Genomic DNA, 56,769 nt, shown 5'->3' with positions numbered 1-56,769 from the left:
GCAGCGCCTGGCGCTTCGCCGCAAGGTGAAGACCTTGCAGAAGAGCTTCACGGTCATCGACCAGTGCAAGGCGCCGGTGATCGTAGTGGTGCAGGGCGGCTGCATCGGCGGCGGCGTCGATCTCGTTACGGCGTGCGATATCCGTATCGGCACGGCGGACTGCTTTTTCAGCATCCAGGAAATCAACGTCGGCATCGTTGCCGATGTCGGCACACTGCAGCGCATCCCGCACCTGCTGCCGCAGGGTCTGGTGCGCGAACTCGCGTACACGGGGCGGCGGTTCATGGCGGACGAAGCCGTGCGCCAAGGCTTCCTGAACCGTGCGCTGCCCACGCACGACGAGGCGATCGCCGCCGGCGAGGCACTGGCGCGAGAGATCGCGTCGAAATCGCCCGTTGCCATTCAGGGGACGAAGGCGGTGCTCAATCGCGGCCGCGACCAGAGCATTGCCGAAGGGCTGGACTATGTGGCGATCTGGAATTCGGCGTTCCTGCCGGGCGCGGATCTCGGCGAGGCGATGGGCGCGCAGCTGCAGAAGCGGCCGGCTCGCTTCGAGGATACGGTTTGAACCACGGCGCACGCGCTGGAAAGCGCTGGGTGCGGCAAGCTATCGCTTGTTCACGAATCGGCGCGCATCTATAAGGCGCGCCAAATCGATTCCGTCGGTGCGTTCGCGCGCCGACCGTCCGTATGGGAACTAGTGGGGGTTTGATGCGCGGATTTAACAGCCGTTTCAGGGCATTGGCCGTCGCCGCAGCGCTGACGTTCGGCGCCGTTCAGGCACAGGCGCAGGACGCGACGGCTCCTGCCGCCGCCACGGTCGAGCAAGCTGCGGAAGCCGCTCCGGTCGCGGAAACAGCGGCGCCTGCCGTCAATCTGGCGAACATGGGCACAGCGCCCGACGCCGCAGTGGGTCAGCCGCAGGGCGGCTGGCACATTCAACCGCAGGTGACCGAGCTTGGTCAGCGCGGTTCGGATTTCAACACCGCGCTGCTCCTCATCATGGGCGTCATCACCGCCTTTGTGTTCGCATTGCTGATCTGGTCGATGATCCGCTTCCGCCGCGGCGCGAACCCCGTCCCTTCGAAGACGACGCATAACGTGCTGATCGAGGTGGTCTGGACGCTGGTGCCCGTGCTCGTGCTCGTCGGCATCGCCATCCCCTCGTTCAAGCTGCTCGCCGCACAATATGATCCGCCGAAGGCCGATCTCACGATCAAGGCGACCGGCCATCAGTGGTACTGGAGCTACGAATATCCCGATCAGGGCAGCTTCGGCTTCGATTCGGTGATGCTCTCCGATGAGGAGGCCGCGAAGGCGAACGAGCCGCGCAACCTCGCGACCGACAACCGCGTCGTCGTCCCCGTCGGCGCCGTCGTGAAGGTGCTGCTGACCGCGTCGGACGTGATCCACAGCTGGGCGGTCCCGGCCTTCTGGGTGAAGATGGATGCCGTTCCGGGCCGCGTGAACGAAACCTGGTTCAAGACCGAACGCGAAGGCCTTTACTACGGCCAGTGCTCGGAGCTTTGCGGCACCAAGCATGGCTTCATGCCGATTGCGGTCGAGGTCGTGTCGCAGGACAAGTTCGACGCATGGGTCGCCGCGCGCCAGGCTGACGCCGGCGTGGAGGTTGCCGCTGCAGCGCCTGCGGCTGATGCCGAGGCGCCCGCCGCACCGGAAGCGGCGCCTGCCGCTGCCGCCGAAACGCTTTAAGATCAAGTTCGGGTAGGAACGACACTCATGGCCGAGACCACCGCCGCCCACTACGACGCCCACGGCGAACACGCCCACGCGCATCATGACGATCACCATACGCCGGGCTTCTTCGCCCGCTGGTTCCTGTCCACGAACCACAAGGATATCGGGACGCTGTACCTGATCTTCGCGATCGTGGCTGGCATCATCGGCGGCGCGATCTCGGGCATCATGCGCCTCGAGCTTGCCGAGCCGGGTATGCAGTATCTGCCGATGTGGGCGGGCGGCAATATCGACGCCGCGTATCACATGTGGAACGCGTTCATCACCGCGCACGGTCTCATCATGGTGTTCTTCATGGTGATGCCCGCGATGATCGGCGGCTTCGGCAACTGGTTCGTTCCGATCATGATCGGCGCGCCGGACATGGCGTTCCCGCGCATGAACAACATCTCGTTCTGGCTTATCATACCGGCCTTCCTGCTGCTCCTTGCCTCGATGTTCGTCGAAGGGCCTGCAGGCTTCAACGGCGCGGGCACGGGCTGGACGGTCTATCCGACTCTGTCGACCACGGGCCACCCCGGGCCGGCGGTCGACCTTGCGATCTTCTCGCTGCACCTTGCGGGCGCTTCGTCGATCCTCGGCGCCATCAACTTCATCACCACCATCTTCAACATGCGCGCGCCGGGCATGACGCTGCACAAGATGCCGCTGTTCGTGTGGTCGGTGCTCGTCACCGCCTGGCTGCTGCTGCTCTCGCTCCCGGTTCTCGCCGGCGCGATCACCATGATGCTGACGGACCGCAACTTCGGCACGACGTTCTTCGATCCGGCCGGCGGCGGTGATCCCGTGCTCTATCAGCACCTGTTCTGGTTCTTCGGTCACCCCGAAGTGTACATCATGATCCTGCCGGGCTTCGGCATCGTCAGCCAGATCGTGGCGACGTTCAGCCGCAAGCCCGCCTTCGGCTACCTCGGCATGGCCTATGCGATGGTCGCGATCGGCTTCATCGGCTTCATCGTGTGGGCGCACCACATGTACACGGTCGGCCTCGACGTGAACGTGAAGCTCTACTTCACGGCGGCGACGATGATCATCGCGGTGCCCACGGGCATCAAGATCTTCTCGTGGATCGCCACGATGTGGGGCGGCTCGATCAGCTTCGAAACGCCGATGCTGTGGGCGATCGGCTTCATCATCATGTTCACGCTCGGCGGCGTAACCGGCGTCGTTCTTTCGAACGCCGGCGTCGACACGATCATGCACGACACCTACTACGTGGTGGCGCACTTCCACTACGTGCTCTCGCTCGGCGCGGTGTTCGCGCTGTTCGCGGGCTTCTACTACTGGTTCCCGAAGATGTCGGGCCGGATGTACAACGAGTTCCTCGGCAAGCTGCACTTCTGGGTGTTCTTCATCGGCGTGAACGTGATGTTCTTCCCGATGCACTTCCTCGGCCAGGATGGCATGCCGCGCCGCTACCCGGATTATCCGGATGCGTTCGCCTATTGGAACCAGATCGCCTCGCTCGGCTACGTCATCATGGCCGTGGGCATGGTGTTCTTCTTCGTGAACATCATCATCTCGCTGATCGGCGGCAAGAAGGCTGCCGACAATCCGTGGGGCGAGGGTGCAACGACGCTCGAGTGGACGCTGTCCTCGCCGCCGCCGTTCCACCAGTTCGAAACGCTGCCGGAAATCAAGTAAGGCACACTGGTGGCCAGCGTACCCGCCGCATCCGTCACGCCGGTCAGCGACTTCGCTGACTGGCGCGACTATTTCGCGCTGCTGAAGCCGCGCGTGATGACGCTTGTCGTCTTCACGGGGCTTTGCGGCCTGCTGGCGGCGCCCGGCCATATCCACCCGGTGATCGGCTTCACGGCGGTGCTCTGCATCGCCGTCGCGGCCGGCGCTTCGGGCGCGCTCAACATGTGGTACGAGGCCGATCTCGATGCGCGCATGAAGCGCACGGCGAACCGGCCCATTCCGGCCGGACGCATCGATCCGGCTTCCGCCTTCGGCTTCGCCGTCAGCCTCGCCATCGGCGCAGTCGCCGTGATGGCGCTCGCCGTGAACCTTGTTGCCGCCGCGCTCCTCACCATTTCCATCCTGTTCTACGTGTTCGTTTACACGGTCTGGCTGAAGCGCCGCACGCCGCAGAATATTGTCATCGGCGGCGCTGCAGGCGCCTTTCCCCCGGTGATCGGCTGGGCGGCTGTCACGGGCGATGTGACCGCGCTCCCCGTTCTCCTCTTCGGGCTCATCTTCCTGTGGACGCCCCCGCATTTCTGGAGCCTCGCGCTCTTCGTGCGCGGCGACTATGCGAACGCGGGCGTGCCGATGCTGCCCGTCACGCACGGCGCGCGCGTCACGCGCAACCAGATTCTCGCCTACACGCCGCTTCTCGTCGGTGTCAGCCTCGTGCCGTGGGCGATGCGCCTTACCGGCGCTATCTACGGCGTGACGGCTGCGGCTCTCGGCGTGGTGTTCATGGCGCTCGCGGTCGCGGTGTTCCGCAATGACGCGACCGATCCCGCCGCGATGCGGCCGGAGCGCCGCCTGTTCGCCTTCTCGATCCTTTATCTCTTCGTCATGTTCGGCGCGCTTGTCGCCGATCGCTGGCTGCTGGCTTGACCATGGCGGACGACGACCTCCAGAAAAAGCGGAAGAGCCGCAATCTCGTGCTCGGCGCGGTGCTCATCGGGCTTGCCGTGCTGTTCTACGCCATCACGATCGCGAGGATGGGATGAGCGGGGAGCGCGGTATCCGTCGCACCGGCTTCATCGCCGGCGGTGTTGCGGTGGCGATGCTCGGCCTCGCCTACGCAAGCGTGCCGCTTTACCGCCTGTTCTGCCAAGTCACGGGCTTTGGCGGCGCCACGATACGCGTGGATGAAAACGCTGCTCCGAAGGCAGTCGACAAGGTCATCAAGGTGCGCTTCGACGCGAACGTCGCGCCCGGCCTCGCTTGGACGTTCAAGCCCGTGCAGACGCAGGCGACGATCCGCATCGGCGAGCGCAAGATGGCCTTCTATCAGGCGACGAATCTCACCGACAAGCCGATCACCGGCATGGCGACCTACAACGTCTCGCCCGACACGGCCGGTGGCTATTTCATGAAGATCCACTGTTTCTGCTTCGATCAGCAGACGCTGCAGCCCGGCGAGACGGTGGATATGCCGGTCAGCTACTATATCGACCCGGCGATTCTGGAAGACGCGAGCGCCCGCCGGATCGACGAGATCACGCTCAGCTATACCTTCTTCCCACAGGAAGAAGAGACGAATAAGACAGCAGCCAATACGGCCGTAAAGGCGGCCGACGGAACACAGGGGTAAGACCATGGCCGGTGCCAAGAACCACGACTTCCACATCCTGCCGCCGAGCCCGTGGCCGCTCATCGGTGCGTTCTCGGCGCTCACGATGGCAGCCGGCGGCGTGGGCTGGATGCATGAGCAGGCGTGGGGCGGCTGGGTCTTCTTCCTTGGCTTCGCCTTTGTGCTGTTCACCTTCTACAGCTGGTGGTCGGATGTGATCCGCGAAGCGAACACGGGCGATCACACGCCGGTCGTGCAGCTGCATCACCGCTACGGCATGATCCTGTTCATCGCGTCTGAAGTGATGTTCTTCGTCGCGTGGTTCTGGGCCTATTTCGACGCCGCGCTCTATCCGGACACGGGCGAGGCGGTCGGCGGCGTCTGGCCGCCGCACGGTATCGAGGTGCTCGATCCCTTCGTCTATCCGCTGCTCAACACGCTCATCCTGCTGCTCTCGGGCACCACGGTCACGTGGGCGCACCATGCGCTGATCCACGGTGACCGCGAAGGGCTGAAGAAGGGCCTCTGGCTCACCGTCATCCTCGGCTTCATCTTCTCGTGCGTGCAGGCGTATGAATACAGCCACGCCGCCTTCGGCATGGCCGGAAACATCTACGGCGCCACCTTCTACATGGCGACTGGCTTCCACGGTTTCCACGTCATCGTCGGCACGATCTTCCTGATCGTCTGCCTCATCCGCACCTACAAGGGCGACTTCACGCCCAAGCAGCACTTCGGCTTCGAAGCGGCCGCCTGGTACTGGCACTTCGTCGACGTCGTCTGGCTGTTCCTCTTTGTGGCGATCTACGTCTGGGGCAGCGACTTCGGCGCGGCAGTCGTCGCAGGCCATTGATGGTGTCCGGCCCGGACGGCGTCGGCGCTGTCGACCCGGTCCGGGCCGCGCTCAAAGGCTGCTGCCCGCGCTGCGGCAAGGGCCGGCTCTACCGCAATCTCCTTGAATTCACGGATCGCTGTCCCGCGTGCGGGCTCGATATCGCCGGCTTCAATGTCGGTGATGGGCCTGCCGCGTTCCTGATCTTCCTGCTCGGCTTCCTCATTGTCGGTCTTGCCATGTGGCTGGAGTTCGGCGCGCATCCGCCGTGGTGGGTCCATGCGCTGCTCTGGCCGCCGATCCTCGTCGTGCTCACTGTGTGGGGGCTGCGTGTCGGCAAGGCGATCCTTCTCGCGCTCGAATTCCGGAACGAGGCCGCGGAAGGGCGGCTTAGCGACAAGCCGGACGCCTGATGCGCCTGCCGCTGCTGCCGACATTGATGGTCGCCGTGATGGTGCCGGTGATGATCGGCCTCGGTTTCTGGCAGTTGCACCGCGCTGACTGGAAGGCCGATCTGCTCGTGCGGCTGGACGCGCAGGCGAAGCTGCCGGTTCTCGAAACCGCCCGTCTTTCCGATGATCTGGAATTTCGCCGCGTCCGCCTGATGGCGGATTGCCCCGATCCGTCCGCGAAGGGCCGCAGCGGCAAGAACGCGGCCGGGCAGGTCGGTTTTTCGATGCTGCTGCTGTGCAACGCCGCGGCGCAGCCGATCCTTGTCGATGCCGGCTGGTCCGATCGCCCGGATGGTTGGACGAAGCTGGCCGCGCCGTGGCCGCCCAAGGGCGCGTTCGCCGTTACCGGCACGCTCGTCCGCACGGGGGGGGCCGGGCCGCGCTACACGCTCGTCTCCGAAGCCGCACCCGCGCCGCTGGTGCCGAGCGCGCCGCCGTCGCCCGAAGATATACCCAACAACCACATGGCCTATGCCGTGCAGTGGTTCGCCTTCGCGGCCACGCTGGGCATCATCTATGCGGTTTACGTGTCGCGGCTGAGACGAGGGAAATAATGGATTTGCCGAAAGTCGAGGTGCCCACGATCGCGATTGCCGGCACGACACAGCGCTTTCCCGTGCGGCGCATTTTCTGCGTCGGCCGGAACTATGCCGATCATGCGCGCGAGATGGGCGCGAACCCCGATCGCGAGCAGCCCTTCTTCTTTTCAAAGCCCGCCGACGCGGTTGTCGAAAGCGGCGCGGTGCTCCCGTTCCCGAGCCAGACGAACAATCTCCACCACGAGGTCGAACTCGTCGTTGCCTTGGGCGTGGGCGGCAGCGACGTGTCCGCCCGGGATGCGGCGGCCATGATCTTCGGCCACGCCGTGGGCATCGATCTCACTCGCCGCGATCTGCAGGCCGATGCGAAGGCGAAGGGGCGCCCGTGGGACATGGCGAAAGGCTTCGACGCGTCCGCCCCTATCGGTGCGCTCACGCCCGGGGCGCCGCCCGCCGCAGGTGCGATCACGCTCCGGGTGAACGGTGATCTCCGCCAGAACGGCGACCTCTCGCAGATGATCTGGAACGTCGCGGAGGTCATCTCGAAGCTCTCCACCTACTTGGCGCTCGCCCCCGGTGACCTCATCTTCACCGGCACACCCGCCGGCGTCGGGCCGATCCTGCCGGGCGAAACGGTAGTCGCTGAAATCGCGGGCACGGCGCCCGTCGAGGTTCGCTTCGCGGCCTAAACCGGATCGCTGCGATCACGCTGTTCCGAAGCGCCGCCCTGCGCCTTGATGAAGCTGATCTTGCCTTGCGGTTCGATAATCGCCCACGCGACATCTTTCAGAGAGGCGATGCCCGCGAGGCGCATTTCCGATTCCAGTTCCGATCGCGTCACGCGGTCCCGCCGCAAATTCTCGGCGATGATCGTGCCGTCACGGACGACGACGCGCGGCTTGCCGTCGAGCAGGCGCTCCATCGCGGGAAACAGGTACGTGATCCAGCTGAGCAGCAGCGCGAGGAAGCCGAAGGTCGCGACGGCGAGCAGTGCGCCGGTGAGGCTGAAATCATTGTGCGTGACGCCCTGCTGAATGAGGTCGCCCATCACGATCATCACCAGCAGTTCGAAGGGTGTCAGCTGGCCAAGCTCGCGTTTCCCGAGCAGGCGCAGCAGCAGGTAGAGAATGACGAAAACCGCCGAGGCGCGCAGCACGATATCCATCAGGGGCGCACCCTTATGCGGGCGGGGAGCGCGGCAAGCGGGGCTTCGCCGTCGTAGAGCGTGATGCGGCCCGCCGTACCGCCAACGAGCGCCGGGTTGATCTGGCCGTCCACCTTGATGAGCAGCGTGTCGCCCGCCGCCAGGGGCGCGTATCCAAAGCGGTAGCCGCCAATGCCATAGCTTTCTTCGGCTGCCGCTGGGATCATCGTGTTGACCGTGAGTTCGCGCCAATAGGCGGGGGAAACGGCTACGATGGGCTTCGCGATCGCGCCGACGGCATCGACGCGCAGCCGCATTTCGAAGAACATGCCGCTTCGGGCAATTTCGGGCGCTTCCAGCGTCAGCCGCGCCTTTGGTCCAGCGGCTGTGCGCGCCGGATTGGGAAGTCCGCCGAGCGCGCCCGACAGTGCGATAGTGATGATGGCGGCAAGGGTGATGAACGACAGCGGATTGGCCCTGCGATGCCAGCGACGAATGCTGACATGGCTTTCCGAGATGCCGTCGGGATAGCGCTCGCCCATGGTCCCTCCGGGGCCTCAATTCCGCAGCGAAGCGAAGGTTCCCCCCTCCGACAAGTGGCTCAGGAAAGTGCGGTGGCGGTCCCGAGCCCGGCAGCGGGATAGCTTCCGACCAGCAGTTGCCGCGCGCGCCGGACCGATCGGATCGGCGGAAGCTGAATTGCGGCGGCTGAAATCGTGGACGCGACCGGGCGCAGGAATGCTGCGTCGAGTGCCGCGCGGTCGATGCCGTCCATCGTCTCTGCCGGAAATCGGCGGCGCAGGGCCTCGCTCTCATGCGCGCGCGGCAGAATCCGCGCCTTGAGTCGGCGGCCGACGGAAACCCGGATGGGGAGGCCCGCGGAGACCTTGATCCAGCTGTTCCAGCTGATGCCCGCGCGGCGCATGATCTCGCTCTGCGATCCGGTAAGCGGCGCGATCTCCGCCACCAACGCCGGGTTCACGATGCACATTCCGGGTCTGCCGCGTGTCACATCCACTCTCCTCTCTGGCGTGTATGAAAGCCGCGTTCCGGCGCGTGCCCATATTTTCTGTTTTCTGGCCCATGAAGATCGGGAATAGCGTCGGATTGTGCGCTATATGTTGCGATGCCCTCCGCTTCCCGATAAGTCCGCGCGGTTATGCGGTACATCAGCACGCGCGGGGGAGCACCCGCACTCGATTTTCGGGGCGTCACGCTCGCCGGTCTCGCGTCGGACGGCGGCCTTTACGTGCCCGAAGAATGGCCGGTTCTGTCGAAAGACGAGATCGCCGCGCTCTCCGGCCTCAGCTACGCTGACACGGCCTTCGCGATCTGCCGCCGCTTTACCGGCGATTCTATCGCCGACGCGGATCTGAAGCGCCTGATCGACGAAGCCTATGCGAGTTTCGATCACGCCGCGGTGACGCCGCTCGTGCAGCTCGATGCGCGCCATTTCCTGCTCGAGCTGTTCCATGGCCCGACGCTGGCGTTCAAGGACGTCGCGCTCCAGTTTCTCGGCCTGCTGTTCGAGCATTTCCTGAAAGGCGCAGGGCGGCACCTCACGATCGTGGGCGCCACCTCGGGCGACACCGGTTCCGCCGCGATCCAGGCGCTGGCGGGCCGCGAGCATGTCGATGTGTTCATGCTGCACCCGGAAGGCCGCGTCAGCGACGTCCAGCGCTGCCAGATGACCACCGTGATGGCGCCCAACATCCACAACATCGCGATTTCCGGCACATTCGACGACGCGCAGGCGATGGTGAAGCGCATGTTCGGCGACACGGATGTCACGAGCCGCTTCGAGATCAGCGCGGTCAATTCGATCAACTGGGCGCGCCTGATGGCGCAGGTCGTCTATTATTTCTACGCTGCCGTCCGCCTCGGCGCGCCGCACCGCGAGGTTGCGTTCTCGGTGCCGACGGGCAATTTCGGCGACGTGTTCGCGGGCTATGTCGCGGCGCGCATGGGGCTTCCGGTGGCGCGGCTGATCGTGGCGACCAACATCAATGACATTCTGCACCGGGCGCTCTCGGCGGGCGACTATTCCGCCGGTACGGTGACACCCACGGCGGCGCCCTCGATGGACATCCAGGTCTCCAGCAATTTCGAACGCCTGCTGTTCGATCTCGCCGGCCGCGACGGCGCGAAGCTCACCGCGATGATGCACGCGTTCGACGCCTCGAAGGTGCTCGAAATCCCCGCCGACATGCGCGCGCGCGCCGCCGAGCTTTTCACCAGCTGCCGCGTGGACGAGGACGAGATGGCGCTCACGCTGCGCTGGGCGTCTGAAAAGGCCGGCAACGTCATCGATCCGCACACGGCGATCGGCCTTGCCGCCGCGCGTGCGGCTGATATCGATCCCGCGATCCCTGTCGTCACGCTCGCAACCGCGCACCCCGCGAAGTTCCGCGATGCCGTGGAGCGCGCGACCGGCGTGCGCCCCGTGCTGCCTGCGCGCCTCTCCGGCCTTTTCGACCGCGAGGAGAGCTTCACGTCGCTCCCCGGCGATTATGCCGCCGTCCGCGATTTCGTCACGGCGAGGGCCACGCCCAGATGATGCGCCTCTCGACGCTCGCGAACGGGCTTCGCGTGGCGACGCGCGAGATGCCGAGCGTCGAGACGGTGTCGGTGGGCCTGTTCGCGGACATTGGTTCGCGCCACGAGCGCGCGCGGGAAAACGGCCTCGCGCACCTTTTCGAGCACATGGTGTTCAAGGGTGCGGGCGGACGTAGCGCACGCGCCATTGCCGAGGCGATCGAGGATGTCGGCGGCGAACTCAACGCCGCGACGAGCCGCGAGACGACCGTGTTCTCCGCCCGCCTGCTTGCGGATGACCTCGCGCTCGGCACCGGCATCATTGCCGATCTCGTGCGCCTACCGCATTTCGACGACGAGGAGCTCGAACGCGAAAAGCGCGTCGTGCTTCAGGAACTCGGCGAGGCGCGCGACACGCCGGGCGACATTATTTTCGATAATCTTCAGTCGGTTGCGTTTCCGGGCCAGCCGCTCGGCCGCTCGATCCTCGGCGACGAGGCGAGCGTCGGCGGCCTAGCGCGCGCGGACCTCGTGGGCTGGCAAGAGCGTTACCGGCCGGACGGGCTGATCCTCGTCGCGGCGGGGAAGGTCGATCATGACATGCTCGTCGATCTCGCCGCCGTGCGCTTCGGCGATCTCGTCCACGCCGAGCCCACGCTTCCCGAGCCCGCGACCTTCGTCGGCGGGCTTTCGGCGGACCCGCGCCGCTTCGAGCAGGCGCATCTCGCGCTCGGTTTCGCTGCGCCGCGCGCGCTCGCGCCCGATTATTTCGCGGCGCGGCTGTTCGCGGAGGCGGTGGGCGGCGGCATGTCTTCGCGTCTGTTCCAGTCAGTGCGCGAGGAGCGGGGGCTCGCGTACAGCATCTATGCGGCCGTGCAGGCGTTCGATGATGCGGGCCTGTTCTACGTGTATCTCGCCACCGAACGGCGCGAGGCGGCGGCGGCGATGGCACTCGTGCGCGAGGAACTCGCCCGCGCCGTGACGGATCTCGCGCCCGCCGAGCTGGCGCGCGCCCGCGCGCTGGTGAAGGCGGGGCTGCTGATGAACCTCGAAAGCACGGAGGGGCAGGCGAGCTATGTCGCCCGTCAGCTCGCGCTTTACGGCCGTCTCGTCGAGCCCTCCGACGTTGTGGCGGAAATCGATGCGGTGACGCTTGAAGATGCCCGCGCCGCCGGAGCTGCGATGCTCGCCGGGCCATCGGCGCGCGCCTCCGTGGGGGCGGCCGAGAAGGCGCTCGCGGCCTGATGGCGCTCGAAACGCTCGTCACCGAACCCTGGGCCGATTTCGGCCTCGTCGACAGCGGCCACGGCCGCAAGCTCGAACGTTATGGCCCGTGGCGCTTCATCCGCCCGGAACCGCAGGCGATGTGGGCACCGGCCACATCGGACTGGCGCGCTGACGGCGAGTTCGTCGGCGGATCGGATGCCGAAGGCGGCGGACGCTGGACGCTCTCGCCGAAGGTTCCGCCAAGCTGGCCGCTTGCGCGCGGCGGCGTGAAGTTCTGGGCTTCGAACACGCCCTTCCGCCACCTCGCCTTCTTCCCGGACATGGCGCCGCAGTGGGACTGGATCGCGGACCGCATCGCGCCGGGCGACGAGGTGCTGAACCTCTTCGGCTACACTGGGGTCGCCAGCCTCGTGATGGCCGCGAAGGGCGCGCGTGTCACGCATGTCGATGCGTCGAAAAAGGCGGTCGGCGCGGCGGTCGAAAACCAGAAGCTCTCCGGCCTCGGCGATGCGCCCATTCGCTGGATCATCGACGACGCGCTGAAGTTCGTGGAGCGCGAGGTGCGACGCGGCCGGCGCTATGCGGGCATCATCCTCGATCCGCCGAAATACGGACGCGGCCCCAAGGGCGAGGTGTGGGAACTGGACGAGAAACTTGCCGCGCTGATGAGCGCCTGTGCCGCGCTGCTGGACGACCGCTCGAAATTCCTCGTCCTCACCGCCTACGCCGTCCGCCTGTCCGCCATCGCCATCGCCAACCTCACCGAAGAGGTGACGCGTTCGCTCGGCGGCAGTGTGCAGGCGGGCGAAATGACGATCCGAGAGGAAGCGCGGGGGTTACTCCTGCCGACAGCGATCTTCGCCCGCTGGTCGCGGTGACGAAGCCCACACCGTCACCCCGGCGAAGGCCGTGACGATGCCGCTCGACATCGCGCCTGCGCGCAACGCGGATGCGCTCGATGCGGTCCGGCTCTTGTTTCGCGAATATGCCGCTTCGCTTGCTATCGATCTTGCCTATCAGGATTTCGCCGCCGAACTCGCGAACTTGCCCGGCCAGTATGCTCCGCCGGGCGGTGAACTTCTTCTTGCGGTGACGCCGGAAGGGTGTCCTGCGGCGTGCGCCGCGCTGCGCGCCATGCGGCAATCGGGGCGCTGCGAGATGAAGCGGCTTTACGTGCGTCCGGAAGCGCGGGGCACCGGCGCGGCGCGCGCGCTCATCGACCGGCTTGTCGAGGCGGCACGTTCGCGAGGGTATCGTGAAATGTGGCTGGATACGCTGCCCACGATGCTGGCCGCGCAGCGTCTCTATCTCGGCTATGGGTTCGAAGTCGCGGAGGCCTACTACCGTACACCCGTTGCCGGTACGGTCTTCATGCGGTTGGCGTTGTAGGCAAGCGCCGGGGGTTACGCGCCTTTACGCGTCGTGGCTCACTGCGATCGGCTTCATCTGCCGCATACGCTGCAGCTCGGCCTTGAAGCGGGCGAGTTCCTGGCCTTCCAGCTGCTCCTGGATCGGCAGCTTGGCGGAGCGCGGGTTCACGGGGCGACCGGCGACGTGGACTTCGTAGTGGAGGTGCGGGCCGGTCGAAAGCCCGGTTGAGCCGACATTGCCGATCACGTCGCCCGCGCCGACGCGCTGGCCGCTGCGCGATGCAATGCGCGAAAGGTGGCTGTAGGTGGTGACGATGCCGTTCGCGTGGCGCACCTGGACCTGGTTGCCGTAGCCGCCGTTGCGGCCAGCGAAGATCACCGTGCCCGGCGCGGTGGACATCACCGGCGTGCCGCTACGCGCCGCAAAATCGACGCCCGCGTGCATTCGCGCACGCTTCAGGATCGGGTGGAAGCGCGTGCCGAAGCCGGAGCTGAAACGCGCGCCCGCCACCGGCGACTTGATCATGCCCTCAACGGCCGAGGAGCCGTCGGCGAGGAAGAACTTGGTGCGGCCGTTGTGAACCCAGCGCAGCAACTCGACATCGCGCTTGCCGCCGAGCTTCGCGTAAATGAGGTTTCCGGTTTCGGTCTCGCCGGTTTCGGCGCGGCGGTGCTCGACGACCATCTGGAAGCTGTCGCGCGAGCTGACGTCCCGCTGGAAGTTCACCTTGGGGCTCAGCGCCTTGATGTAGCTCGCGACGACGCGGCTCGGCAGGCCGAACGCGCGCGCGGACTGGTAGAGGCTGCCGCCGACATCACCCGCAACGACGAGCGGGCTGTCGTCGACCGCGATCTCGTCGCGCGTCACGATCAGGTCACCGGCCTGGCTGCGGTTCACTTCGAGGCGCAGGTCGAACGCGGCGCGGAAGGCGAGTGATTCGAGCGGGCGCGGCTGCGACTTGTCGCTGCGGCGGCCGAGCACGAGATCGATCGTGGCGCCGGGCTTCAGCGATTTCACGTCCGTATGGCCGGCAACGAGCAGCGACACGTTGGCGATATCCGCTGCGGAAACGCCGGCACGGCGCAGAGCGCCGTTGAAGCTGTCCACATCGCGCAGGCGCGCGGTGACTTCGATGCGCGGGCGCTCCGGCGGCTCGGCGAGCGCGGTGACGCGGGATGTGGGCTGGTGAAAGGCGAGGCCCTGCGGCGTCTGCGCGAGCGGGGCGACGGAAACGGTCTCAAGCGCTGCAAGCTGCGTGGGCGCGAGTTCGGGCTGAACAGGCTGAACGAGCGGTGCCGGGTTCAGCGCAATGGTCGCCGCAACACCAAGCATCGCGCCGAGTGTGCCCATGCCGCGCCACCAGCGCTTCGAGCCGATATCTGCGCCGAGATCCACGACAATGTCGGCCCCGCGCATACCGGCCAGGCGCGCGGCAGGCTTTGCAGACGCAAAGGGACCCTGCGCCGAAGGCGCCGGGATGGAGAATGTAGCGCCTTCAAAAGCGCGTGTGGTGGGTTGAAACACGAAGCCCCCGCCTCAAATTTTCAACGCAGATGTTACCCTTGACGCTGGCAACCTATCTGCGTGCGACCCATCAATTTGGAATTGGCCGAAAATCGACCGTTCCCCGCGAGCCGCAAAGTGTCGTTCAGGGTGCTTAATGTCAATTTAACACGGGGAGTTAAGCGGCGTGGCTGCGATGAAACGACAGGATTCAAGCGGCGAGCCGTTGGACGCACACGAAACGATTCGTTTCATCGTTTCGTCGCTTGCGTGTCGTAGGGATCAGTGACACCATATGTTGTGTTTTAGGGAGATGTGCTGTTTCGTGAGTGCAATGCACCGAAACCTTCGCCTGAAGAGCCTGGTCAGGAAGCGTGTCCATGAGCGGCACTGACCGCTCCGTCACTGCCGTTCTCGGGCCCACCAACACGGGCAAGACCCACCTCGCCGTCACCCGTATGTGCGCCCATTCCAGCGGCATGATCGGCTTTCCGCTGCGCTTGCTCGCGCGCGAGGTTTACGACCGGGTGGTGCAGATCAAGGGCGCAGCGCAGGTCGCTCTCGTCACCGGCGAGGAAAAGATCGTTCCCGATGGCGCGCGCTATTTCCTGTGCACGGCCGAATCGATGCCGGTGGGCAAGGATGTCGCCTTCGTGGCGCTCGACGAGGCGCAGCTCGGCGCGGACCCCGAGCGCGGACACGTGTTCACCGATCGCCTGCTCCATGTGCGCGGCCGCGACGAAACGATGATCCTGGGGTCGGACACGATCCGGCCGATCGTGCGCGCACTGCTGCCCGACGCTGAAATCGTCGGCCGGCCGCGGTTCTCGACGCTGAGCCACGTCGGACCGAAAAAGCTCTCGCGCCTGCCCAAGCGCAGCGCGGTCGTCGCGTTCAGCGCGGAGGATGTCTACGGCCTCGCCGAGATGATCCGCCGCCAGAAGGGCGGCGCGGCGGTGGTGATGGGCGGGCTGTCGCCGCGCACGCGCAATGCGCAGGTGGAACTCTATCAGTCCGGAGAGGTCGATTATCTGGTGGCGACCGACGCCATCGGCATGGGCCTCAACATGGATATCGCGCACGTCGCCTTTGCCGCGCTCACCAAGTTCGACGGTAAGCGCGTGCGGCGGCTGCGGCCCGCCGAAATGGCGCAGATCGCCGGCCGAGCCGGGCGCTATCAGACCGACGGCAGCTTCGGGCCGCTTGCGGTGGCCGATGACGACGGGCCGGCGTTCGAGGCGAGCGAGGTGGAGGCGATCGAGGCGCACACGTTCCCGGCGCTCGACCGGCTGGTGTGGCGCAACGCGCGGCTCGATTTCGGCTCGCTCGGGCGGCTCATCGCCTCGCTCGGCGTGCGGCCGGAGCACGCACGGCTCACGCGGTCCGACGACGAGGTCGATTTCCAGGTGCTGAAGCGCCTTGCTCGCGAAGACTGGATCATCGAGCGTGCGAACAGCCCGGCGCGGCTGCAGCGGCTGTGGGCCGTGTGCGGCCTCCCGGATTACCGCAAGACCGGGCCGGATACGCACGCCCGCTTCATCGCGCGCATCTTTGGATATCTCACCGAGGGCACGGGGCGGATTCCTACGGATTGGGTCGCGGCCGAGCTGGCGCGGCTCGATGATGTGCAGGGCGATATCGAGATGCTGGCGAACCGCATCGCGGCGGCACGCACGTGGACGTTCGCGGCGCACCGGCCGGATTGGCTCGTCGATCCGCAGGCCTGGACGCAGCGTTCGCGCGAGATCGAGGATCGGCTTTCGGATGCGCTCCACCAGCGGCTGACGCAGCGCTTCGTCGATCGCCGCACCTCGGTGCTGATGCGCGAGCTTTCGGCGCGCGGCCATCTGCTGCCCACCGAGATCGACGAGGACGGCGCCGTTGTCGTGGGCGGCGAGGCGATCGGACGTTTGACCGGCTTCCGTTTTGAAACCGATCCGGCTGCGCGGGCGGGCGAAAAGCGTCGGTTGCTTGCCGCTGCGGAACGCCGCCTTGCGGGCGAGCTGGTGCGCCGCGCAGGTCTGCTCGCGACTTGTGAGGACGCGGCGCTCGCGCTCGAATTCAATGGGTCGCTGCCGCCGCGCATCCTTTGGAACGGCGCGCGCGTCGGGTATCTCTCGCGCGGCCCCGATCCGCTCAGCCCGCGTGTGCGGCTCGATCGTAGTCTCGCGGATATCGATCCCGCCTCGCGCGGCGCTGTGCGTGCCCGGCTTGAAACGTGGTTCGCCGGGCGTGTCGAGCGCCATCTCGGCCCACTCCTGAAGCTCAAAGTCCGCGTCGACCAAGACGCCTCCCCGGCGCTCCGCGGCCTCGTCGTCCAGTTGACGCAGGGTCTCGGTTGTCTCGCGCGCGCGCCCACGCTTCCGCTCCTCTCCGACCTCGGCGAGGCCGACAACGCTCTCCTCTACAGAAGCGGTGTCCGGGTCGGCGCCACCCACGTCTACTTCCCCGATCTCCTCCGTCCCGAGCCGACGCGCTGGCGCCTTGCGCTTTGGGCCGTTGCCCAAGGCCTTGAATCCGCTCCATCGCCGCCCGCACCAGGACGCGTCTCCGTGGCTATCGACGAGAATGCACCCCGCGCTTTCTATGAGGTCGCCGGGTTCTGGCCGATCGTCACCGACGCCGTTCGCGTCGACATGGTCGAGCGCCTGGTGAAGGCGATGCACAAGCAGCGCCGCGGCTCCGCGCCCTTCGTGCCCGATGCGCTCTGGATGCAAAGTCTCGGCCTTTCGCAGAAGAGCTTCAGCCAGCTGATGCGCGCGCTCGGCTACCGCAGCGTGCAGCAGGAAGATCGTACCACCTTCGCATGGCGGGGGGTGCCGGCGACACGCCCCGCGCCCCGCGCCGCACCGCAAAGACATTCGCCCTTCGCCGTTCTTGCCTGCATGAAGAAAGGATGATGCCCTTGGTATTCGGACCCGCGCTTCGTCTCGACAAATGGCTCTGGTACGCACGCTGCACCCAGTCCCGCAGTGAAGCGCAAAACCTATGCGAAAGCCGCCGCCTTCGCATGGACGGTCGCGTCATCGACCGCGCCTCGGCGCGTGTGCGGCCTGGCGCGGTCCTCAGCTACACGCGCGGCGGAGAGGTGCATATCGTGCGGGTGGAAGCGCTCGCCGAACGGCGCGGGCCCTATGTGGAGGCGCGCCAGCTCTACACCGATCTCACGCCGGACTGTGGTGGATTGACGTCGGCCACCGTCGCTGTGTAGCAGACGCGGGAAACACGCCGTCCGTTTTTGAAGGTGACACGCGATGACCTATGTGGTGACCGAGGCCTGCATCAAGTGCAAGTATATGGACTGTGTGGAAGTCTGCCCGGTTGATTGTTTCTACGAGGGCGAGAACATGCTCGTCATCAATCCCAACGAATGCATCGATTGTGGCGTGTGCGAGCCGGAATGCCCCGCCGAAGCGATTCTGCCCGATACCGAAGACGGGCTTGACCAGTGGCTGGAGCTGAATTCCACCTATTCGGCGCAGTGGCCGAATATCACGACCAAGAAGGATGCGCCTGAAGACGCGGAGGCCCACAAGGGCGAAACGGGCAAGTTCGAGAAGTATTTTTCTTCCAATCCGGGCTGATTTCGCGCCGCCTGCGCCTGATTGACGCAGATTCGGCGTAGCGCCGACGTCATTTTTCTGTTATATAATCCTCAATGAGCGCAGTTTTGCGAGCTTTTCAGCTCCCTGAACGGCGCTCTTGCTTTGTATAATCAACCGCGCGCGGTCGTACCTGCCGGCCGCCCGCCCGAACGCAGGGTCGCGGCAGGGATAATCTGAATTTTTCGTGCACCCGGCCGGGTCCGGGGGGCACGTTCGCGCTCTTTGAACATCTGACGAAGGAACCAAATCTATGGCAGCAAAGGCACCTGGCTTCAGCGTTGGCGACCATGTCGTTTATCCGAAGCATGGCGTCGGCCGGATTGTTGAACTCCAGGCGACCGAAATCGCGGGCGCGAAACTGGAGCTCTATGTGCTGCGCTTCGATAAGGAGCGCATGACGCTCCGCGTTCCCATGAACAAGGCCGAAGCCGTGGGTATGCGCAAGCTTTCGAGCCAGGCGACGCTCGCCGACGCGATGACGACGCTGAAGGGCAAGCCCAAGGTGAAGCGCACCATGTGGTCGCGCCGCGCACAGGAATATGAAGCGAAGATCAACTCGGGCGACCTCGTGTCGATCGCCGAAGTGGTTCGCGACCTGCACCGCGCCGAGGACCAGCCGGAGCAGAGCTACTCCGAACGCCAGATCTACGAAGCGGCGATCGGCCGTCTCGCTCGCGAACTCGCCGCCATGGAAGGCGTCGACGAGGCTGCGGCGCAGACCAAGATCGAGGAAGTGCTCATGAAAAAGCTCGCCAGCGCAAAGGCGCAGCAGGACGCTGTCGCGGCCTGATGGCGGCATCTGTTTTCAGTTGAAAAGGGGGCGATCCGAAAGGGTCGCCCTTTTTCGTTGAGCCCTCACGGATCCGCTGTTGCGGTCGGCGATTTTCCCTGCTAGAGGCCCACGCCTTGCCAGTCGGCAGAGCGCAAATGCGCCCTGCTTTTCACGTGCGGTCGTGGCGGAACTGGTAGACGCGCAGCGTTGAGGTCGCTGTGGCCGAAAGGCCGTGGAAGTTCGAGTCTTCTCGACCGCACCATACATTTTCCAAAAACTTTAGATTTTGCGTTCTCGCGGTAGGCGGCCTGAGAGGGCCGCAGTTCTGCGGCGTTTGCGGGGCCGGGTGTTGCGGCCGATATTCGGAGACGCGTCTCTACTGCATAATTCGCGCGATTTTCGCCGCGCGTCTCTGCGGCGCATTAAATTCGCGCACGGCCATTTTCGTGATGCCGCGGTGATGCGAGGGAAGATGCGCTCAGCAGAAGCCGAGCACGCGCTCCTGCTCGTCCCAGTCGAGCGGAAGGTCGGCTTCAAGAAGCCGGGAGCGCGTGAGGCTGCGCGGGATATCACCGGCGTGGATGCGTTCGATGATTGATGGCGATAGCCAGGAGAGTTTGACCAGCCGCCCGAGTTGGCGCCGGTCCATCTTCCGCGATGCGGCAATGGCCGCAAGCGACGTCGCCGTCTTGTCGAGCACCAGCGCCTGCGCATCAAGTGCCTTGCGCACCAGCTTCAGAAGCGCGTGGGTATTTCTGTCCGGGCTTGCCGCGGGTGCTGCGCCGTAAACATCACGCCTGTCCCGAACCCATCGTTCTGGCCGGAACGGAACAGTAATCTCCGAGATGATATCGTCACGATGCTCATCGATGTCTCTACTCTCTTCGACCATCGGCTGCCGCAGCCGGAGCACCAGCCTGTCATCGTCCATGGTGATGGTGTGGGTTATGCGTCGCAGAGCATCGCGCCTGCGACTGTCGTCGGAAAGCGCATCTACCAGTTCCTCGACGTTGTTGTTGGCGTGATGCCGAGGCGCGGCGTGCAGCCACCTGCGAGCCTGTTCCAGAACGACCTGTTCAATGGTCTCTGCCGTGACGCGCGTTGCAGGACGCTTGTCATCGGGCTCCCGCCGCGATGCATAATAGCGATACCGCACCTGTCCTTTGGCCGTGTGGCTGAACACCATCGGCCGGCCTTCTGCATCGAACAGCAATCCGGCGAGCAGGGCATTGTGCCGCATGTTCACCTTGGTCTTCCTTGCCGCGGCATTCCCGGCGAGCTTGTCCTGCACCGCGTTCCAGAGTTCCTGGTCGACGATTGCTTCGTGCTCACCGGGATAGGTGTTGCTCTTGTGCACGATGAACCCGCGATAGACCGGATTCTTCAGCAGGTGAAAGAGGCTGCCCCGCCGGAACGGGATGCCGCCCCGATGCGGGCCGCTCACCCGGTGCTGGACCTTGGTGCGGATGCCAGCCTGTTCGAGTTCCTCGATCAGCATGTTGGCGGAGGTAGCCCTGAGATACCTTTGCATGATGTCGCGAACAGCGGCGGCTTCGACTGGGTTCACGACGAGCTTCCGGTCCCTGACCTCGTAGCCGAGCGGGACGGGCCCACCCATCCACAGGCCCTTCTTCTTCGATGCCGCGATCTTGTCACGGATCCGCTCGCCGGTCACCTCGCGCTCGAACTGCGCGAAGCTGAGCAGCACATTGAGCGTCAGCCGTCCCATGCTGGTCGTGGTGTTGAACGCCTGCGTCACGCTGACGAAGCTCGCGCCCTTGCCGTCGAGCACGGCCACGATCTTCGCAAAGTCGGCAAGGCTCCGGGTCAGCCGGTCCACCTTGTAGACGACGATCACGTCGACACGGCCGGCCTCCACATCCGCCAGCAGGCGTTGCAGCGCGGGGCGTTCCATGCTGCCGCCCGAGAAGCCGCCATCGTCATAGGGGTGCGGCACGAGCGTCCAGCCCTCGTGCTTCTGGCTGAGGATGAAGGCGGCACAGGCCTCACGCTGCGCGTCGAGGCTGTTGAACGCCTGTTCGAGCCCGTCCTCGGTGGACTTGCGCGTGTAGATCGCACAGCGGACCCGCGTGGCCATCAGGCGGTTCCCTTTACCCCGAAGAAGCGTGGGCCCGACCAGCGTGTCCCGGTGATCTCGAAGGCGATGGCGGTGAGAGAGGCATAGTGCCGGCCATCCCAGGTGAAGCCGTCATGACCGACCGCCACGCTGTGCGTCTTGCCGTGCCATGTCCGCACGAGACATGTGCCGGGTCGCAGCGAGGGCAGGGAAGCCTTGGCCGGGGCCTCGGCCTGCTGCTTCACGGCAGCGCGCGTTGCACGTGACAGTCCGCCGGACTTCCGCTTCTGCAGTTCGTAGGCGATGCCGAGGCGCAGCAGGTCGGCAGGCAACGCCGGTGCGGCCGTGCGAAAGACGCGCGACCACTCCAGCACGAGTTCTGCCTGGGACATGCCGACGAGTGCAGCAAGTCGGCGCTTCAGGCGGCTCATGCTGCGGTGGCAGCGTCAGCCGATGCTGCGCCCTCCGTAGCGGCATCGGGTGCAGCAATTTGTGCAGCCGGCGGAGTTCCTACTGGCTGCGGCGGTTGTGGCGCCTCGATGAGTTTGTAGCAGGTTGTACCGTCGCGGCGGGCATCGCGCTGCAGGGGTTCACCCTTCTTGCGGATGCCGGAGAGGAAGGCGCGGGCACTGTGCGGTTGCCACGTGGTCACCGTGGTGATCTCGGCAAGCGTGGCGCCGTTCGAGCGGCGCAGCATCTTCCGGACGGTGGCTGACTTGGTCGTGGCGGCGGTCTTGCGGGCGTTGGACATGTTCGGGACTCCTTCTCGCGGGTCACCTGCACCTTGCAGGTGTTCCCACGAGCCGAAGCCCCGAAAATCCTCGGCCGGGGCGGGGGCGGCGGGCAAACCCCACCGGCTCACGGACCCCACAACGCTCTGTTCGCGAAGCAAGTCCAGTCCAATCTGCACGCTCCGAAAATGCTGCGTATGGACTTCCCACGCAGCCTGCAGCTTCGTGTGCTCATGCAGGACGGGCACGATATCGAACGACGGGACTGTATCCGCCGACTGTTCGCTGTTCTCACCGCGAGGCTCGAGGATGCCGCCATGCTCGCTGCGGAGGGACAGGGGCGAGACGTCTCAGTAGAGGCCTCAGTGGAACTTGCTGCGCAGATCCAGGAGGTCACCGTTCAGAGCATGACAATCGCCGAAGCAATCGAACTGCTGAACAGGGAAGAATAATGGCGGCTTCGTTGGACGAACCGGAAAGGCAGCTTTTCGGTTGATGCAAAGTCCATGTGGACGTCCACTAGGCTGTGAAATGGCAGATCGTCGTGAAAACGGCGCTCCACGTAGCGAAGCAACGTCGATATTTGAACGTTCCTTACCACAGGCGAGCTAACAGCTTCGCGGCGGCGCGACCAACCAGTTCGTTCTGATGTGCTGACCGCTAGATCGAGTGTCGATCGGCGAGGAATAGGAGCAGCCATCCATTGCTTCTGCCGCCAGTCCGGTTAGTTCTAAAGAATGTCTCCGGGAATCGACAGCGCCGACGAAACACAGGTCGTTGAAGCCTGCGATCGGCTCGTGGACTTCGCAGTGTGGCCGAGAGGTAAGGTCGAGTATCGGGCTTGGCTCGACAATTTTGACGTTACCGAACGAGCCCTTGCAGTTCAGATGCTTGGACGCTTTACCTTTATTTCTCATCAACTGGTAGACCATCTGTTTGTCACTTCGTTCCAAGCCATATCCAACGGTCTAGGCGCTCCAGGCATCGCCTTTTCCGCCAAGCAGGACATATGGCGGCAGTTCTGTGAGCAGGCGATCATTGTCCCAGTGATGGGCGAGCGACCAAGTCCGGCCGATAGCGGCTGGGGCTTCGCGAGGAAGGCGAGGCAAATGCTGGGCATCGACGAAGGTCGGCTAAAGCACCCAAACGAAGCCGCCGAAATAATCGCGGGCGGTTCGGATGCACCCATCGTGTTCGTTGACGACTTCGTCGGCTCCGGTGAGCAATTCCTCTCCACTTGGCGGCGGAGATTTGCAAATGCGGGCCAACACTCATTTGCAAGCATGTCGGGGCGTTTTCCGGCATATTACTGCAATGTGATGATGACCGCCTATGGGCGGTCCCGCATCCAGACCTCGGCCCCGCAGGTCACCTTGGTTTCCGGGAACATGATCCCTCGCAATCACAATTATTCCGTGATCGGTTCGGCCATGTGGCCCACTGGCAGCGCACTTCCCGGTATTCGCTTGGCCCGCAAGATAGGCAGCCGCCTTGGTTATACCAAGTCCGATGGCGGATTGCGAGACTGGCGGGGTTTTCACAAACTCGGGCTGGGCATTGCGATGGAGGATTCTGTGCCCGATGCTAATCTTCCTTTATTTTTTGAGGACTCGAATGGCTGGCAGCCCTTAGTGAGGCGGTCATGAATGAGGCAATCGGCGGCAAGGATCTTGTCGAACTGTTTGGTATCTATCGAGCGGAATGGCTGAGTGACGCCCTCTTCAAACTGTTCAGTCGCCCAAGCTACTTCCCGGAACTCGAGACACCAAGGCCATGTGTCCTGGAAGGCGGCCGAGGCACAGGGAAAACAACAGTGCTGCGATGTCTCTCATATGAGGGCCGATATGCGCTTGAAGGCGCTGAACGAGCGAAGCTTGAGGATTGGCCGTATTTCGGCTTCTACTACAAGGTTAACACCAACAGTGTGCGAGCTTTTCAAGGCGAGGAGCTGTCGGAACGCCAATGGCAGAAGCTCTTCGCTCACTATCTCAATCTCATCCTTTGTGGCCGCGTTGTGGAATTCCTCGAGTGGCACCGCAAGGTCACTGAAGGTGGAGCGCAACTAGATCCCGCCCTATGCAAGGACGTCGCAGAGTCTCTTTTTTGCGAGCCTGCCGCCACGCAGGGCGAGCTCGCTTCAGTGATCCAGCAGGGCGTTCGTCGTTTCGAAGCTTGGGTCAACAACATTGATCCTGACAACTTGCCAGGCCTTTCAATGCAGCAAGTGGTGATCGAAACGTTATGCAACGGTGTCCTTGAGCTTCGCCAATTCAAAGGAAAGCGCCTGTTTTTCATCATCGATGAATTTGAGAATCTCCTCGACGATCAGCAGGCGATCGTAAATACACTCGTTAAGCATTGCGGCCCGGGATACACGTTCAAAATTGGAGTGCGCGAGCTCGGATGGCGTCGACGTAGTACTCTTCATGAGAACGAGCAATTACAGAGCCCCGCAGACTATGAGCGCATTGACATCAATGCTCGGCTTGATGGCGAACAGTTTGTAAAATTTGCAACCGAGGTTTGCAGCCTGAGGGCCATTGAGAGGTTCCCAAACGGTCTGGACCTCGACGCAATGCTACCAGCGCTTTCCGTTGAGGAAGAGGCGAAGTTACTCGGCGTCGACGCTAAGGCGCGAGAGATGTTGGATGAACTTGAGCGCACGGCGCCAGAGCGAGTCGCGGTTGTTAAAGATGTTCGGCCGCTTGAACTCGCACTCTTACTTTATTGGTCGAAGACCCAAAAACAGCCGCTCGCTGATTTGGTCGCCGACTGGGAGCAGCATCCACAAGAATGGAAAGATCGCTTTCACAACTACCGGGTGCCGCTCCTTTTCACCTTGCGTGGTAGCCGTCCGGGCGTCAGAAAATATTATGCAGGCTGGCAAACGTTTACGTTGCTGGCCGGAAATAATATCAGATATCTCCTCCAACTCGTCGGTGAAGCGCTCCGTCTCCAGCGCGAAGATGGCAAGCCAGCGAACGGAGAAGAAATCCGTCCGCTGGTCCAAACAAATGCTGCAATTTCAGTCGGTGGCAAGAACGTCAAAGAACTGGAGGGTCTGGGCGTTCACGGAGCGCAACTTACGAGACTGGTTCTGTCGCTGGGCAGGCTGTTCGAAATGCTGGCGCTCGAGCCAGAGTTGCGACGGCCAGAAATCACACGTTTCTTCCTGCCAGAGGACGAGCCCTTGGGAAGCGTTGAGGAGTTATTGAACGCTGCCGTGATGCACTTGGCTCTTGTACGAAGGGTGTCGAGCCAGCGCACTGACCTAGATCTTAAAGCCTACGATTATGCAGTTCATCCTATTTTCGCGGCTTTCTTTGGGTTCAGTCATCGTGACATGCGCAAGATCAGGCTTTCGCCATCGGACATTCTGAATCTCATGCGAGATCCGAAGCGTACGATAAGAGAGATTGTTCGCTCAAACGACCGGTCGGGCGACGCGCCGCTGCCTGATCAGCTTCGCTTGTTCGAGAATTTCTATGGCCGCGATTAGCGAACTACCTCTTTTCACGACTGAATACGATCCCGCCGAAGGCCTCGTCCTCCCTGCGGATTCTAGTTATATTTACTCCGTCACGGACGAGCCGCGTAGCGCCTTTGCGGAAGAACTCCGCGCCCGATCCCCGGCCGCTACATTCGTAAAACTAAACGAGAACGTCCCCGGTGGCTTCGGCACTGACTTTGCAGGCCATCCTACCATCACGGTTCGACGGCGTGCAACGCTTGAGGCATTTATCGCAGCATTGCCGAAGCCCATTCACTTGGACATGACCGGCCTTGGCCATTCTGCTTGGGCGCCTTTAGCACGTGTTTGCCTCGAGACACATACCCCCTTGCGCATCGTTTATCTTGAGCCGGCCACCTACAGCGCGTCAGCCCATCCCGGGATTGGTGTCATCTACGACCTCAGTGAACGGATTGAGGGGATCAGGCCGATACCCTTGTTCGCTAAACTGATGGATCGTCGGCAGAATGACTCGTGCTTCGTGCCGTTGCTCGGATTTGAGGGTGCAAGGCTCCTTCATATGATGAACGATGTCGATCCCGCAAAAGATAAAGTCTTTCCGATCATTGGGGCTCCGGGCTTCGTTCCTCATTATCCGCTGGATACCTTCATTCTGAACGCTCTCGGGCTGGAGCAGGACAAAGCGATCCGCAATTTGCGTTTGGCAAAATCAAATTGTCCATTCAGCCTGTTTTATGAGCTCGAGGGCATCGCGCGCCGCGTTCCTGATGATCTCATGCGGATCGGCCTGATCGGCACAAAACCCCATGCCCTTGGCGCTGTGTTGTTCTCGATAGTCCACGAGGACCGAACCGAAATTGTGTACGATCACGCTAGGCGCAAAGCCGGCCGAAGCAAGGGCGTGGCCAAATGTCTCGTTTACGCCGTCAGCGAGTTCCTCGACCGCACTTAGCGCTTATCAAAGCGACAATGCGGTCAACCGGTACCTTGATGCGCTCGGGCGACGACAAAGGTCTGGTACCTCCCTCCGCGTTCGGCGACACTCGTGCCGAAACGGGGGACTTGCACGATGGAACCAGTTCAAAAAAAGTTTGGACGCTTTTACACTCCTTCCGATGTAGCGGACGCGCTCATTTCAATGGTCGACATAAGTCCCCGGACTGTCGTGGATCTTGGGTGCGGACATGGCTCTTTATCCAAGGCAGCCCTGAGACGCTGGGGAGATGTCATTCAGCTGACGACCGTCGATATTGATCCTCAGGTCTGTATTGGCAGCACAGCATGGTCGAGAAATCACCGCCACGTACAATGCGATCTGCTGGACGCCGCAGCCCCTCGGCTTCAGTTGGGCCGTACGAGATTTGATCTTGCTATTCTGAATCCCCCCTATGGTCGATGCAGAGCTGGAACCGCTGCGGCGTCTGCGTCTAAACCGAACACCACCCCGCGGTGTCGCGCGACTTTGTTCTTGTTGCGAGCTTTCGAAGCGGTCCGGCACGGCGGGCGTGTTGCTGCAATTATACCTGAAACGCTTGCCATTGGTATGGCGTCAGGCGCCAACCGCCGAGCAATCTCTAGTGGTGCGATAGTGGAAGCTATCGCGGTGCTCCCAGCGAAGACATTCCCTGGGACCGAAGCTCGAACTGTAATGGTTATCTTTCGCCGAATTCCTAAGTGTGATGGCAACCCGCGCCCTTGGTGGGACGTCGATCGTTCGCTTCCGTCCTCTGAATTGTCCCTCGATTTTCAGACGACCATCGGAGATTTGGGAGTGAAGGTCGTGCGAGGCCGACTGAACACGATCGAAGCTCGGAATGCGGGCGCCTTTCATCTCGACGCATTCAGGTCTGCACGTGACGGTGTGATAGCATTTCCCCGTCAGAGTTTTGATGAAGCTGACCGTGCAGCTGCCCCTGGTGACATTCTTGTCGCTCGTGTTGGGCGCAATATTCCCGACAAAGTCGTTCGAGTATCCGAGGGTAGCAACGTGATAAGCGATTGCGTGTACCGTTTGCGATGCCCACCTTTAGTGGCAGAACGTGTCTGGAAAGGATTGCGATCGGAAGCTGGAAGGCGGCAGATGACTGCCTCCCTCTCCGGCCTGACAACTCGCATGCTGCCGCTCAAAAACCTGCTCACGCTTAGCGTCTAGCTCCCTGCATCGTTCATACGTCGGGACTAATGCCAGAATATCTCCGGCCCTGCGATGGAGACTCCGCCGATGGCAGGCGTGGGAAACTTTGTGGCCTCGGATGGCGGCCATTCGTTCTTATGCTCTCGAACGCCGGGTAGGTCCCAGGCCCAGTCGTTCCCGCAGCGCCCTTCACAACGAATGTAGGGCAGGTTTCGACAGGCCGATCTGAGCCAGCGAATGGCCGCAATGTTGGCGGGAGTGGTCAGGTTGCTGTTTGGCTTTTCTCGGACGGCAATCAGCTTTTATACTGATGAGCCGACTATTCGGATACGACCAACTTAAGCCCTTTCGCGACCTCTATATGAGCGTGTTTCATCCCTGGAACCTCGATTGCTCTTAGTGAAGTCCGGTGAGCTCGTCCCTGAACTTCACCGCTGCCTGCCGACCCTGATTCATTTTTTGCTGCCCTTCCGCGAAATCAAGCAGGCCTTTAAGATCTTGTTCCGGACAGATGACCATGAGCCGCGGCATCCGAAGCTCCGGTGTGGAGATCGAAGGCAGTGCGCCGCAGGCCTTTCTGATGATATCGCCCTTGCTGCCTGAAGTGCCTACTGGCGGTACCCGCTCGGGAAGGGCCAGCAGATTCGCAATGCGCCGAGCCTCCCGTTCTGCATAGGCAGCCTGCGTTTCCTTACCAGCCGGCATCTTCAGTCTCACGATAACTATGAGATCGAGATCGAGGTTGTGGGCGGGATCGATCAAGGGAAGCAGCGGGAGATTGTCGGCCATGCCACCGTCGACGAACTTCTCATTCCCGTAACTGACTGACCCTACAAGACCGAAGGGAAGTGCGGCGGTCGCCCGAAGAAGTGTTCGGCGTGCGTCCCTGTCCAGACGGTGCAGGGCGTGGTAGCGGGGCAGGAAAACGCGCCGTTCGATCACCCTGTACTGGATGTCATCGACATCGCGCGAGATGGCTTCAACCTTCGGATTGTCCGGAGTAAAGCGATCGGCTTGGGTAGCCGTGGTGACGAAGCAGGGGATGTGCGGTGGAGCGTCAAGGCATCTGTCGATGATCGAGATCAGTGGCGTGTCGGATAGGTTTGCTTGGCTTGCGCCAATGCGCATCGCGAGAATCGCGATAAAATAGCAGAGGATTGCGACATCAAATCCGCTAGCGGTTCCGTTTGCAATGCGGACCATGGCGGCAATGGTCGCGACGATCAGGAAGAGGCTAAGCATAGCGAGCAACTGGCAGGCAACACCGCTCAGGTCGTCGTCCGCGTCTCCATAGGAATGGCCGTCTTCCGCATTTGGTTTTCGGTTTCGGAGCTCCGAGAGCGGGGATAGGGAAAACCAGATCAGGAACAGGATAATCGGTGTAATCCACCAAGGATAGCGGTACAGCCCGGACACGGATACGAAGATGGCTGCAAGCGGCAGGAAGACTGTCGTCCGGAAGAAGGCGATGAGCACATGGTTCCATCGACTCGACCGGTCGGGGGACGGCGGAAGGCCGCTGGCCCATAGGTTGAAGGCGTGGAGCAAGAACAGCGCAACAGCGACTGCCTTCCAAGGGGCGAGTCTCGGAGCATAGATCGCCGTGAAGTTGAGCGAAGGCCAGAGTTCGTCGCCGACGTCATACTTGCCGGTCGCGACGATCCAGGCTTCAAGCCCGCCGACTGACGTTCCCGACACTGCCGCGAACTTGATACCCAGTTTGTCGCAGGCGCTGGCAAAACCGTGGCTGAAGGCACCCTTGGCGCCGCCGCCCTCGAGGACGAGCCCGATCCGGCTCGACCGCAAACGACGATTCGGCACCGACGTGCCAGTCTCACCCACGTTGTCAGGGTCTCCGGACACTTACGTCAGCCTTAAATGTCAGAATCGTCATGATGCATCCCACTATGGCTTTTCGAATCATCCGATCGATCTTACCCGACAGTGTCCAAGGTATCGCGTGTCAGTAACGCCGACACATTAAATTATCGGGGGCGCCATGCGTAGCCAAAACTCGATGCATCGGACGGCAGCGCTTACTTTTCAGTAACTTACAAACGTTCGTTTCTCATTGCTCCGGCGACATCAGAAAATTTTTCCGAAATGAACCAGCGTGTTTCTATCTATGTCGACTTGTTGCTTGACACTTTTCTCCGATAGTTGATCATCTTCTTTATGGTGCGAACGGGGGATCGTATGCGAAGGGCAAAAATCATACTGTCATTGTTAATTGGTCTTGTGCTGTCTGGGTGTGGGCATGTTGAGACCTATACAAAGCCCGACCTATCGCCGTCTAGCAAGACGGGTATCCTTTATTACCCACCAAAACCCTATCTTCTTGTAAGCCGAACAGGAGCAAAGGACAAACCCAACGATGTCCAAGTTATTTATCTGCCCGACCTAAGTCAGCCGCGCTACGCGGTCATGAGTGCCGGATTTGGTTCGTCGAAACTTGGCCTGACCTTCTCGAATGGCATCCTTGTCAGCGCAAACCAAGAGACCGATCCAAAGATTACCGAGGCAATCACCGCGCTTGCCGGCATTCCAGGGCAGCTTGCAACCGCCGCAAAGACCCGCGCTGAGGCCGCCGACATCAGGGAGGAGGCATCCGACTTGCCGGCGGTTGCAAAAGCCCTTCGTGAGGTAAGTGCTGACCTAACTGCCATTGCGCAGGAACGAGGAGTGGCTTCGATCCTAAATCCAAGCCAGCTTGCGGGGCTTCGGCGTTTGCCGCCGCAGCTTGACGATGCGGCTGCCGCGCTGGATGCGCCAGGGACGAATGCCTCGACCGTTGAGGCGGTCATCGCGGCGCTCGAGGATATCAAGAAGCGCCTGACGGCGATCAAGCCGGGCACAGAGGACCCGGGCGAGGCGGCGAAACCGGTCTGGGCGCGTATCCGGGCGGCGGAAGCGAAGCTCGATGTGACAATAACCGATCTGAAGCCAAAGCCGGAGGCGCCACCGACACTTTCGCTCTACGAGGTCATCATGGATGAGAATGGTACCAGTCTGCGTGCGGTCCCGATGAGCACGCTGACCAATCGCGGTGCGCAGGACTAATCTCGGCACGCTGCGTTTCGCACGCGAGTCGCGTCACGACCGGCTTCTCCGTCTGCCGAATGTCGTTGGAACCGGACTTGGCGTAAAGCGTCGTGGCGGCGATGTCATCAATACGGCAGCCTTGGTGGTATTTGTCGATCGCAAGTTGCCATTGACCGATCTCCGGACCAGCAGCCATGTGCCGGCCTATGTGGAGCATGGAGGCCAGCGCATACCGACGGATGTCGTCGAGATCGGTGAATTGCGGCTCGAGTTCGGCGCGGCTCCCTATTTCATCAGCGATCTCGCCACAAAGGGCGTCGTCACGGCCTTCGCTCGCACAGAGGGCATGTTCCATATCGTCAGTTGCGCGCATTGCCTCCGCGGCGAGGATGGTGATCCCCATACGATTAGCCCCATTGGAGTTTGGGATGCAGCCCAGAATAAGTATGTCGAGGTTGGCCAGACGATGTTCGCGGTCGAGGCACCGGGCTTCGGCCTTCCCGGAAACTTCGGTTTCGTCGATGCCGGCTTCGCCGGTCTAGTCCATCGCGAGATGATCGACCAGGCGCGGAGCGCACCGCCACTGCCGATCGGGCCGCCGCCACGTCGGGGCCTGGCGGTCGTGGGTCGCGGCGCCGGTGCACCGATCGAAGGTGCGATCGACGCGGTCGAGGCTGTGATCCTTGGCCGCCGCACCGATATGCTGATTCGAATGACCGGCGCCGGAAGTTTCCCTGGGCATAGCGGGATGCTGTGGCGAACGAAGTCCGGCTTGGGCGTCGGTGTACACACTTATGGGGCACAGTTCGTGACAGGTGGCGGTAGCCGGTACAGCCTAGCGACAGGTATTCGCCGCGTGGCCCGTCAACTGCAGGTGGACCTCTTCGATCCCGGCTAAGGGAGCCGCGAAAAAATCCCGATCAACATGGCTGTCCGGGTTACGCCTTCAGGGATACGTTTCGAGTGGCCGAATGACCGGTTAGTCGGCGGGAACGGCAGTGCCGTTCTGCACCGCGCGAATTGGCCGATCGCGGCAATATAGCGAACGCGGAGCGATGTCAGCGCGATGATAAACAACGGTTGCGGGCGACAATTTGGCCTTCGTAAGCGGCCGAGGTTCGCGCCCACTGCGAAGAAGCTCACTTCAACTTCCGCTTCCAGGCCGCTTGGGCGTTGCTGGTCGAGCGGAGGCCGCCTCGTACTCCGGCTGATCGCGTTCGGCGATAATGCTGCGAACCAGATCCGGTCCCGGGCCGAGCGCATCAGCGGGAATCTCGATGTAGCCCTTCTTCAACAGTAGAAACTGCGCCAACGAAACTTGTTCTCGCTCCTCGTTATTGAGCCCAGCGCCGTAGATCGCAGTAAATAGCCGGTCGGCGTGTTGCACGACGAGGCCGATGTAGAGGACATGCTGGCTATAGAGGAAGGCGGCGAGTTCGGCGATGAAGATCGGGACGATACTGGCGCCCACGAGATCCCTGATCTGCCCTGTCACGAGGCCCTTCGCCACTTCATGGCGCGACACGTGACTGATCTCGTTGAGCCGTCCGTAAACCGGGCCATGTCCTTGCGTAACACCGATGCCAATCCTCGGTGTCTTGCCGTCGGCTCGGCGCCCTTCGCGATATTCCTCAATGGCCGCCACCGTCTCCAGCTCCTGCTTGAGAAGTGCCGCTCCCTGAGAGTATAGGCCTTCGGCAATCGCGCTCTCGCAAATGTCGACGCCAGTCAGGAACTGAGCAATGAGGGCGATCTGCCCCTCCACATCGGGGGAAGCTGCCTCAATCTTTTTCGCCACGTGCCTGGTGATGACCGCCGCCAGTGCGCTCAAGGCAAGCTGATGCGCATCCGTAAGCTCAGGGAACTCGGCCTTGAACTTCTCGCGAACTTCTACCCGAATCGACATCTGATCCGAGAGGAGACGAACTGCGGGTGAAAACTCTTCGGCCATGAATTACTCCAACAGCGAACGATGCCGCTGCGAATATCGTCCTTCGTCCGCGTTCGTCGAGCGCGAAGTGGCTTTTTCTCGTACTTCTTTGCGCTACCGCAAGGCTAGGGATCATTACGAGCGGCCCGCCGGATCATCAGACCAATCGGCAGTCTCGGCACGCGCGGCTTCACCATCTGCGGGTGAACGGACGGCCGCTTTTGAGGGTCTCGAGCTGCGTCGGCTACGGCAGCTTTGTCGGCGCGGTCAGCCGGCAGCAACGCACTACATCGCCGCCAGGTGAGAGAAGCAATCGTCACACCCTCCATCATGTTTTCGCAATTCAAGAGGCGGCATCCACGACGGTTAGGCTTCAAAGTCCGGACGCGGCGCCGCAACATCTACAAGTACCACACCGTCTAGGCCAGGGTGTGCAGCCCGAAGTTTTTCACGCGTTGCGTCGGATGATTCATCGAACTTCCGAGTGCTGGCATCCGACAAGAAGGCAAGATAATCCGGCGGCTCGCGGTCAGGCTGCTCTGGCGGCCGAGGAATGTCCAAATAGAGATCACCAAGACGCTCGCGCGAGAGTTGATCCAGGCGTTGGAGGCCGGCGATGGCGTTATCAATGGTATCCTCCGATCGCCGGCCTCCCTGGCCTGCACAAAGCAGGCATAGCCAAGGAAACGACACACCACTCAACGTATCGAAACTCTTATCAGGAAGGAGGGCAAGAACAGCAGGCAAGGGGGCCACGCTCGCACCCCAGCAATGCAGGCAGGCGTGGCACTTACACGTGTCGGTTGGAACGCGTGAGGAATCGGTGACGTGGTTATAGAACACGTATATGGCCGGCACACCGCGGCGCTTGGACGTGTCCGCAAGCCGATCAATCTGCCGGACCCCGCTATTGCCAATGTAGCGATCGACGTGGGCATATAGCTGATCTTGATCATCGAGCAGTTTCGCCTGCACCAAGAAACGAAGATACCGGTTGTTTGCGTGATCGTAGAGGCACCATTCCCAATCTGCGCCGACTTTGCCCTCTTCGACTTTGTTGAAAGGAACGATGTGCACAGAGTGCGAAAGAATGCTGCCGAGGTCCATTAATATGGTCTCGGTTACGGTCTCCTCGCCGAACGGAAATCCCGTTCGCTTCGCGGTTGCGCGCCTGTCCCAAATCCAATGTGCTGATTCGTAAAGGCCACTTTCAAGATCGTGGATGCCGAAAGGAAAGCCTGCGCGCGGATGTGTCATGATTATGGACTAGCAGCTCGGCTGAACAACGACCAGATGAGCCGCGCAGCAAGCCTCGGAAATTCGTGAAATTGAGCGTGGATGTCAGGGCTAGTGCAACAAGGTGAGCTAAAAGCGCTTGCGGTTCGCTATCACTGAACTGCGCGGTGATTGCTGTTGAAGGGCAGTAATCCCTCACACTTCGCCCGTTGCTGCCTGTCAGCATCCGGTCACTTGCCGTCAGCGGTAGCCGTTGAACGTAGGGCAGGTTTCGACGGCACGGCCAGGTCCTCGGAACGACCGCTATGTCGGCGGCTGCCGTCACGGTCCACGAAGCTGGATGTATCAAGGGTGGCGCGTGGGGAGCGACACTAACGAGGTGAAGGCTAACAACGAAGGATTGGCAGCTGGAGGCTGGTTCTGCCAAGGCCCTTCATTGAAGCTCAAGATGCTGTCTCCCCAAAATATTGCGCAAATGAATGTAGTGCCTTCGCTGCAAATGAGGCGTTTGGATACTTTGGTATGGAATAGTGCGATACTAGGTCTTGCTCAAGCAGCGATTGCGTGTAACTTTGCCTCCGAAGTAAGGGGGTGTCATAATGGGGAAAATGCCGGATTTTGTACTCTCGGGAGAGCCGGCCCGGCTGTTTCCTGTATTGACCGAAACGTCGAAAGAGGGTCGGACGCTCTCTATTTTCCTCGCCTGTCTCGAGAGCGTCGGCGGCTTCGGCCGGGCCTTGCTTAGCGGGCTCGGACAAAAGATCGGCACACGCGGCCGTATCGATACGTTCACCGAGGTTGTCCTGGCTAAGAGTGCCGCCGACGCCAAGCATCGACCAGACGGCCTGATCGTCGTGAATACCGGCAAGTCCACGTGGACTGCGCTGGTCGAGGCGAAGGTTGGTGCTGCCGAGCTCACAAATGCGCAGATTGAAGCATATCTCACCCTCGCAAAGTTGAACGGCATTGACGCCGTTATCACGCTGTCGAACCAGTTCACGCCCTTACCTACGCACCATCCGCTGAGCGTTAGTTCGAAATTGACGAGCAAGGTGGCCCTGTTCCACTGGTCTTGGGGCAGCGTGATCACCCAGGCGCATTTACTGCAGGAATCGGGCGAGGTTGATGATCGGGAACAGATCATCCTGCTATCCGAACTTCAGCGCTTCCTGCTGCACCCTAGCTCTGGAGTGAAAGAGTTTGACCAGATGCCGGCTGCATGGTCCGAACTTTGCGAAAGTGTTGCCGCCGGCGGTGTGATCAGCACCAAGAACCAGCAATGCCAGGATGTCGTGGGCTCCTGGCATCAACTGCTCGATCGCATAACGACGGTTCTTAGTCGGCAAGTTGGCCGCCATGTGCGCATCTTGATGATGCGAGCCGAGGCGACCGATCCAACGTTGCGCCTGAAGAAAGCGCTGACCTCTTTAACGGCGGACACATCGCTTGTTGCGGACATCATGGTGCCCCATGCCGCCGCGCCAATGCAGGTTCGTGCTGATTTCGGAAAACGCGTTGTGAGCCTGTCAATGTGGCTCAGAGCGCCGGACGACCGGAAATCGACAAAGGCGCGCCTGTCCTGGCTGCTGAAGCAACTCGCGGATACCGACGCGAAGGACCTTCATGTCCGACTGTTCTGGCCAGGCCGGGCCAAGGCCACTCAGTACCCGTTGAGTGTACTCGCGGCCAACCCGGAAATTGCTACCGCAGACCGCCCCGGCATGGTGGTGGCCTCCTTCGAGGTGCTGATGGTGCGTGACCTCGGTGCGAAGTTCGCCCAGAGAAAGATCATCGTAGCTGAGCTTATCAAGTCGGCGAGTCAATTCCACGCCAACGTGGGCGAGCGGCTGACGGCGTGGCAACCGAAGCCGCCAAAAATCGCCGACGGGAAACTTGAGCCGGCATCAGTGAGCACCGAAGCGCTGCGCGACGAAGTCGAGCGCGAGGCGCTTGAACGGGCTGGCTGATCCGGCTCTGGTAAGGGGCGCGCTTGGACGGCATGAGGTGTAATTCGGGTAGCCGCCAATAGGGCGGTTTGGGGTTGATGATGGCTACAGTGCAGACAGGTGGAGCGGCGTCCGGGAAATCAGGACGAACCGAGGTCGCAAGACTATTTGACGAAACACGTCGGCGACTTGTCGAGACCGGCACGCGAAATCGTCTCGTTCACGTCAATCGGGCGAATACGCGCGGCAATGTCATCAACATCGTCAACGAGCGGTCCGATGACGTTTACGATATCCTGTCTGGTTCACGGACCATGCGGTTCCTCGCGATCGGACAGGACAAGACCGATGATGAGGATGCCGTCCATCTCGCTTCGGCGGGGGAAGACCCAGGCGCAGATCGATACACCGATGTTCAGCTCGAAACGCGGCTGGGGCCTGACTCCCTGCAGAAGAAACTGCTGAAGATCGCACGAGAGGCGCAGACGGCCGAGGAGGAGAGTGGCGTCAATATCCTTTATATGGCGCTCGGCTTCCTGACCTGGTTCGAGGACCGCAATTCCGGGATCGAGCGCGAAGCGCCATTGGTATTGCTCCCCGTTGAACTCGTCCGCAACGCACGCACCTCCACCTACGATGTGCGCATGCGCGACGACGACATCATGACGAATCTCCCGTTGCAGCAAAGACTCAAGGACGACTTTGGTATCGTCCTTCCCGAAATCGAAGCCGAAGAGGAGTGGGATCCGTCGAGCTATTTCGCGCGTGTCGAGGCGGTGATCTCCTCCCGCGACAGGTGGCGGGTCGATCGGGACGCGATACAACTTGGGTTCTTCAGCTTCAGAAAGCTGCTGATGTACCGCGACCTTGATGTTAAATCATGGCCGGACGAGGCTTTGGCCAACCATCCACTGACACGAGGGCTGCTATACGAGGGCTTCGAAAGCGAACGTCCTCTATTCGGGTCCGAGGACCGGCTCGACGACGTGCTACCACCTGAACGGATCTTCCACGTGGTCGATGCGGATGCCTCTCAGGCCCAGGTCATCGAGGAAGTTCGCTCAGGCCGCAACCTCGTGGTTCAGGGTCCACCTGGAACCGGCAAATCTCAGACAATTACGAACATCCTGGCGGCCGCCGCGAAAGACGGGAAACGGGTCCTGTTCGTAGCGGAGAAGATGGCAGCGCTCTCTGTCGTGCACGATCGCCTGGTCAAGGTCGGCCTACGGGATATCTGCCTCGAGCTCCATTCGCGCACGGCAAACAAGAAGATCGTCCTGGGCGAGCTGGCCCGCACGATTTCACAAGCCTCGGCCATCCCGAGAATGCCTGACCCGCCGCACACGCTCACCAGCGTGCGGGACCGACTTAACGACATCGCCAGAGCCCTGCATCAGCCGATCGGCTCCACCGGTGAGACGGCATTCTCGGCACTCAGTCGCCAGGTTCGCTACATCGGCATGGGGGCCGCACCGCCAGCGATGGATGCAGAGCCGTTGCTTGGGCTGACGCGGGACCAGGAAGCCGACCTGGTGGTGGCTATCGAGCGCTATGGCGATCTTCTGATCAAGGAGGGTGTCGAGGCACCCCACCCGTTCGAAGGTGCCCGCAATCTCGACCTGCAACCGGTGGACCTCGCCCGCCTCGCCACTGTACTGACGAATGCCGCGTCGGCGTTGGAGCAACTCGCCGCGGCCGTTGATCAGCCGCTTATCGAGCTGGGCTTGTCCCAGCCTGGCACGTTGGAAACGGCAGACGCGCTGGCCGATTTGCTCTCGCGCCTTGAGGGGCTGCCCCAAGGCGCCGGGCGGACCGCCGTAATGATGCTCGATGCATCCGACCCCGTACGACTGCAACAACTCTTGTACGCCGGGGCCGAATGGCGCTCGGCGTATGAGGCGCAGGTGCCGACCTTCACCGATGCGGCGTTTGCCCATCCGGTGGCGAGACTGCGTGGACCGCTTGTTGCAGGATGCAACTCGTTCTTCTCTCGACTGGGCGGGGCCTATCGCGGAGCGTCGCGCGAGCTTGCCGGCCTGCTTCGGGGGCCTCTGCCGAAGGCCGCTGCTGATCGCGTGGCCCTGATTGATGCACTTGCCGAAGTCGGAAGCAAGCGAGCGATCTGGGAGGCGGATCAAACATACGGTGCCAGCATTCTTGGTGACGACTGGCGTGGAGAACGGAGCGACTTCTCATCACTGATCGCGATCTCGATGTGGTGCAATAATCTCTCTCAAGCATCGCTCGCAGTGGCGGCCGTTGCGGCAACTCGGGTTGCCGGTTCTGGAACGGCGACGATAATGTTGCGCAGCCTCCGCGAGGCTTTGGCATCCGCGCAACCAGCTTTCACCGCTGCGGCCGAATTCCTCGATCTAGACCCGGCGGTCTTTGGAATCGAGCGTTTCGATCAGGTCGAAATCAGGGCAATTGTCCTCCGTCTCCGGGAAATGGCGGCCGCTACGGACCGATACGCGGGATGGGTGCAACTCGCCCGCATGCATCGAAAGATGGCTGACGCCGGGCTACTTGAGTTGGCGGAGCGCATGCGAACAGGCGCGATCGACGGTCCTGCCGCGGCGGTAGAACTACGGTTCGCGCGCGCCGAGAAGTTGTGGCGCCAGGCGCTTGACCAGTCCCCGGTCCTTCGCGAGCTCCCAATGGAAAAGCGCCACGAGCTGGTGACGACGTTCGCTGAGCTGGAACGGAAGCGCCTGTCGGATAATGTTACCGATATTCTGGCCAGCCATCTGACTCAGGTTCCTCAGGGGGCTCAAGGCGAGATGGGCGTGATCCGAAGCGAGATCGGCAAGAAGATGCGCCATCTGGCGATTCGACGGCTGTTCGAGCGCGCCGGCACCGCGATCCAGCGGATCAAGCCGGTGTTATTGATGAGCCCAATCTCCGTCGCTCAGTTCCTCCCACCAGGAGCGCTGACGTTTGATCTGCTCGTCATCGACGAGGCCAGCCAGGTACGTCCAGAAGACGCGCTGGGGGCGATCGCCCGCGCCGGGCAGATCGTCGTTGTGGGTGATCAGAAGCAGCTTCCACCCTCCTCGTTCTTTGACAGGCTCGCAGCGAACGACGATGCCGATGAAGATGAACCGGAACTGCTGGCGGGTGCCGCAAAGGTAGCGGCAATGGAGAGTGTGCTAACCCTCTGTGAGGCGCGCGGGCTTGGTTCGCGAATGCTCCAGTGGCACTATCGTTCGCGCGACCCCTCGCTGATCAAGGTTTCGAACCGTGAGTTCTACGAAGACGGGCTCATCCTTCCGCCATCCCCGCTTCAGGCCGACCCTGCCTTTGGACTGTGCTTCACGCAAGTCGCTGGCGTGTACGACAAGGGGGGCAAACGTGACAATCGCAAGGAGGGGGAGGCGATCGTCGCCCGGGTCGCGGAGCATGCGCGTAAGAATCCCAGTATGTCGCTAGGGATCGTGACCTTCTCGTTCGCGCAGCGGAACCTCATTACCGAGCTGCTGGAACTGGCTCGCCGCGGGGATTCCATTCTGGACGGCTTCATGCGGGAGGGGCAGGCAGAGGACATCTTCGTCAAGAACATCGAAAACGTTCAGGGCGACGAGCGCGATGTCATCCTTGTCAGCGTCGGCTATGGTCCAGCGGTCGCGGGAGGAAGGCTCACCAGCATGTCCTTCGGCCCGGTGAATGGCGAGGGAGGGGAGCGCAGGCTCAATGTTCTCTTCACCCGGGCCCGCATCCGCTGCGAAGTCTTCGCTTCCTTCGATCCCGGCGATATTGATGTCAGCAGGACGGCTGGCGAAGGACCACGCATCCTCAAGCGCTTCCTGGAGTTCGCCAAGACTGGCCAGCTCGATGAGTACCTGCCCACGGGGCTCGGAGCCGACACGCCGTTCGAGGAAGACGTCGCAGACGTGATTCGCAGCCTCGGTTTCCTTGCCGATCCGCAGGTTGGATCTGCCGGATTCCGTATCGATATCGGCGTTCGCCATCCCGACCGGCCGGGGACCTACGTGCTCGCGGTTGAATGTGACGGTGCCGCCTATCACAGTGCGCTCTGGGCGCGCGAGCGCGACCGCCTGCGGCAGGACGTGCTGGAGCACCTCGGCTGGCGCTTCCACCGCATCTGGAGCACTGACTGGTTCTACAACCGGCGCGCGGAGATCGAACGGTTGCGCCACGTACTTGTTGCCGCGAAGGATGCGGCCGAAGCCGGCATCAAAGTGAATGGCGCGAACCGAGCACGGCCGGTGTCCATCGAGCCGATCGAGCCGCAACCGATAATCGCAATTCCGGACATCGTCGAGCGCAAGATGCCTGCATATCAGCGCGCGGTTTTCCCGGTGAGCAGCTCTCAGGAGCCACATGAGGTGAGCACCGCGACATTGGCCGAACTCGTCAAGCGGATCGTAGAGGCAGAAGGCCCCATTCACATTGAGGAGGCGGCACGGCGAATCGCATCCTGCTTCGGAAAGGAGAAAGCCGGATCGCGGATAATTACCGCCACACGTGCAGCACTTGTCCGCGCGAGGTCACAGGACAGCCAACTGCTGTCCGACGGGACATTCTGGTTCACACACGATCAGTTGGAGGCGCCGCCTGTTCGTGACCGCTCCCTTGAGAACGGCGCTACATTGAAGGCGGCGAATATTTCTATGCTCGAGGTAAAGGCCGCGTTGGATATCGCGCGCGAGGACAACGCGGGTGGTGATGATGCGGACTTGATTCGTACTGCAGCCAGGCTTCTCGGTTTCCGGCGCGTAGGACCAGACCTGCAGACAAGGATATCCGATGCCCTTTAGTTCCGAGCCGGCTTCAAATCGACCGACGGAAACGATGAGGATGGGCACTTACGCTTTTCTGCTTCCTCGGATCTGAGACAAAGTACACGGACCTATTTTTGGCTTGGTGTTTGCTGCTTTGCCATTGTGCTCTGCACGTATGGTCTCCCCATATGAGGAATCCATAGTCGTTATGATTTTCGAAGGTGATCGCCGAGCGGTCGAGTCGTTCCTGCGGACGATTTCTGGCAGATTCTATGTCTACGTCCTTTGTCGGCCAGACGGGCGTCCGTTTTATGTCGGTAAGGGGCTAAACCGCCGTGTTTTGGAACATGAAGCAGAGGCCCGGCGCAACCATCCTGTCGGCGAGTCGAATCCTTTCAAGTGCAATGTCATTCGCAAGCTCATCCGAGATGGCGATCAAGTCCTTTATCGGATCGACACCCATTTTGACGCCGCTGACCAGCTCGCCTGTTTGGAGCGGGAAGCTGATCTCATCAAAGAACACGGTCGGCTTCACGAAGGCGGCTGTCTCACTAACCTGGCAGGAGGGTTGGGGAATCTGGCCTGCCCCATTAGGCGGGTCCACCGGATAAGTTAGAGTTCCGGCGGTTATGGTCGCCCTGCTGGGCTGACCGGAGCGGAGCGTAGGGCAGACCAGCAGGGCGAGGCAAGATGGCTTCGGGTGCCGGTGGGAGATAGCCGATCGAGCTGTGTGGTCGGATGGTATTGTAATGCTCACGCCAGCGCCCGATCAGGATCTGGGCCTCCCTGAGTGTATAGAAGATCTCCCCGTTGAGCAGCTCGTCGCGCAGCTTGCCGTTGAAGCTTTCGCAGTATCCATTCTCCCAAGGTGATCCGGGTTCGATGTAGAGGGTCATTACGCCGATCCTGCCAAGCCACTCCCGCACGGCATTGGCGGTAAACTCAGCGCCATTGTCGGAGCGGATATGGGCCGGCGGGCCATGCTTCACGAACAGATCGGTGAGCACAGCCAGCACATCATCGCTCTTGAGCTGGCGTTGGACATGGATCGCCAGGCATTCCCGGCTATGTTCGTCGATCACGGTAAGCATCCGGAACGCCTTGCCGTCGTGGGTGCGATCCGCGACGAAGTCATAGCTCCAGACATGGCCACGATAGCGTGGCCGAAGCCGCACGCATGATCCGTCGTTCAGCCAGAGGCGGCCGCGCTTAGGCTGCTTCTGTGGTACTTTCAGCCCCTCGCGACGCCAGATGCGCTCAACCCTTTTGGCGTTCACTGTCCAGCCTTCCTGCCGTAGCAGGGCGGTGATCCGGCGATAGCCATAACGACCGTAGCGCGATGCTAACCGGACGATCGATGCCGTCAGGCGCTTCTCATCGGATCGTGGCCGTGCTGGACGGCGCTGGGTCGAACGGTGCTGGCCGACCGCCCGGCAAGCACGACGCTCGGACACGCCGAGCGCCGCACAGGCATGGGCAACGCCAGCACGGCGTCGCGAGGGGCTCAGTACTTTCCCTCGATGACCTCCTTCAGGATCAGCGCATCCAGCGTCAGGTTCGACACTGCCTTCCTGAGCCGCGCATTCTCCTTCTCCAGCGACTTCAGACGTGCCGCCTGCGTTACCTTCAACCCGCCATACTCACGTCGCCATCGGTAATAGCTCTGCTCCGATATCCCCAGGCCGCGACATATCGCACCAGTCTTCTCGCCACCGGAAAGACGAACCTCCGCTTCCCGTAGCATCCCGATAATCTGCTCTGCTGTGTAGTTCTTCCGTGCCATTCTCCGCTCCTTCCAAGCGCAAAATAGCCGAAACTCTAACTACCAAAATGGACCACGTTTTCGGGGGAAGGCCACGTTTACCTACCAAGGGGTTGATGCGATCATCGAGAATGGAGTTTCCCGAGACATATTGAAGTCTGGCATGGCTAATCTGGTCTCACATGCGCTGCCAGCTGCTGAAGCCTTCTCACTGTCCTCCACTCAGGTGCGTACGTTGGTGGGATTGGTAGGCGAAAGTGGGCTGACTAACAGAGGATTGCTGTAGAGGACTGATGGGTGCCATCGACTTTAACTGCTTTTCTCTAGTGCTCGTCCGATATTTCAATCTTGAGAGGGGTCTCGCTTGTCAGCCATTCTGACATCTGCGCCGCAACCTTGGCCAATGATCGCCTGAGAGCGCATTCCCACACCGTCGCCGTACGCCATCCCATTTCGCTCAAGGCCAGTTCCGCTCTCCGGTCTCTTGCGACGTTGGCCTCGAACTTGGCAGCCCAGAACTCCGGCCGTGTGGCGGGCATTGTAGCGTAGCGGCACCCTTCATGCCGATGCCAGAAGCATCCGTGGACGAACACTGCAGCCCGATACCGAGGAAAGACAAGATCGGGCTTCCCGGGCAGTTTCCGATCATGGAGCCGGTATCTGAAGCCCAGGGCGTGCATTGCCTTCCGGAGCTGCACTTCCGGCCTGGTGTTCTTGCCACCGATCCCGGCCATCATCCTCGAGCGCGTCGCTGCATCGACAACATCGGCCATTCTTTTCTCCTGGCTAGTTTGGCGTGTCCTGGTATGAGAGCGGCGCGAAGGGGACTTTCGGACTGATGCGTCGCAACTTCAAGGTCGTTGATCTGTTTGCCGGGCCGGGAGGACTGGCGGAAGGTTTCTCCTCGTTGCGCGAGTCCAGCGGAAAGAGGACTTTCGATGTTGCGCTGTCGGTCGAGATGGAGCCTTCGGCGTTCAGGACGCTGAGATTGCGCGCGTTTACGCGGCAGTTCGAGAAACTTCCCAAAAGCTACTATCGATACATTGCCGGCGAGATCACCAGAGACGACCTGATCGCGGACCACCCGGACGAATGGCGGGCTGCGGTGGACGAGACCGTGATGCTCGAACTTGGCACCGAGAAGGCCCGGAACGAGCTCGACCCCCGCCTAGACCATATCCGTGAGACGGCAGCAGGTGACGTGATCCTGATCGGCGGCCCCCCGTGCCAGGCATACTCGCTTGTCGGCAGAGCCCGGAATCGAGGCATCAAGGACTATGATGCCATCAAGGATCACCGGCATTTCCTGTACAGGGAATATATCCGCATCCTTGGCCGTCTCCAGCCTGTGGCCTTCGTCATGGAAAACGTGAAGGGGATGCTTTCGTCGCGCGTGGCAGGCGAAAGCATCTTTGATCGGGTGCTGGAAGATCTGAGGGCGGCTGGTGGTTCCGCCGACAGCTATACGCTGCTTCCGCTCGTTCCCGCGCGCGGGAAGCAGGCCGGTCATGTCATTCGCTGCGAGGATTTCGGCATTCCGCAGTGTCGGCATCGCGTCATCCTGCTGGGAATCCGCAGCGACGTCCTTTCGGGCGGGGCGCTCGACGGGCCGGGGCGAACGCTTGAGCCGGTGCCGCGGGTATCTGTCGCCAGTGTCCTCGAGGGCATGCCCGCCCTGCGGAGCGGGCTCAGTCGGAGCGAGGACACGCCGGAGAACTGGCGAAAGGCCGTGATCTCGGCCTTCCGGATCGCCGCCAGGTCATCACGTTCCGAGGGCACGTGGCTGAAAGCCGTAGCCAGCGCTCTCGCAGACAGGGCGAAACAGATCGGAGTGATGGATGAAATTCCCCCGCGGTCGAGCAGTCATCTTGTCCCGGCGAAGGACAGCCGGCTGCGCGCGTGGCTTTCCGACACACGCCTGAAGGCGCTTCCAAATCACGAAACCCGTGGCCACATGGAAACCGACCTTGCCCGCTACGCCTTCGCGGCGATGTTTGCCGAGGTGTTCGAACGATCGCCCAAGGCCGACGAATATCCTCGCGATCTGGCGCCCGCACACCGGAACTGGGAGAGCGGCAAGTTTTCCGATCGGTTCAGGGTGCAGTCGTGGAACGCGCCGTCGGCGACAGTCACCAGCCACATCTCGAAGGATGGGCACTACTTCATTCACCCCGATCCGATGCAGTGCCGCAGCTTGACCGTCCGGGAAGCCGCCCGGTTGCAGACTTTCCCGGACAATTATTTCTTCGAAGGCAACCGCACCCAGCAGTATGTTCAGGTCGGGAATGCCGTACCGCCGCTTCTGGCGAGACAGATCGCCGAAGTCCTCTCGGACATCCTCGATGGTTGAAGCCCACGTGTCGATGCAGGCACTGACAGGAGTTCAGTAGTGGGCCTCAAGGCGGCTCACGATCTCCAGAGCGACCTGACATTGCCGTTCTGATGGTACCCGGTCCGGGATCTGCGCGCACGCGCGGAGGATGCCCTGTTCGCGTTCCGTAAGCTGATTCAAAGACTGCCCGAAAGCAAGCAGCCTTTCCCAGTATTCGCCGCCCTGGAGCACGACCTCCGCCTGAGCATCGATCCGGTTTCTTGCATCGCGTTCACGGCGTTCATCACGTTTGACTACGCGCGCCTGCTGCGGATCGATCAGACTGTCGTGGAAATCCCTTTCGTACGCGAGGCTGCGACCCGAAACCTGAGCCCAGCAGGCCTGCTGCTTGGCCCATTCGCTCATGTTGCGGATGCCGGCGGGAGGATTGATGATCACGTCATTGGCAGCCTGCGCTGCGACCAGACTGGCGCGCTCGAGGATGACGGGAACGCGCTGCATCTTCCAGACCTGATCAAGGTCGATAGCCTTGTTCATTGCCTCGGCGTCGCGAACCAGCTTTGCAACGGCATAGGTGACGATGTTGGCACGGTAGCCACCGGCATACCAGGGCTGGTACGGGACAATACGCTCGAGATTCCTGAAGATGATCGCCTTCGCTATCAGGCGCCTGTACCAGGTTTCGTCGAATCCGGCATCGCTGCGGCCCCATTCCTCGCCGATTGCCTTTGCCAGCTCCCCGAAATTCTTCTGGGCGCCGCGGCTCACGATATGAGGCAGGCCGCGCCACGAGTTCTCGAACTTGGCAAGGTCGGTCTTCGTAAAGAACTGCGCCTTCGGGAACTCGATGTCGAAGCGCTTCCGCTCCGAAATCGACCGCCGTCCCCGTTCATCCGCAAACTGACCGCGGGCTCGTTCGTAGAACCACTTGGTCTCGATGTAACCCGAAGCCCCGCTTGGCGCGAGTACGCGGCGGGAGAACTCCTGCATGCGGATATGGAAGGGGTGGTTGGCGAAGAAGTCTGCGGCGTTGACCTTGTTCTGGCTGTTCGCAAATTCCGAGATGCGCGGCACGATTTCCTCGGTGCGCTCCGGCGGCACGATTGTCAGCTTCATCTGGACGAATACGTCCTTGAGCTGCTCGAGCTTCCTTGCAGCATGGATCGATGCCGTTGTCTGCCCGCCGTTCACGATCTGCAGGTTTTCCGCCGACATGAGAAACAGGCCTTCGCCCGTTTCGATGATCTCGGCGCTGTTGGCAGTGGCGGTCAGCCCGTTGTTGTACGAAAAGAACATCTCGGGTTTGTCGCGTATCGTGTCGCGAATGCCCCTGTTCACCTTGTTCCTTGCCTGCAGGAAACTTCTGACATTGGCTTCGAGAAGGCGCGCACCCCATTTTTCGTAGATTGCCGCCAGCTGCACACCGGGAAGGACCGCGATGTAGCTTTCGAACGGCGCGCCGTCGAAGGAAGCCTTGAGCACGGGAATCGCGCCGTCATAGTCCTCGGCAAAATCGATGACGAGCTCTTCGCGAGTCTGTCCCGACGAGACAAACCGGCTGATGCGTGGCAGGTCCCAGACGTTCGATGTGACGGGAATGCCGCGGATATCGCCGACGGGTCTGGCATCCGTTCTGGCCTTGTTGACGCGATTGGTCACGAGAATGAGCTTGATCTTGCCGATCTTCTTCAATGACCTCGAGATCAGGTCGGCGACAAAGAACCCCTGGCTCGTTTCCTCGAGCGCTTCCCGAAAATCAGGCTTGATTGCGGCCGAAGCGAAATTTGCAAGACGTTGCAGATACGGATTTATTTCGTCTTTCGCTATTGATCGCGGCTCTTCGGAAAGAACGAAATCGCAGGCAATGAGGCTGAGTACCCCTTCACCGGCTTCCGCATCCCAGCTGAATGCGTCGAGGTGAAGTGGCTTGTTGCCGTGTCGACCGTCGAAATGACACAGATCCAGTGACGAAACCTCTCCGGCCTCATCCAGGATCTCCCCGACCTTCTCGAGAAATGCTTCGGCGGTGATGAGTCCCTTTGCGTCGGCATCACCCTGAATGTCGGCGATCAGTTCCCTGTGAAATTCGAGGAGCTCGTCCATGTCCCTCAGTTCCCGCAAATGGCGCTGTCAAGATACTCGCTCGTCACGAGGAACGGCTGACACGCATCGAGCGCAATGCTGTATCGCACCGATCCGATACCCGTGGGCAGGGGGAGCGGCATTCTCGGAAAGTTCCCCGCCACCTCGAAGTGCTGAACCCTGCCTACGGTCCAGCGTCGTTCGGAATAGTCGTGATCGAAGTCGAAGCCGACGGCCTCGATCGCCGCTTCCCACAGGCCGTATGCGGTCATGTCCGCATTGCGGAATTGCTCTTCCGCAGCACGAACATGATCGGTCAGCGTCATCCCGGCGGGCTTGATGGCGGAGTCCACATCATAGACGTTAAGAAAGAGGCTGGCTCCCGGCACATCTGCAAGCTGATCTTCCGAGGAGATCTGGACGTGGGGTCTCGATGCGCCGCGTCTTGCCTTGATCTCGACGTGGCAGTGATCGATCTCGAAGTCCTTTGCGGAGCCTTGCGGTCCTTTCCAGGCTTCAATGGCTGCCCGCGGCCCTGCGAGGTCGCAGAGGTGGAGCAGGAAGTGGAGTTCGCCGACGAGCCCTCGCTGCTCTTCCACCGAGAGCATTTCGCTGCGTCCGCCCCGCAGCAGATGATGCCACCGCAGCGTACGCCGGATGGAGCGGGCGAGAGCATCGTCCGCTGATTGAGCCGCTTCGCCTGCATTCACGACATCCCGGCAAAGCGTCGCAAACAGCTCCTGCTGCTCCGGCTCGCGAAGCAGGATCACAAGCGCCCGGGCGCCGGGCAGGTCCCTGTAGCGGATGTCGAGGCTGCGCATCTTCGGCAGCGGCGAGACCTCTTCTGCATCCGCAGGGAGACGCAGGATCAGCGCGGGCTCGGACCTGTCGGAAACCCACCAGAAGAAATCCCATCTTCCGACGGAACGGACGCGCCGCGCGTCAACCTCGCCGGGGGCGAGCCCCTCCCACGGATTTTCACTCGCCGTCATCGCGGTCATCCTCGTCCGTGTCGTCCTCGCCGAAGAGCTCCCGCATCCGTGTCGTGTTCAGGATGTATTCGACCTTCTCGTCGGGCCGAGACGACCTCGGGAAGCTGATGCTCCATGCCGGAACGAGCGCATCGGGAATCCTGATCAGATCATCCGGGTCGAGGTTTTCGGTCCTGATCCTGAGATGGAAAAGGACCAGAAGCGGATATTGGCGCACCGACCTGTAAATCCAGTCGGGATAGTTGACGGCGGCGCCTTCCGATATCTTTTCGGAGGTCCTGTAATCCAGTTCGGCCTGCCGGGCTTCATCGTCCGTCAGCCCTGTCCGCTCGACGCCGCGCGATGCGACCCGCGAGCGTTTGCCGCTGACTGCCAGCACGCCGCGCTTCACGTCTTCCGGGCCTACGGAGCGTTCCGTCGGCACGATGTCCCAGCCGCCGAGATCGAGCGGAGTTCTGTCGGTGCTGGCTTTACGGCTTGCGAGCAGGACATCCCACTCCGAGAGCTCGTCCTGCGCCCGCGTCGATATGTATTTCCTGATGGGATCGGTATCGGACAACACGGATTCGCGGCAATTGTCGAAGTTCCGGAGAAAATCGTCGACCAGTCTCGCGGGAACACGCCGGAGCAGCTTCCCGCCCGAAACGGGTTTCTCCGTCCCGGGGCCATGGCCTGCTTCTTTCATGGCCTCGATGAACCTGAGCGAAGCCTGAGTGTTGCGCTGGATCGATGCCGGCTCGGCAGACAGGCGGGTTGTCTCGACGAAGTTGTTGGAGAGGCCGATCATCACGTGCTTCTCGCCGGAGCCCATCTTGTTTCGCGCCGTGACGAGAAGTGCGCTCGGGTGGCTGCGAACGGCGAGGCCGAACATCTCCGGCGTCGCGCGGACCTGCTCCATGCGTTTGAGTTCGCCTTGCAGTTCTTCGGTGGCTTCGGAGATGTGAGCATACCAGCCCGCCGCTTCCTCGGGCATCCAGATGCGGCACAGATCCTCGTAGTTGGAACGGTAACCGAACCACCGGCCCATCTGCATCAGCGTGTCGTACATCAGCGAGTTGCGCAGGAAGTAGGAAACAGTCAGTCCTTCCAGCGTCAGACCGCGCGAAAGCGAGAAACCGCCAACGGCAATGACCGTAAGTCCGGTTTCGCCGAGGCTGTCATAGTCGAGGCTGCCGGGAGAAGCGCTGTTGACGGCAACGACCGAAGCCGAGGCGAGGACTGGCAGAAGATTTGCCTGAATGCTGTCCCAGTCCGGAAATGCCTCTGCATACTCGTCTGCCCAGCAAGCCTTGAGAGCGGCAATTTCCGGATTGGCAAGGGCTGCAGCGCCCTTCGCGGCATCGACTCGCACTGCACTTTCAATGCGTTCAAGGGCTTCGTGCAGGCGATTGCGAAGCAGGTTCTGAACGCCGGTGAAACGGGATGCATTGACCAGCATCGACGCGTGCTGCCCCGCCTGACCACGCAGATTGCGGATCGTCCGCGCAACGATGAAGGTTCTGAGTGCGGTGATCAGACTTTCCGGCAACTCGCCGAGCTGGTGCTCGATACGGTGTTTCAGCGGCAGGAGGTCTTCGTTGTCGGAGATATATCGCAGATGCAGCGGCCGACCTTCCTCGGGAATACCGTCAATGAAGACCTTTCGGGCGCCGAAATAGTTCGTCGGGGCGTCAAGACCGATGATGAAGTGCCGCGGGAAAAGGTCCTGCTTGCCGACCTCATCCTCTGAATCGGGATCGATGAAGATGTTCGCGAACGGTGTCGCGGTATAACCGAGGTAGCAACTGCGCCGGAAGAGGCCGAGAAGTTCCCGGATCTGTCCGTTGATCCTGGAAACCTCGTCCTTTCCGTACTTGATGTTGATGGAGGCATTGTCGGCCTCGTCGTCGATCAGCAGCATCGGCTGATCGACCATCTCCGAGCCGCGGTTGACACTATGCTCCTTGAGCCAGTCGACGAGGTTCGCGAGGGTCCGCGAATTCTTCTTGATCACGAGCACCACCGGTACGGCGTAGGACGAGATCTGGCTGGTGTTGGTGGTGGCCGTGGCCTTGTTGAAGTCCTTGATCGTGTTCGTGAGGCTCACCGGTACCCTTCGATCGTCGAACGTGCCGACACCGATGGTCCGGGACCTTGCTCCGCCCTTCGCCTTCTGTTCCAGCCTGCCGGTGTCGCGTCCGATGAAGCCCTCGTCGATGCGGGCCTGTGTCTGGTTGCGCAGATTGTTGTGGATGCCCGCTATGACCACGACCAGCCGGTAGCCGGCATCGGCCGCCTTGCAGATCAGACCCGTGTAGTTTGCCGTCTTGCCGCTCTGGACATGGCCGACGACCATGCCCTTGCGGTCCCACGCGGTGTTCTCTGCCGGGTTTCCCATGCGATCGAGGATGCGGTCGGTGACCTCGTCCATCGTGATGATGACATCGCGGGGAAGTCTCTGCTTTCTCAGCAGCTGTTCGTATCTCTTCCAGTAATATGGGTCGATGAGACCCTTCGCCCGTGCATCATGGAGCCAGGGCCTTACCGTCTGGTCCTCGACGACAGCACCCAGACCCATGCTGATGCCGATCCGCTCCTCGAGTTCACGGGCCAGTGTTTCGGCATCCTCTTCCGATACCGCCGAAAAGCTGGGCAGCACACGCAGGGCCCCGATCGCTTCGCGGATGCTTTCAGGCGTTGGCGGGTTCTGCTGGGCGACAAACTGCGATGCCATCGTGTCGAGAAGCGCAAGCACATCACTCATCGTTCGGCGTATCCCCCATCAGTTCATCTGCCACGGCCCCGGCAATTGCCCAGGCGCTCCGGAACGGTTCAAGCTGTCGCAGGATCGTCATGATCTGCTCCCGGTCGAAACCCTGGCCCCGAAGTCTCGGAAGCATGGCCTCGAGGGTCTGGCGGATGGTGTCGATATCGGCCTCGTCCGCAAGAACCTCTTCGGCACTGCCGGCAAAATCGGCGTGCAGGGCCTCGACGGGTAGCGACGCGCCCACGAGGGCAATGCAATTCGCAAAACCCTGACGGAGATCAGGCGGCAGACTTTCCGAAAACGCTTCCAGCGCCGGATGACCGAGGTCCGGCCTGTAGACAATGACGCCATCCCTCTGCATGCGCTGCCAGACGGGCATGCGGTGTTCATCAACCAGTCGCTGTCCGCGGCGCTGATAGGTTCGTTTGGAGGTCTGGGCAAAACGCTCGACGATGTGTCGCATGCGCTCCCGAACCGCTGGAGGGAGCTGGGCGGACGCCTTCTTCACGTCGATCTTCCAGGAAGCGTCCATGGTGTTGGGGATATCGACCCGGATGCGGCAGAGCTTCGTGAGCTCGGTCTGCCGTGCGAGCCCCAGCCAGCTGCCGGCAATGATAAGGCGCCGGCCTCGGTAAACGTAAAAGCCCTGGGATCGCAGGTGTCCTTCCGGGCCGCCGAGCTCCTCCCACTCCTGCTTCGACAGGGCCTTGTGATGGGGAAGCGTGAAGCACTGGAAGACAACGACACCGCCGGGGAGCTGGAGCCGGTCTTCGGGATCTTCCTGATGGGCAGGGTGCTTCCGTGCGAACGGATCGATCGGTTCCAGCTGTCTTCCGTTCAGCCAGAGCGAGACCGCCTGCGTGCCTTCCATGAACCGGTGAAACACGAGCCGCGTGTGGCGTTCGGCAAGCGCGATCGCACGGTTCATGTGCTCGGCTCGTTTCGCAGGATCATGGGCGATCCCGCCGGAAAGGCGGTCGAGATTCTGCCACACGACGAGAGTGCCGGTTTCGCCGAGGCGTTCGTGCCACGGGATGTCGGTGATGTCGGAATGCAGCGTGATCGCCCATTCATTCGTTCGGGCGACTTCGTCGAGGTCCCAGACGGCGCAGCAGGTCCTGCCGCCGCGCCGCGAAAGAACGGTCAGTCGGCGGCACTGGGAGAAGCTTGCGCTCTTGAGCCCGAGGCCGAAACGGCCGAGGTCATGCTCATCCCGATCCTCGAGGGGATTTCTGCTGCCGGGCCGCATTGCCTCGACAAGCTCGGCTTCGGTCATGCCGGTCCCGTCGTCGAGAATGCCTATCGCGGGGCTGTCTCCGGCAGTCTCGGACAGAATGTCCACGCGCGTTGCTCGTGCGGTAATGGCGTTGTCGATGATGTCGGCGAGGGCTGTCTCCAGAGAGTAGCCGATGTCGCGCATGCTCTCGATCAGGGCCGAGGCCTGCGGTGTGGCATCGGCTTTCCTCGGGGGCGTTACCCCGGCTTCTTCCCGGACATGCAGCAAAACCGGCGCTTCCTCCCTGTTGGTATGCCGCAGTAATGCAGACGCGGATTAATATTGCGCAAACTCGATCGGATGCCAGTCGTCAGTAGTTCAAGTCAATCCGGTCCGAAAAGAGGGTATGACAAGTCCTTTGGAAGAAAAATGGCGCACATATTTGAGCTCATATTGCGATAACGGCACTTTTGCGTGCATTGAGTCGGCTCTGCTGATTCCTGAAAATGCGGGATCGAGGCCGCTCTGGCTGCGAAGAGGCGATTGAATGCGTTTGTACCTTGGCGACAATATTCTTGTCACACCCGACGCCCTTGCAAGGTTCGCCTGGTCCGCGCCGATGCGCGACCTCGCGCTCAAGGTGGGCATATCCGACGTCGGATTGAAGAAACTGCTCCGGGGCTTCGGCATTCCCACACCTCCCCAGGGGCACTGGAACAGGGTTCATGCCGGACGACCCGTCCCGGGGCCTCCGGAGGCTGACCCTCGCGGGCCCGGCGAGACGGGCCGGATTGTCCTCGACCCCCGATTCAGGTCTCTGGTCGAGGAAAGCGAGCCCATGCCGGTTGACGGGCCGTTCGCGTCAACGAAAGTTCCCGAAGATCTCGATGCCCTGAGACAGCAGGAACTGAAAGCGATCGGGCATGTCGGGATCCCCCGCGATTTGACTACGCCGCATGTCGGCCTCGTGGGCCTGCTCGAGAAAGAGGAGGCCAAACGTCGGGAAGCCGCGGAAAAGGAGTGGTACTGGAACAAGCCCGCGTTCGACACACCCCTCGGCCAGCGGCAGCTGAAATTGCTGAACGCACTCTTTCTCGCGCTGGCGCGCAGGGGGCATTCGGCAAGTGCGAAGGATGACAACGGAAATCTTGCCATCGAGTGCTGCATTGGTGGGAGAACGCTTCGACTTTCGTTTTCCGTTGTCGGCAAGCATCCAACGCGTCTCGTCAGGGGCCGTCATCTTCCGGCCGGTGATTTGCCGGCCTCCACGCCGCTACGGCTTGCGATAGACCGTGAGTTCCGGTCGAGTGTGACGTCATCCTGGCAGGATGGCCGGGAGGACAGGCTCGAACGGAAACTTGCCGCCATTGCCGCGGACGTCATCGTCGCGGGCGAAGCGGCATTTCGGCAGGGCCTGCTGGAGGCGCTGGAATGGGAACAGCAAAGACGCAGGTGGGACGAAGAGCGAAAGCGGGAAGAGCGCGGGGCCCTGGAAGCGAAAAGATTGAAGGATCTGCGGCGAAGCGGTGAACTTCTCGCCGAGGCCGAAGAAATCAGGCGCCTTGTGGCGAGGTTGAAGGCGGCCATGGTGACGCGCGGGTCGGAAATGGACTCCGGAACAGTCGAGAGGTGGGAGCGGTGGGCTCTTGCTCAGGCCGACCAGCTTGATCCGGTGTTGTCAGGGCAGGTTCTCTCTCACCTTTTCGTACCCGAGCTCGATGAGGCCTGATCCCTGAGGCGGTCTTGCTGTTCAGGCCCGGCCGATCTGGAATGACTTCGGCGCCAGCATGTGAAGGCGGTCGTCGTCGTGCGGCCAGTATACCGTAAAGATGGCATCACCTGTGTCCGTTCCCCGGCAATGCAGCTCGACCGGCACGCCGCGGATGATCGGGGTGCCGTTGTCGCTGGCCTGCGCGCGTAGTAGCGCCTCCATCTCGCGCGGCATTTCGATCCACGCCAGCTGCGACAATGGCACGCGCTCATCGTTGAACGGGTAGTCGCCATCGGGCAGCGGCGGTGGGGGAAGAGCCATTTCGTGTATGATCGCACATGGGCCTCGACTTTTACAGATGCGGAAATGCCCTCCATGCCTTTTGGCACTGCCGGTTCTTTTTTCACTGGATATTGGTCTGTGCCTGTCCGGTTCTTTCAAGCTTTCCATCGGGCGTGAACACGAGCGCGACGGAGCGGGCGCTGGCGCCAAGCATGGTGCCCTTCGAGTGGACCCAGACAAGCTGCTGACGCCCGTCTGCGAACGTTGCGACCGAGTTCGGCTTGCCGAGCCTTGCGATGACCTCGTCGCGGGTCATGCCGGTCTGAAGGGTAGCAACTGCGTCCTGATCGTAGTTGGTGCCCATGGAGACGCAGGCGCTGCACAGGAGGGCGGCAGAAAGGGTAACGACAAGACTGGTCTTCATGAGAAACTTCCCTGTTGATGATCCGGTTCGAGGTTAAGCGGTGCAGGCTTGAAGCCTGTCCGGCGACGCGGTGAAGCTGTCCCTGCGCTAGCCACTTCGCGTCGCAGCAGCAGCTTGGCCACGACCGCTGCTGTGCTGTTCTCCCACGAGCCCTCGGCAAGACGCCGGAGACCGGCCCTGATCCAGTCCGGGCCGAACAACAGCCAGCCTTCCGCCTCGAAGTGCGCGGCGAGCCGCGCGGCATTGCCGGGCGTGGCATGGGCGTGGACAAGGCCAAGCTGGACACAGGCGTCTGGCGTGCAGAGGCCACTCTCGACGAACTGCTGCTTCAACCGCCCGAGCACCGTCTCGCGCAGGACGGGATCATGGAAGAGCTTGTAGCGGTGCGCATAACGCGATCCGGGCAAGAAGTGTGCTGCATGGACACCGCCGGAATCGAGGTAGCTCTTGCACTCCAGTGCCAGCAGCATCTGCTCGGCGGGCTTCCAGACGACCAGGTCGATCTCCCAGCGCGGGGATGAGTGTCGGCCGATCCTGAGCTTCTCTTCCCGCGTAAGGTCCAGCCGGACGCCGGTGCGGGCCCAGCAGCCCTCGCTGCGGAAGAGGTCGGCGGCGAGTTCCTCGAATGCGTCCATGCCATCCCTGTCGACAATCAGTGACAGGACAGACGCTCGAACGGACCTCACAAGTCAAGCGGAATGTCTCTCATCGTCTGTAGATCGATCGTCTGCACCGGTGCCTTGTTGCACCGTGGACATACGCAAACGCCTTGGTCGCAATCTCCGCCGCCTGCGCGAGGCAAAGGGCCTCAGCCAGGAGGCCTTTGCGTTCGAGGCCAACATCCACCGGACCTACATCTCCGATATCGAGCGCGGCGCCCGCAACCCCACCATCACCGTCGTCGACAAGATTGCAGCAGCCCTCGGGGTCAAGGCAGGCCAGCTGCTCGACTAGGGCTGGCTTTGCGGTCAAGTCTGCATTCGACGCGTGCTCGGATAGAGCTACCTTACCAGTCGATTGCGCCATTCTCTCCGTAGAATATGCCGGTTGGGCCGGCGCTATCACACCCTGCCAGATGGACAATCGCACGCGCGGCGTCGGCAGGGGAGCGATCGCCGAGATGGCCATTTATGTCTGTTGCGCAATGGCCTGGGTCGGCAGCATTGATCCGGATACCGCTTTCGCGCAGCTCTATCGCATACTGCAGGGTTGCGGCGTTCAGGGCCGCTTTCGAGGAATTGTAGGCGAGCAGTGCAAGAAATGTCTCATCGCTGCCCCGACAGACCCTGTCGGCTAGGGAAAGGCTGGCGAGACGGCTTGAGACATTGACAATTCGTGCTGCCTTTGCCTTCCTCAGCAAGGGAAGAAAGGCGTTTATCATCGCGATGGCGCCAAAGGTGTTCGTCGAGAAAGTACGGCGTACGATGTCGATGCTTACGCTGCTGGGCAGAGGCAGAACGACATCTTCCTCGTTTCCTGCGTTGTCGAAGTCGCCTTCCAGAAGAATTCCGGCATTGTTGATCAGAACATCAAGGCGTCCGAACTGCCGCTGGACCCGATCCGCGGCAACAGCGATCGATGTGCCGTCGGTGATATCGATTTCCAGAAGATGGACATCGAGCCCTTCGGCGTGAAGCCGTTCAGTTGCTGTTTCACCGAGCTTCCTGTTGCGGGCCCCGAGCAAAACCACCTGTCCCGTCTCTGCCAGCTGACGCACAACTTCGAAGCCGATCCCCTTGTTCGCCCCGGTCACCAGGACGATGTCCCTGTCGCCACCCGCCGGGAAGCCGTCCTTGATCATTTCGAACCGCCTGCCTCTCGGAGATGTTGAGTCTTATCCATGGCCGCATGAGAAAGTGGCCGTATGCGCCTTGGGCGATGACAATCACAATGCTGCATGGAAACTTTATTGGTCCTATGCGAAGTCGCGCCAAGTCAAATAGATAATCGTGAAATGGCGATCACGAGAGATGATTGGGTATAGTCTGTACGTAATAAGATTAAATGATCACATGATCAGTTTTGATTAGTTGACATTATATGCGGCCGTCCGGAAACTTCGCTCATATTCCAGACCGGTTCCAGACCGGCGGCGAACGGGGAGGATTGAGAATGCCGGGCCACTGTACACGGGTTGCTGTCCGAAAGGCGCCGTCCTGATGTCCGGGCCGAGAGAAATCGTTGAAACGTTCCTCGCGCATTTCAACGCGGGCCGCATCGATGAAGCAATCGATATGCTGGCCGAAGACGTCTTCTATCACAATATACCGATGGAGCCGATAAATGGTCGCGCGGCGGTGAGGACGTTTACCCACGGCTTCGGCGTTGGTTCAGATTTTGTCGCACAGTGGAAGACGATTGCGATCGCCGGCTGCGGAAATGTCGTGTTGACAGAGCGCCTCGATGAATTCGTGCGTGCCGATGGTGCGCGGATGTCCATTCCCCTGATGGGAAGTTTCCGCATTCGCGATGGATATATAGCGGAATGGCGGGATTATTTTGATCTTGGGGATTTTCAGCGCCAGTTCGGGGCCCTCGGCGATGCTCGGGACACGGTGGAATAACCGATTGCAAGAGAAACAAGATGAGCGAGACTTCCGTGAAGCCCAAAGCCGGCGGCTGCCCGCATTTTCCGGCCTTCGATCCGCTCCATCCGGAGCAGATTTCCAACCCTCATCCCATACTGGCGGCTGCGCGCGCGGAACAGCCCGTGTTCTACATGGACAAGTACGATCTTTGGGTGGTTACCCGCCGGGACGACGTGATGTCGATCTACAAGGACATGGTAACATTTTCCAATGGCGGGGCACATCAACCTCTCAGCCCGAAGACGCAGGCTGTCATCGATCGCGTAGGAGAGCAGTGGAAGCTGCCTGTCGACAACAACATCAATGTGCTCGATCCGCCGCATCACATGACGC

Annotated in this window: 51 protein-coding genes and 1 tRNA gene (2 of these 52 cut by a window edge); 31 read left to right on the top strand and 21 right to left on the bottom strand. The window is 61.7% G+C overall.

The features are described from left to right. The 9 genes from AAC014_RS07925 to AAC014_RS07885 all read left to right on the top strand — a co-directional run. Positions 1–568, top strand: the 3' portion of a protein-coding gene (locus AAC014_RS07925; RefSeq protein ID WP_339706541.1) for a crotonase/enoyl-CoA hydratase family protein. The gene continues 251 nt to the left of window position 1, outside the view; 568 of the gene's 819 nt are visible here — the last part of the coding sequence; its start codon lies beyond the left edge, outside the window; the stop codon is at positions 566–568. 143 nt (positions 569–711) lie between these two features. Beyond that, on the top strand, positions 712–1,713 hold the full coding sequence (gene coxB, locus AAC014_RS07920) for a cytochrome c oxidase subunit II (protein WP_339706539.1): 1,002 nt from the start codon (positions 712–714) through the stop codon (positions 1,711–1,713). Positions 1,714–1,740: 27 nt separating this feature from the next. Further along, positions 1,741–3,402: a cytochrome c oxidase subunit I gene (ctaD, locus tag AAC014_RS07915; protein ID WP_339706536.1), complete on the top strand. Its 1,662-nt coding sequence runs from the start codon at positions 1,741–1,743 to the stop codon at positions 3,400–3,402. 9 nt (positions 3,403–3,411) lie between these two features. Further along, positions 3,412–4,329 (top strand): heme o synthase, encoded by a 918-nt coding sequence (locus tag AAC014_RS07910; protein ID WP_339706533.1) that lies wholly within the window; start codon positions 3,412–3,414, stop codon positions 4,327–4,329. Positions 4,330–4,441: 112 nt separating this feature from the next. Then, positions 4,442–5,032 carry a cytochrome c oxidase assembly protein gene (locus tag AAC014_RS07905; RefSeq protein WP_339706531.1) on the top strand — a complete coding sequence of 197 codons (591 nt, stop codon included), beginning with the start codon at positions 4,442–4,444 and terminating at the stop codon, positions 5,030–5,032. A 4-nt stretch (positions 5,033–5,036) separates the two neighbouring features. Beyond that, the gene (locus AAC014_RS07900; RefSeq protein ID WP_121047109.1) at positions 5,037–5,864 is read left to right on the top strand and encodes a cytochrome c oxidase subunit 3; all 828 of its coding nucleotides are present in this window, start codon (positions 5,037–5,039) and stop codon (positions 5,862–5,864) included. Next, positions 5,864–6,256 carry a DUF983 domain-containing protein gene (locus AAC014_RS07895; RefSeq protein ID WP_339706525.1) on the top strand — a complete coding sequence of 131 codons (393 nt, stop codon included), beginning with the start codon at positions 5,864–5,866 and terminating at the stop codon, positions 6,254–6,256. The genes AAC014_RS07900 and AAC014_RS07895 overlap by 1 nt, the downstream gene beginning before the upstream one ends. Continuing rightward, positions 6,256–6,849: an SURF1 family protein gene (locus AAC014_RS07890; protein ID WP_339706522.1), complete on the top strand. Its 594-nt coding sequence runs from the start codon at positions 6,256–6,258 to the stop codon at positions 6,847–6,849. The genes AAC014_RS07895 and AAC014_RS07890 overlap by 1 nt, the downstream gene beginning before the upstream one ends. Then, entirely contained in the window at positions 6,849–7,523 is a 675-nt protein-coding gene (locus AAC014_RS07885; protein ID WP_339706520.1) for a fumarylacetoacetate hydrolase family protein, read from the top strand. Before AAC014_RS07890 ends, AAC014_RS07885 begins: the two co-directional genes overlap by 1 nt. On the opposite strand, the gene AAC014_RS07880 is transcribed toward AAC014_RS07885, so the two are convergent. The 3 genes from AAC014_RS07880 to AAC014_RS07870 are packed head-to-tail and all read right to left on the bottom strand — an operon-like array spanning position 7,520 to position 8,990. Next, on the bottom strand, positions 7,520–7,999 hold the full coding sequence (locus AAC014_RS07880) for a YetF domain-containing protein (RefSeq protein WP_339706517.1): 480 nt from the start codon (positions 7,997–7,999) through the stop codon (positions 7,520–7,522). The genes AAC014_RS07885 and AAC014_RS07880 overlap by 4 nt on opposite strands. Then, complete coding sequence (locus tag AAC014_RS07875) at positions 7,999–8,520, bottom strand: hypothetical protein (protein WP_339706514.1); 522 nt, start codon at positions 8,518–8,520, stop codon at positions 7,999–8,001. Before AAC014_RS07875 ends, AAC014_RS07880 begins: the two co-directional genes overlap by 1 nt. 59 nt (positions 8,521–8,579) lie before the next feature. Continuing rightward, positions 8,580–8,990, bottom strand: coding sequence for a hypothetical protein (locus AAC014_RS07870; protein ID WP_339706512.1), 411 nt, complete (start codon positions 8,988–8,990; stop codon positions 8,580–8,582). A 147-nt stretch (positions 8,991–9,137) separates the two neighbouring features. On the opposite strand from AAC014_RS07870, the gene thrC reads away from it, so the two are divergent. Genes thrC through AAC014_RS07850 form a run of 4 tightly spaced genes read left to right on the top strand, consistent with a single transcriptional unit; the run spans position 9,138 to position 13,129 of the window. Further along, positions 9,138–10,535 carry a threonine synthase gene (thrC, locus tag AAC014_RS07865; RefSeq protein WP_339706509.1) on the top strand — a complete coding sequence of 466 codons (1,398 nt, stop codon included), beginning with the start codon at positions 9,138–9,140 and terminating at the stop codon, positions 10,533–10,535. Further along, positions 10,532–11,758, top strand: coding sequence for a pitrilysin family protein (locus tag AAC014_RS07860; RefSeq protein WP_339706506.1), 1,227 nt, complete (start codon positions 10,532–10,534; stop codon positions 11,756–11,758). The genes thrC and AAC014_RS07860 overlap by 4 nt, the downstream gene beginning before the upstream one ends. Next, the gene (locus tag AAC014_RS07855) at positions 11,758–12,618 is read left to right on the top strand and encodes a class I SAM-dependent methyltransferase (RefSeq protein WP_339706503.1); all 861 of its coding nucleotides are present in this window, start codon (positions 11,758–11,760) and stop codon (positions 12,616–12,618) included. The genes AAC014_RS07860 and AAC014_RS07855 overlap by 1 nt, the downstream gene beginning before the upstream one ends. Positions 12,619–12,655: 37 nt before the next feature. Further along, positions 12,656–13,129 carry a GNAT family N-acetyltransferase gene (locus AAC014_RS07850; protein ID WP_339706614.1) on the top strand — a complete coding sequence of 158 codons (474 nt, stop codon included), beginning with the start codon at positions 12,656–12,658 and terminating at the stop codon, positions 13,127–13,129. 24 nt (positions 13,130–13,153) lie between these two features. On the opposite strand, the gene AAC014_RS07845 is transcribed toward AAC014_RS07850, so the two are convergent. Continuing rightward, positions 13,154–14,635, bottom strand: a complete 1,482-nt coding sequence (locus AAC014_RS07845; RefSeq protein WP_339706501.1) for a peptidoglycan DD-metalloendopeptidase family protein — start codon at positions 14,633–14,635, stop codon at positions 13,154–13,156. Between the two features lie 359 nt (positions 14,636–14,994). On the opposite strand from AAC014_RS07845, the gene AAC014_RS07840 reads away from it, so the two are divergent. The 5 genes from AAC014_RS07840 to AAC014_RS07820 all read left to right on the top strand — a co-directional run bounded on the left by AAC014_RS07840 (position 14,995) and on the right by AAC014_RS07820 (position 19,253). Beyond that, on the top strand, positions 14,995–17,514 hold the full coding sequence (locus AAC014_RS07840) for a helicase-related protein (RefSeq protein WP_339706499.1): 2,520 nt from the start codon (positions 14,995–14,997) through the stop codon (positions 17,512–17,514). Beyond that, on the top strand, positions 17,421–17,825 hold the full coding sequence (locus tag AAC014_RS07835; RefSeq protein ID WP_339706497.1) for a S4 domain-containing protein: 405 nt from the start codon (positions 17,421–17,423) through the stop codon (positions 17,823–17,825). Before AAC014_RS07840 ends, AAC014_RS07835 begins: the two co-directional genes overlap by 94 nt. Positions 17,826–17,868: 43 nt before the next feature. Then, positions 17,869–18,198 carry a ferredoxin FdxA gene (fdxA, locus tag AAC014_RS07830; RefSeq protein WP_339706494.1) on the top strand — a complete coding sequence of 110 codons (330 nt, stop codon included), beginning with the start codon at positions 17,869–17,871 and terminating at the stop codon, positions 18,196–18,198. A gap of 271 nt (positions 18,199–18,469) precedes the next feature. Beyond that, positions 18,470–19,009, top strand: a complete 540-nt coding sequence (locus tag AAC014_RS07825) for a CarD family transcriptional regulator (RefSeq protein WP_339706491.1) — start codon at positions 18,470–18,472, stop codon at positions 19,007–19,009. A 157-nt stretch (positions 19,010–19,166) separates the two neighbouring features. After that, positions 19,167–19,253 (top strand) — tRNA-Leu (locus AAC014_RS07820). A gap of 216 nt (positions 19,254–19,469) precedes the next feature. Here AAC014_RS07820 and AAC014_RS07815 read toward each other — a convergent pair. The 3 genes from AAC014_RS07815 to AAC014_RS07805 are packed head-to-tail and all read right to left on the bottom strand — an operon-like array spanning position 19,470 to position 21,819. Then, positions 19,470–21,089 (bottom strand): recombinase family protein, encoded by a 1,620-nt coding sequence (locus tag AAC014_RS07815; RefSeq protein WP_339706488.1) that lies wholly within the window; start codon positions 21,087–21,089, stop codon positions 19,470–19,472. Then, entirely contained in the window at positions 21,089–21,499 is a 411-nt protein-coding gene (locus tag AAC014_RS07810) for a DUF2924 domain-containing protein (RefSeq protein ID WP_339706485.1), read from the bottom strand. The genes AAC014_RS07815 and AAC014_RS07810 overlap by 1 nt, the downstream gene beginning before the upstream one ends. Further along, entirely contained in the window at positions 21,496–21,819 is a 324-nt protein-coding gene (locus AAC014_RS07805) for a DUF3489 domain-containing protein (RefSeq protein WP_339706482.1), read from the bottom strand. The genes AAC014_RS07810 and AAC014_RS07805 overlap by 4 nt, the downstream gene beginning before the upstream one ends. A 168-nt stretch (positions 21,820–21,987) precedes the next feature. On the opposite strand from AAC014_RS07805, the gene AAC014_RS07800 reads away from it, so the two are divergent. From AAC014_RS07800 to AAC014_RS07785, 4 genes are all read left to right on the top strand, one after another. Then, the gene (locus AAC014_RS07800; protein ID WP_339706479.1) at positions 21,988–22,251 is read left to right on the top strand and encodes a hypothetical protein; all 264 of its coding nucleotides are present in this window, start codon (positions 21,988–21,990) and stop codon (positions 22,249–22,251) included. Between the two features lie 285 nt (positions 22,252–22,536). Further along, positions 22,537–23,445: a hypothetical protein gene (locus AAC014_RS07795; RefSeq protein WP_339706477.1), complete on the top strand. Its 909-nt coding sequence runs from the start codon at positions 22,537–22,539 to the stop codon at positions 23,443–23,445. After that, positions 23,442–25,298, top strand: a complete 1,857-nt coding sequence (locus AAC014_RS07790) for a hypothetical protein (protein ID WP_339706474.1) — start codon at positions 23,442–23,444, stop codon at positions 25,296–25,298. Before AAC014_RS07795 ends, AAC014_RS07790 begins: the two co-directional genes overlap by 4 nt. Then, positions 25,285–26,223 (top strand): hypothetical protein, encoded by a 939-nt coding sequence (locus AAC014_RS07785; RefSeq protein ID WP_339706471.1) that lies wholly within the window; start codon positions 25,285–25,287, stop codon positions 26,221–26,223. Before AAC014_RS07790 ends, AAC014_RS07785 begins: the two co-directional genes overlap by 14 nt. A 1,578-nt stretch (positions 26,224–27,801) precedes the next feature. Here the strand turns inward: AAC014_RS07785 and AAC014_RS07780 are convergent. Next, positions 27,802–29,247, bottom strand: coding sequence for a patatin-like phospholipase family protein (locus AAC014_RS07780; protein ID WP_339706469.1), 1,446 nt, complete (start codon positions 29,245–29,247; stop codon positions 27,802–27,804). A gap of 354 nt (positions 29,248–29,601) precedes the next feature. Between AAC014_RS07780 and AAC014_RS07775 the strand changes: the two genes are divergently transcribed. Both AAC014_RS07775 and AAC014_RS07770 read left to right on the top strand, forming a co-directional pair. Beyond that, on the top strand, positions 29,602–30,465 hold the full coding sequence (locus AAC014_RS07775; RefSeq protein WP_339706467.1) for a hypothetical protein: 864 nt from the start codon (positions 29,602–29,604) through the stop codon (positions 30,463–30,465). Further along, a complete protein-coding gene (locus AAC014_RS07770) occupies positions 30,452–31,345 on the top strand; it encodes a hypothetical protein (RefSeq protein WP_339706465.1) in 894 nt (297 codons plus the stop codon). Before AAC014_RS07775 ends, AAC014_RS07770 begins: the two co-directional genes overlap by 14 nt. Before the next feature lie 246 nt (positions 31,346–31,591). Here the strand turns inward: AAC014_RS07770 and AAC014_RS07765 are convergent, their stop codons facing one another. Both AAC014_RS07765 and AAC014_RS07760 read right to left on the bottom strand, forming a co-directional pair. Next, complete coding sequence (locus AAC014_RS07765) at positions 31,592–32,398, bottom strand: hypothetical protein (protein WP_339706463.1); 807 nt, start codon at positions 32,396–32,398, stop codon at positions 31,592–31,594. 345 nt (positions 32,399–32,743) lie between these two features. Beyond that, positions 32,744–33,634, bottom strand: coding sequence for a DUF6615 family protein (locus AAC014_RS07760; RefSeq protein WP_339706461.1), 891 nt, complete (start codon positions 33,632–33,634; stop codon positions 32,744–32,746). A 578-nt stretch (positions 33,635–34,212) separates the two neighbouring features. On the opposite strand from AAC014_RS07760, the gene AAC014_RS07755 reads away from it, so the two are divergent. Next, the gene (locus AAC014_RS07755; RefSeq protein ID WP_339706459.1) at positions 34,213–35,580 is read left to right on the top strand and encodes a hypothetical protein; all 1,368 of its coding nucleotides are present in this window, start codon (positions 34,213–34,215) and stop codon (positions 35,578–35,580) included. Positions 35,581–35,660: 80 nt separating this feature from the next. Then, positions 35,661–40,337, top strand: a complete 4,677-nt coding sequence (locus tag AAC014_RS07750) for a DUF3320 domain-containing protein (RefSeq protein WP_339706456.1) — start codon at positions 35,661–35,663, stop codon at positions 40,335–40,337. Positions 40,338–40,626: 289 nt separating this feature from the next. On the opposite strand, the gene AAC014_RS07745 is transcribed toward AAC014_RS07750, so the two are convergent. The 3 genes from AAC014_RS07745 to AAC014_RS07735 form a co-directional block, all read right to left on the bottom strand. Next, entirely contained in the window at positions 40,627–40,836 is a 210-nt protein-coding gene (locus AAC014_RS07745) for a hypothetical protein (protein ID WP_339706453.1), read from the bottom strand. A gap of 55 nt (positions 40,837–40,891) precedes the next feature. After that, positions 40,892–42,084 (bottom strand): IS3 family transposase gene (locus AAC014_RS07740; RefSeq protein ID WP_339706450.1). Its coding sequence is split into 2 segments (ribosomal slippage): positions 40,892–41,823 and positions 41,823–42,084, totalling 1,194 coding nucleotides; the frame shifts between segments, so codons are not numbered across the junction. Between the two features lie 302 nt (positions 42,085–42,386). Continuing rightward, positions 42,387–42,836 (bottom strand): very short patch repair endonuclease, encoded by a 450-nt coding sequence (locus AAC014_RS07735; protein WP_339706447.1) that lies wholly within the window; start codon positions 42,834–42,836, stop codon positions 42,387–42,389. Between the two features lie 65 nt (positions 42,837–42,901). On the opposite strand from AAC014_RS07735, the gene AAC014_RS07730 reads away from it, so the two are divergent. Continuing rightward, complete coding sequence (locus AAC014_RS07730) at positions 42,902–44,413, top strand: DNA cytosine methyltransferase (RefSeq protein WP_339706444.1); 1,512 nt, start codon at positions 42,902–42,904, stop codon at positions 44,411–44,413. A gap of 33 nt (positions 44,414–44,446) precedes the next feature. Here the strand turns inward: AAC014_RS07730 and AAC014_RS07725 are convergent, their stop codons facing one another. From AAC014_RS07725 to AAC014_RS07710, 4 genes are read right to left on the bottom strand one after another with little or no spacing between them, the layout of a single operon-like run. Then, a complete protein-coding gene (locus tag AAC014_RS07725; protein WP_339706441.1) occupies positions 44,447–46,498 on the bottom strand; it encodes an AIPR family protein in 2,052 nt (683 codons plus the stop codon). 5 nt (positions 46,499–46,503) lie between these two features. Continuing rightward, a complete protein-coding gene (locus AAC014_RS07720) occupies positions 46,504–47,469 on the bottom strand; it encodes a PD-(D/E)XK motif protein (protein WP_339706438.1) in 966 nt (321 codons plus the stop codon). Beyond that, positions 47,456–50,212: a Z1 domain-containing protein gene (locus tag AAC014_RS07715; RefSeq protein ID WP_339706435.1), complete on the bottom strand. Its 2,757-nt coding sequence runs from the start codon at positions 50,210–50,212 to the stop codon at positions 47,456–47,458. The genes AAC014_RS07720 and AAC014_RS07715 overlap by 14 nt, the downstream gene beginning before the upstream one ends. Continuing rightward, positions 50,205–51,719 (bottom strand): ATP-binding protein, encoded by a 1,515-nt coding sequence (locus AAC014_RS07710; RefSeq protein WP_339706433.1) that lies wholly within the window; start codon positions 51,717–51,719, stop codon positions 50,205–50,207. The genes AAC014_RS07715 and AAC014_RS07710 overlap by 8 nt, the downstream gene beginning before the upstream one ends. Positions 51,720–51,978: 259 nt before the next feature. On the opposite strand from AAC014_RS07710, the gene AAC014_RS07705 reads away from it, so the two are divergent. Next, positions 51,979–53,160: a hypothetical protein gene (locus AAC014_RS07705; protein ID WP_339706430.1), complete on the top strand. Its 1,182-nt coding sequence runs from the start codon at positions 51,979–51,981 to the stop codon at positions 53,158–53,160. A 21-nt stretch (positions 53,161–53,181) separates the two neighbouring features. Here the strand turns inward: AAC014_RS07705 and AAC014_RS07700 are convergent, their stop codons facing one another. From AAC014_RS07700 to AAC014_RS07690, 3 genes are all read right to left on the bottom strand, one after another. Continuing rightward, positions 53,182–53,463, bottom strand: coding sequence for a hypothetical protein (locus AAC014_RS07700; protein ID WP_339706427.1), 282 nt, complete (start codon positions 53,461–53,463; stop codon positions 53,182–53,184). A gap of 82 nt (positions 53,464–53,545) precedes the next feature. Then, positions 53,546–53,848: an outer membrane protein assembly factor BamE gene (bamE, locus tag AAC014_RS07695; protein WP_339706424.1), complete on the bottom strand. Its 303-nt coding sequence runs from the start codon at positions 53,846–53,848 to the stop codon at positions 53,546–53,548. After that, a complete protein-coding gene (locus AAC014_RS07690) occupies positions 53,845–54,483 on the bottom strand; it encodes a hypothetical protein (RefSeq protein WP_339706421.1) in 639 nt (212 codons plus the stop codon). The genes bamE and AAC014_RS07690 overlap by 4 nt, the downstream gene beginning before the upstream one ends. A gap of 115 nt (positions 54,484–54,598) precedes the next feature. Between AAC014_RS07690 and AAC014_RS07685 the strand changes: the two genes are divergently transcribed. Further along, on the top strand, positions 54,599–54,802 hold the full coding sequence (locus AAC014_RS07685) for a helix-turn-helix transcriptional regulator (RefSeq protein ID WP_339706418.1): 204 nt from the start codon (positions 54,599–54,601) through the stop codon (positions 54,800–54,802). Positions 54,803–54,854: 52 nt separating this feature from the next. Here AAC014_RS07685 and AAC014_RS07680 read toward each other — a convergent pair whose 3' ends face one another. Next, the gene (locus tag AAC014_RS07680) at positions 54,855–55,649 is read right to left on the bottom strand and encodes an SDR family oxidoreductase (RefSeq protein WP_339706415.1); all 795 of its coding nucleotides are present in this window, start codon (positions 55,647–55,649) and stop codon (positions 54,855–54,857) included. 358 nt (positions 55,650–56,007) lie between these two features. Between AAC014_RS07680 and AAC014_RS07675 the strand changes: the two genes are divergently transcribed. Further along, complete coding sequence (locus tag AAC014_RS07675) at positions 56,008–56,412, top strand: limonene-1,2-epoxide hydrolase family protein (protein ID WP_339706412.1); 405 nt, start codon at positions 56,008–56,010, stop codon at positions 56,410–56,412. Between the two features lie 20 nt (positions 56,413–56,432). Continuing rightward, positions 56,433–56,769 carry the 5' portion of a cytochrome P450 gene (locus AAC014_RS07670; RefSeq protein ID WP_339706409.1) on the top strand. It continues 962 nt past the right edge of the window, so 337 of the gene's 1,299 nt are visible here — the first part of the coding sequence; its start codon is at positions 56,433–56,435; its stop codon lies beyond the right edge, outside the window.

This window comes from uncultured Sphingosinicella sp. (assembly GCF_963974575.1).
In the GTDB taxonomy this organism is placed as follows: Bacteria; Pseudomonadota; Alphaproteobacteria; order Sphingomonadales; family Sphingomonadaceae; genus Sphingosinicella.
Note: the sequence above shows the minus strand (reverse complement) of the source record. Positions and strands in the feature narration are given on the sequence as shown.

Bases quoted from the DNA above. Each gene is read 5' to 3' on its own strand.
- coxB (WP_339706539.1), top strand. From the start codon at position 712: ATGCGCGGATTTAACAGCCGTTTCAGGGCATTGGCCGTCGCCGCAGCG.
- ctaD (WP_339706536.1), top strand. From the start codon at position 1,741: ATGGCCGAGACCACCGCCGCCCACTACGACGCCCACGGCGAACACGCC.
- AAC014_RS07905 (WP_339706531.1), top strand. From the start codon at position 4,442: ATGAGCGGGGAGCGCGGTATCCGTCGCACCGGCTTCATCGCCGGCGGT.
- AAC014_RS07900 (WP_121047109.1), top strand. From the start codon at position 5,037: ATGGCCGGTGCCAAGAACCACGACTTCCACATCCTGCCGCCGAGCCCG.
- AAC014_RS07895 (WP_339706525.1), top strand. From the start codon at position 5,864: ATGGTGTCCGGCCCGGACGGCGTCGGCGCTGTCGACCCGGTCCGGGCC.
- AAC014_RS07890 (WP_339706522.1), top strand. From the start codon at position 6,256: ATGCGCCTGCCGCTGCTGCCGACATTGATGGTCGCCGTGATGGTGCCG.
- AAC014_RS07885 (WP_339706520.1), top strand. From the start codon at position 6,849: ATGGATTTGCCGAAAGTCGAGGTGCCCACGATCGCGATTGCCGGCACG.
- AAC014_RS07880 (WP_339706517.1), bottom strand. From the start codon at position 7,999: ATGGATATCGTGCTGCGCGCCTCGGCGGTTTTCGTCATTCTCTACCTG.
- AAC014_RS07875 (WP_339706514.1), bottom strand. From the start codon at position 8,520: ATGGGCGAGCGCTATCCCGACGGCATCTCGGAAAGCCATGTCAGCATT.
- thrC (WP_339706509.1), top strand. From the start codon at position 9,138: ATGCGGTACATCAGCACGCGCGGGGGAGCACCCGCACTCGATTTTCGG.
- AAC014_RS07860 (WP_339706506.1), top strand. From the start codon at position 10,532: ATGATGCGCCTCTCGACGCTCGCGAACGGGCTTCGCGTGGCGACGCGC.
- AAC014_RS07855 (WP_339706503.1), top strand. From the start codon at position 11,758: ATGGCGCTCGAAACGCTCGTCACCGAACCCTGGGCCGATTTCGGCCTC.
- AAC014_RS07850 (WP_339706614.1), top strand. From the start codon at position 12,656: ATGCCGCTCGACATCGCGCCTGCGCGCAACGCGGATGCGCTCGATGCG.
- AAC014_RS07840 (WP_339706499.1), top strand. From the start codon at position 14,995: ATGAGCGGCACTGACCGCTCCGTCACTGCCGTTCTCGGGCCCACCAAC.
- AAC014_RS07835 (WP_339706497.1), top strand. From the start codon at position 17,421: ATGGCGGGGGGTGCCGGCGACACGCCCCGCGCCCCGCGCCGCACCGCA.
- fdxA (WP_339706494.1), top strand. From the start codon at position 17,869: ATGACCTATGTGGTGACCGAGGCCTGCATCAAGTGCAAGTATATGGAC.
- AAC014_RS07825 (WP_339706491.1), top strand. From the start codon at position 18,470: ATGGCAGCAAAGGCACCTGGCTTCAGCGTTGGCGACCATGTCGTTTAT.
- AAC014_RS07815 (WP_339706488.1), bottom strand. From the start codon at position 21,089: ATGGCCACGCGGGTCCGCTGTGCGATCTACACGCGCAAGTCCACCGAG.
- AAC014_RS07810 (WP_339706485.1), bottom strand. From the start codon at position 21,499: ATGAGCCGCCTGAAGCGCCGACTTGCTGCACTCGTCGGCATGTCCCAG.
- AAC014_RS07805 (WP_339706482.1), bottom strand. From the start codon at position 21,819: ATGTCCAACGCCCGCAAGACCGCCGCCACGACCAAGTCAGCCACCGTC.
- AAC014_RS07800 (WP_339706479.1), top strand. From the start codon at position 21,988: ATGCTGCGTATGGACTTCCCACGCAGCCTGCAGCTTCGTGTGCTCATG.
- AAC014_RS07795 (WP_339706477.1), top strand. From the start codon at position 22,537: ATGTCTCCGGGAATCGACAGCGCCGACGAAACACAGGTCGTTGAAGCC.
- AAC014_RS07790 (WP_339706474.1), top strand. From the start codon at position 23,442: ATGAATGAGGCAATCGGCGGCAAGGATCTTGTCGAACTGTTTGGTATC.
- AAC014_RS07785 (WP_339706471.1), top strand. From the start codon at position 25,285: ATGGCCGCGATTAGCGAACTACCTCTTTTCACGACTGAATACGATCCC.
- AAC014_RS07775 (WP_339706467.1), top strand. From the start codon at position 29,602: ATGCGAAGGGCAAAAATCATACTGTCATTGTTAATTGGTCTTGTGCTG.
- AAC014_RS07765 (WP_339706463.1), bottom strand. From the start codon at position 32,398: ATGGCCGAAGAGTTTTCACCCGCAGTTCGTCTCCTCTCGGATCAGATG.
- AAC014_RS07760 (WP_339706461.1), bottom strand. From the start codon at position 33,634: ATGACACATCCGCGCGCAGGCTTTCCTTTCGGCATCCACGATCTTGAA.
- AAC014_RS07755 (WP_339706459.1), top strand. From the start codon at position 34,213: ATGGGGAAAATGCCGGATTTTGTACTCTCGGGAGAGCCGGCCCGGCTG.
- AAC014_RS07750 (WP_339706456.1), top strand. From the start codon at position 35,661: ATGGCTACAGTGCAGACAGGTGGAGCGGCGTCCGGGAAATCAGGACGA.
- AAC014_RS07735 (WP_339706447.1), bottom strand. From the start codon at position 42,836: ATGGCCGATGTTGTCGATGCAGCGACGCGCTCGAGGATGATGGCCGGG.
- AAC014_RS07730 (WP_339706444.1), top strand. From the start codon at position 42,902: ATGCGTCGCAACTTCAAGGTCGTTGATCTGTTTGCCGGGCCGGGAGGA.
- AAC014_RS07725 (WP_339706441.1), bottom strand. From the start codon at position 46,498: ATGGACGAGCTCCTCGAATTTCACAGGGAACTGATCGCCGACATTCAG.
- AAC014_RS07720 (WP_339706438.1), bottom strand. From the start codon at position 47,469: ATGACGGCGAGTGAAAATCCGTGGGAGGGGCTCGCCCCCGGCGAGGTT.
- AAC014_RS07715 (WP_339706435.1), bottom strand. From the start codon at position 50,212: ATGAGTGATGTGCTTGCGCTTCTCGACACGATGGCATCGCAGTTTGTC.
- AAC014_RS07705 (WP_339706430.1), top strand. From the start codon at position 51,979: ATGCGTTTGTACCTTGGCGACAATATTCTTGTCACACCCGACGCCCTT.
- AAC014_RS07700 (WP_339706427.1), bottom strand. From the start codon at position 53,463: ATGGCTCTTCCCCCACCGCCGCTGCCCGATGGCGACTACCCGTTCAAC.
- bamE (WP_339706424.1), bottom strand. From the start codon at position 53,848: ATGAAGACCAGTCTTGTCGTTACCCTTTCTGCCGCCCTCCTGTGCAGC.
- AAC014_RS07690 (WP_339706421.1), bottom strand. From the start codon at position 54,483: ATGGACGCATTCGAGGAACTCGCCGCCGACCTCTTCCGCAGCGAGGGC.
- AAC014_RS07680 (WP_339706415.1), bottom strand. From the start codon at position 55,649: ATGATCAAGGACGGCTTCCCGGCGGGTGGCGACAGGGACATCGTCCTG.
- AAC014_RS07675 (WP_339706412.1), top strand. From the start codon at position 56,008: ATGTCCGGGCCGAGAGAAATCGTTGAAACGTTCCTCGCGCATTTCAAC.